The organism is Roseicyclus sediminis, assembly GCF_025515305.1.
GTDB lineage: Bacteria > Pseudomonadota > Alphaproteobacteria > Rhodobacterales > Rhodobacteraceae > Roseibacterium > Roseibacterium sediminis.
In genome coordinates this window covers 54,477-110,441 of the sequence record NZ_JAOPHT010000005.1, presented here as the reverse complement: position 1 = coordinate 110,441, position 55,965 = coordinate 54,477, and the positions used below count along the sequence as shown (strand labels likewise).

Below are 55,965 nucleotides of genomic sequence, written 5' to 3'. Positions count from 1 at the left end.
CCGCGCCGCGATCCTGAGCGCGACGCTCACTCCGCCGCCTCGCGGACGGCGTCCCCGGCCAGCCGCCCGTCGCGCAGCCGGATCTCGCGGTCGCAGCGGCGGGCGAGTTCGGGCGCGTGGGTGACAAGGACCAGCGTCGCGCCATGACGGTCGCGCAGGCCCATCAGAAGCTCCATGATCGCGGCCCCCGTGGCCCCGTCGAGGTTCCCCGTGGGCTCGTCGGCCAGCAGGATGTGCGGCCGGGGTGCCGCGGCGCGCGCGAGCGCCACGCGCTGCTGCTCGCCGCCCGACATCTGGCCGGGATAGTGATGCGCGCGGGAGGCGAGGCCGACGGCGGCAAGCTCGGCTTCGGCGCGCTCGAACGCGTCCGCGTGGCCGGCGAGTTCCAGCGGCGTCGCCACGTTTTCCAGCGCCGTCATCGTGGGGATGAGGTGGAAGGACTGGAAGACGACCCCCATATGTTCGCGGCGAAAGCGTGCGAGGCGGTCCTCGTTCATATCCGTCAGGTCATGACCGAGTGCGGTCACCCGTCCGCCCGTGGCCCGTTCCAGCCCGCCCATCAGCATGAGGAGAGACGACTTGCCAGACCCCGAAGGACCCGTCAGCGCCACCGTCTCGCCCCGCGCCACCTTCAGCGTGATGCCGTGCAGGATGTCGACGGCACCTGCATTGCCGTCGAGCGTCAGACGTGCATCTTCGAGGGAAAGGACGGGATCTTCCATGACTGAACGCCTTCGTTCACTTGTGTCCACGGCATATGGGGTTGTCGCGGGTATCGGCAAGGCGGGCCTTGTGTCGCTGTCCCTCGCCGGGACCGCATTGGCCGAGGAGGTCACGGTCGTGGCGCTGGGCGACAGCCTCACGCAGGGCTACGGGCTGGTGGAGGAGCAGGGCTTCGTTCCGCAGCTTCAGACATGGCTTCGGGCGCGGGGGCACGAGGTGGTCGTGGAGAACCACGGCGTGTCAGGCGACACGACGGCGGGCGGCCTCGCGCGGATCGGCTGGGCGCTCGGCCCCGAGGCGGATGCGCTGATCGTGGCGCTTGGTGGCAACGACCTCCTGCGCGGCCTGCCGCCCGAGGCCAGCCGTGCCAATCTCGACGGCATCCTCGCGGAGGCCGCGGCGCGGGGGCTGCCGGTGCTTCTGATCGGGCTGAGTGCGCCGGGGAACTACGGGCCGGACTACAAGGCGGCCTTCGACGCGATTTATCCCGACCTTGCCGAGCAATACGGCGCGCTTCATGTCGAGAGTTTCCTCGCCCCGCTGTCGCAAGCGGCGGAGGCCGACCCGGCCGCCGCGCTTGTCCGCTACATGCAGCCCGACGGCATCCATCCGAACGCCGAGGGTGTCGCACTGATCGTCGAGGCCCTGGGGCCCGAGGTCGAGGCGCTTCTCGGCAGGATCAGCCCGCGATCGTGATCTGCGTCCCGGCCTCGGCGGCAAGCCGTTCGAGGCCCGCGCCCGGCGCCTGGTCGGTGATCCAGCGGTCGAGATCCGCCAGCCCCGCGATCCGCACCGGCGCGCTGCGCGTGAGCTTTGTCGCGTCCGCGACCAGCATTGCGCTGCGGGCCTGGTCGAGAATGGCGCGCGCCACCCGCACCTCGTCGGCGTCGAAGTCCAGAAGGTCGCCGTCCGCATCCAGCGCCGAGCCTCCGACGATGGCGATATCGACCTTGAACTGCCGGATCGTCTGAACCGCCATGTCGCCCACGAGTCCGCCGTCGGACCGCCGCAGGCGCCCGCCGGTCACGATGATCTCGGCCGAGGGATGGGCCGCGAGGATCTGCGCCACGTTCATGTTGTTGGTCACGACCATGAGGTTCGGGGTGCCCATCAGCGCGCGCGCGACCGCCTCGGTCGTCGTTCCGATGTTGAGAAACAGCGAGGCGCCGGGCGGGACCAGCGCCGCCGCCGCGCGGCCGATGGCTTCTTTCGCCTCGGCCGCCACCTGCCTTCGAGCCTCGTAGCCGATGTTGGTGACGCCCGAGGGCAGCATCGCGCCGCCATGGGTTCGGTCCAGAACGCCCGCATCGCACAGCGCGCCAAGGTCGCGACGGATCGTCTGCACTGTCACCCCGAAGCGTTCGGCAAGGCCGTCGACCGTCACACGGCCGGCCTCGCGGACTGCGGAAAGGATGTCATGCTGGCGCGGGGTCATCGTCATGTGATCGGGAATAGCGAAAAAAAACGAACATGAAAATTGACAAAACGAACATGGGCTGCAAAACCGCTCCTGACCGGCACAGCGGCTGAGGAGGCCCCCGGATGGCCGAACCTTTCGACATCTTGATCATCGGCGGCGGCATCAACGGCTGCGGCATCGCGCGCGACGCGGCGGGGCGGGGCCTGTCGGTCTGCCTCGCGGAAATGGGCGATCTCGCGGGCGCGACCTCCTCGGCCTCCACGAAGCTGTTCCACGGCGGCCTGCGGTACCTGGAATACTTCGAGTTCCGCCTTGTCCGCGAGGCGCTGGAGGAACGCGAGACGCTGCTTGTCGCGATGCCGCACATCTCCTGGCCGATGCGCTTCGTTCTGCCGCTCTCGCCCGAGATGCGGTTCGACAGCGAGACGCCGACCTCGCGGCTGTTGTCCACCGTGATGCCCTGGATGAAGGGACGGCGACCGGCCTGGCTGATCCGGCTCGGCCTGTTCCTGTACGACCATCTCGGCGGGCGGAAGATCCTGCCGGGTACGCGCGGCCTGTCGCTGGAGGGAACGCCCGAAGGCCAGCCGCTCCAGCCGCGGTTCGGGCGCGCCTTCGAGTACTCCGATTGCTGGGTCGAGGATTCCCGCCTCGTCGTCCTGAACGCCCGCGATGCCGAGGCCCGCGGCGCCCGCATCCTGACGCGGGCGAAGGTGAAGAGTGCCGCGCGAGAGGGCGACCTCTGGCGCGTGACCCTCTCCCGCGACGGCGGCGAAGAAGTGATCCATGCCCGCGCGCTGGTGAACGCCGGCGGCCCCTGGGTCGGCGACATCATCCAGAACGTCACGCGGCAGAACACGCCCGAGCGCGTGCGCCTCGTCCGCGGCAGCCATATCGTGACGCGGCGTCTCTACGACCACGACAAGTGCTACTTCTTCCAGGGGACGGACGGGCGGATCATCTTCGCGATCCCCTACGAGACCGACTTCACGCTGATCGGCACCACGGACCAGGAGCACGTCGGCGCACCGGGCGAGGCGGTCTGCACGCCCGAGGAGCGCGACTACCTCATCCGCTTCGCCAACCAGTATTTCGCCGAAAGCCTGACGGCGGAGGACGTGGTCTGGACCTATTCCGGCGTGCGCCCGCTTTATGATGACGGGGCGAAGTCGGCGACCGCGGCCACGCGGGAATACGTGCTTTCGATGGACAAATCGGGCGCGCCGCTCCTCAACGTCTTCGGCGGCAAGATCACGACCTACCGGCGGCTGGCCGAGGCGGCGCTTGCGAAGATCGTGCCTTTCTTCCCGAACGCCGGCGGCGACTGGACGGCACGCGTATCGCTGCCGGGCGGGGATTTCCCGGTGGACGGTGTCGACGCGCTGATCGCGGGTCTCCGCGCCGACTACCCGTTCCTGACCGAGCGCTGGGCGACGCGGCTGGCCCGCGCCTACGGGACCGAGGCGCGGGCGATCCTTGGCGAGGCCGGGGACGCCGCCGCGCTCGGCCGCGAATTCGGTGCGACGATCACCGAGGCGGAGTTGCGCTGGCTTATGGAGCGCGAATACGCCCGCACGGCGGAAGATGTCGTCTGGCGCCGCTCCAAGCTGGGGCTCAGGCTTGGCGCCGCCGAGATCGCGGAGATCGAGAGCTTCATGGCGGGCGAGCGAGCCGCCCATGCCGCCGAGTAGCTTGCCCTCGCCGCGCGGCCTTGTAGGCTTGCCGGAAAACGACAGGGAGGAGGGGTCATGACCCAGGTGCTGGCCATCGACCAGGGGACGACGTCCACGCGGGCCATCGTGTTCGATGCCGCGCTGCAGCCAGTGGCGAGCGCGCAGGAGGAGTTCACGCAGCACTACCCCGCCTCGGGCTGGGTGGAACACGACCCAGAGGAGATCTGGGCCACGACCCTTTCCACCGTCCGTGCCGCAAGGGAAAAGGCCCCGGGGCCGCTGGCCGCCATCGGCATCACCAATCAACGGGAGACGGTCGTCCTTTGGGACCGTGAGACGGGCAAGCCCGTCCACAACGCCATTGTCTGGCAGGACCGGCGCACCGCATCGATGACGGCGGCCCTGCGGCAGGCGGGCCACGAGCCGATGGTGCGGGAGAAGACGGGCCTCCTGCTCGACCCTTATTTCTCGGGTTCCAAGCTTGCCTGGCTTCTCGACAACGTGGAGGGGGTGCGGGCGAAAGCCGAGGCTGGGAAACTCGCCTTCGGGACGGTCGATACCTGGCTCATCTGGAAGATGACCGGCGGCAAGCGGCACGTGACCGACGCCACGAACGCCGCGCGGACGCTGCTTTACAACATCCGCGAAGGGCGCTGGGACGATGATATTCTCAGGCTTCTGAACATCCCCGGGACCCTCCTGCCGGAGGTCCTCGACACGGGAGCCGATTTCGGGACGGCCGAGGCCGGACATTTCGGCGACGCGATCCCGATCCTTGGCGTGGCGGGCGACCAGCAGGCGGCGACGCTGGGGCAGGCGTGTCTTGCGCCGGGGATGCTGAAGTCGACCTACGGGACGGGATGCTTCGCGCTGCTCAACACCGGGGAAACGCTGGTCGAAAGCCGCAATCGCCTCCTGGGCACCATCGCCTACCAGTTCGACGGCAAGGTGACCTATGCGCTGGAAGGGTCCATCTTCATCGCGGGCGCGGTGGTCCAGTGGCTCCGCGACGGGCTGAAGATCATTGGCAACGCCGCCGAAAGCCAGGGCCTCGCGGCCAGCGCCGATCCCTCGCAGTCGCTCTATGTCGTGCCCGCCTTCACCGGGCTCGGCGCGCCTTATTGGGACCCCGATTGCCGGGGCGCGATCTTCGGGCTGACGCGCAACAGCGGCCCGGCGGAGATCGCGAAGGCGGCGCTCGAGTCGGTGGGTTACCAGACCCGCGACCTCTGGGAAGCGATGGCCGCCGATTGGGACGGCGCGGGCGGCACGAACGTGCTGCGGGTGGACGGCGGCATGACGGCGTCCGACTGGACGATGCAGTTCCTCGCCGACATCCTTGGTGCGCCGGTGGACCGCCCGAAAGTGCTGGAGACCACGGCGCTGGGCGCGGCCTGGGTCGCGGGGATGCAGGCCGGTGTCTACCCGGGCTTCGACGAATTCGCGAAGGGCTGGGCGCTGGAACGCACCTTCACGCCGCAGATGGACGAGGGCACCCGCGAGGCGCGCTATTCCGGGTGGAAGGATGCGGTGTCCCGCACCCTGAGCGCCCGTGACTGAGCGGACCACCCTTCGCGCCGCGGTGGCGCAGATGTGCTCGGCCGACACGCACGCGGCGAACATCGCCACGGTGACGGAGTTGGCCGCGCAGGCCGTCGGGCAGGGGGCGGAGCTTCTCTGCCTGCCGGAGGTCGCGGGGCTGATGAACCGCAACGCGGAGGTCGCGCGGGGCCAGGTGGTGGAGGCGGAGGACGACCCCTTCCTTGCCGCCTGCCGGAACCTGGCGGCAAGGCACGGGATCTGGATACATGCGGGTTCCACCCCCGTGCTGGGGCCGGACGGTCGGTTCTTGAACCACTCGGCCGTGATCGACGCGGCGGGCGCCATCCGGGCAACCTACGACAAGGTCCACCTCTTCGACGTGGCCATCGAGGGGCAGGCACCCATCGGCGAGAGCAAGCGCTTCGCACCCGGCGAGGCGGCCGTGATCCTGGACACGCCCTGGGGGCCCTGGGGCCTCTCGATCTGCTACGACCTGCGGTTTCCCTATTTCTATCGCCGCTACGGACAGGAGGGGGCGACGCTCATCTTCATTCCCTCCGCCTTCACCGTGCCCACCGGCCGCGCGCACTGGGAGATCCTGATCCGGGCGCGCGCCATCGAGACGGGCGCCTTCGTGCTTGCGGCTGCACAGGCAGGCCACCACGCGGACGGACGCGAGACGTGGGGTCACGCGATGGCGGTCGATCCCTGGGGGGCGGTCCTGGCCGATCTCGGACGCGAGGCGCCGGGGCTGGCGGTGGTCGAACTCGACCTGTCACGGGTCGAGGCGGCAAGGCGGCAGATCCCGGCCCTGCAGACCGGTCAGGACGTGCCCCTCCGGCGCCTCTAGATCGCCCCGAGGGTCGACAGGACCCAGACCGAGAATTCCGATACGACGCGTCCGGTAGCCTCGTCAAAGGCCTCCGCGATGGCCCGATCCTCGAGCGATGGCGCGCTTGCCGTCGCGGCGAAGGTGCGCGTGGCGACGATCGTCACGCCGCGTTCGCGCACGATGCGAGAGATCATCCGCACCGAGACCTGGGCGCTGTCGCCATCGGGCGCGAGTTCGGCCTGGAAATCGACGAGTTCCGTCACGATGGCGAAGTCGCCACCGGCGCCGAGCGGACGGCGGCCCACGTATTCGAAGGCCTGCGTCTGGTCGAGCGCGCGCAGCATCAGCGTCTGCAGCATCACGGGCGCCGGATCGCTCCACTGCACGCCGGGCAGGTACTGCGCCTGGAGGGCGGCGGGGCGGATCATGATGCGTTCGGTGGCCAGTGCCCCGCCGGTCGTGGGTTCCTCCACGATGATGTCCCGGCTGAGCGGGCGGCCCTGCCGCACCGGAAGGTCGCCGGGTGGCTCCAGCACGAAAACCTCGAGCGGGGTCGTCGCGTCGCCGAGTGCCGAGACCGCACCGCAGGACGCCAGAAGCGGAAGCATGAGGGCGAGGCCGAGGGCGCGGAGGATTGACGAAGGTTGCACGGGGTTCCTCAGCGTCTGAATTCCGGCACGTCCCGTCCCAGGATGAACTGGGTCGGGTTGCGCTCGATCTGGCGGCTCAACTGGTCGAGGTTGCCGATCAGCATGCGGGTCTCCTGCGCGAGCTGCGAGAAAAGCGGCAGGGCGTTCGCAGTGAAGTCCTGAATGCCGGGCGCGGAGGTGTCAACCAGACCCTGCAGGCGCACGAAGGCGGCCGCCGCGGCCTCGCTCGCCGCCCGGATCTCGTCGGAGATGACCGGAAGATCCTCGGACACGGTCGCAACCGCCTCGTTCAGTCCGGTCACCGTCGCGTCGAGTTCGGCGATGAGGGTCTGGATCTCCTCGTTGATGATCCGGTCCGCGCCGGTGAAGGCGCTTTCGGCGGCCGCGAGCGTGCGCTCGCCCGTTTCGAGCGCGCCGTTGATCGCGGCCAGCGTCGTATTGGCATTGGCGAAGGTTTCGCTCACCTGCGCCATGGTCGTGCGCGCCTCGGTCACGAGTTCCGCGACCCCGCCGCTGGCTTCGGTGAGGTCTGCGCCGACGGTGTCGGCGACCGTGCGGACATCGGCCAGCGCGCCGCGGATCTCGGTCATGATCGCCGGCAGGTCCGTTTCCGCGGCGGTGCCGATGGCGGCGATGGCCTCGGTCGCGTTCGCCACGGCGACCCGCGTCTCGGCCAGGAGCGGCGCGCCCTCCGTCTCCATCAGCGTGTCGAGCCGTGCGGCGGCGGCCTCCACCGCGACGCCCGCGCTGTCGAGCGTGGCGACCAGTGTATCGACACGCTCCAGCGTGCCCTCGGCCTCGGCCAGCCGGGCCGTCGCGGTGGTTCCGGTCTCCTGGAGCGATGCGATCATCGCGCTGGCCTCGGCTCCGATCCGCGTCACCTCACCCCTCAGCCCCGCGATCAGTTCCTCGACCTCGGCGGTCGCCGCGGTCAGGTCCTCGGCGATGTAGCGCTGCGCCTCGCCGGTCACCGCCTGGATGTTGCTGACGGTGCCGGACGCATTCTGCACGATCAGCGTCGTCTCGTCGGCCAGCTCGGTGATCGAGCCGAGCGTCTCGTCGGCCGATTCCAGCACCACCGCCAGTTCCGAGGTCAGCTCGTCGAGCGTGGTGTTGAAGCGGTTGATCTGGCTGGCGAAGCCGTCGATCGTCTCGGCGATGCCGGAGAAGCCCGCCATCGCGGTCGAGAAATCCTCCGACGCGGTCTCGGCGTTGACGATGATCCGCTCGATCCTGACAGCATTCTCGCCGCTGAAGATGTCGCCGATCTCGCGCACCACGCGCAGTGTCTCTTCGACGAGTTCGGGCGCATCCTCGGTCAGGGTCTGAAGCGTCGAGCGCCCGGCCTCGATCTCGGGGAAGGGGGCGTCGCTGACATCGGCGAGCAAGGGGGCCTCGGGCGTGCCGGGGCCGATCGCGACGTAGGACACGCCCGTCACCCCGAGCGACTCGATGGTCGCGATACTGTCGGTCCGAACAGGCGTGTCGGCGGCGATCTCGACCCGGACGTTGATGCGCCCGTCCCGTTCCGGGGACAGCCGGACATCGACGACCTGTCCCACGGGCAACCCGCTGAAGCGCACGTCTGAGGCGTTGCTCAGGCCGGAGACGGAGGTGAAACGGATGTCGTAATAGGCGAACTGGCGGTCGAGCTCGACCCGGGCGAACCACAGGAAGAACCCGAGGATGCCGAGGAACCCCGCCAGCGCGAAGAGGCCGATAAGGACGTAGTTGGCTTTCGTTTCCACCTAGTCTTCTTCCTTCGCGGTGCCTGCAGCCGCGCCATCGAGCGCCGCCCTTGCCCTCGGGCCGTGGAAATACGAGCGCACCCAGGGGTGATCGACCGACAGCATGTCCTGCATCGTCCCGGTCACCAGCACCTTGCGTTCGGCCAGGACGGCCACGCGATCGCACACCGCATGAAGCGTGTCGAGGTCATGCGTGACGAGGAACACCGTTAGGCCAAGCGACCGGCTGAGTCCACGGATCAGGGCATCGAAATCCGCCGCTCCGATCGGGTCGAGACCGGCCGTCGGCTCGTCGAGAAACACGATTTCGGGGTCGAGCGCGAGCGCGCGCGCCAGGCCCGCGCGCTTGCGCATGCCGCCCGAAAGCTCGCTGGGATACTTGTCGCCCGCGTTGGGGGGCAGGCCGACCATGGAGATCTTCAGATCGGCCAGCGCCCTCGCGGTTTCCGGCGCGAGATCCCCGATCGCGCGCATCGGCACCTCGACGTTCTCCCGCACCGTCAGCGACGAGAACAGCGCGCCGTCCTGGAACATCACGCCCCAGCGTGCCTCGAGCGCCGCGCGCGCGTCGGGGTCGGCGGTGAAGGCGTCCGTGCCGAGGACGCGGACCTGCCCCGCGGCCGGGGTCTGAAGCCCGGCGATGGTGCGCAGCAGCACCGATTTCCCGGTGCCGGAGCCGCCGACGATCCCGATGATCTCGCCCCGGTAGACGTCGAGGTCCAGTCCGTCGTGCACGACGTGGTCGCCGAACTGGTTGCGCAGTCCCCGCACCTCGATGACGGTCTCGCGATCCGCCATCGTCACACCCCGATCTCGGAAAAGAAGATCGAGAAGAGGGCGTCGGCCACGATGACCGCGAAGATCGCCGCGACGACCGAGTTCGATGTCTGCCGGCCGAGGGATTCCGCGTTGCTCCGCACCTGCATGCCCGCGCGGCAGCCCACGACGCCGATGATCAGGGCGAAGAACGGCGCCTTCACGAGGCCGACCATCAGGTGGTTCGCGTGCTCGCCTTCCAGCAGGCGCGTCTGGAACATCTGGGGCGAGATCCCGAGCTCGATCCACGACATGAGCCCGCCGCCGACGAGGCCCGAGAAGTTGGCGATCACGCCGAGGATCGGCAGCATGAGGAGGAGCGCGAGGATCCGCGGCACGAAAAGAACCGTCGTCGGGTCGAGCCCGAGGGTGCGCATCGCGTCGATTTCCTCGCGCATCTTCATCGAACCGATGGCGGCGGTGAAGGCCGAGGCCGTGCGCCCCGCCACGATGATCGCCGTTAGCAGGATGCCCAGCTCGCGCAGGATCGACACCGCGATGAGGTCGACGACGAAGACCTCGGCGCCGAACTGCCTGAGCTGCGACGCGCCCTGGAATGCGAGGACGATGCCGATGAGAAAGGACATCAGCGCGACGATCGGCACGGCCTTGAGCCCGACCTCGCCGCAATGATGCACGAGCGCCGTCAGGCGGAACTCGCGCGGGTGGAGGATGACGCGGACAAGCCCGGCCAGAAAGAGCCCGAGATAACCCGCATATCCCATTAGGGCCTGCCCGCCCCCCACCACCGCGCGGCCGAGGTCATCGAGACGGTCGGCGAGTGTGCGCCCTTCGTCTTCGTCGTGCGTCTCGGTCGCGCCGGGCAGGGCGCCGGCCACCGTCTCGATGACCGCGTCCATCTCCGGTGTCGTGCCCTCGAGCGAGAGAGTACCGCCGCCGCCTTCCAGCCGCGACCTGAGGGAAAGGAGCGACCAGGCCCCGGCGGTGTCCAGACGGGTCACGCGGCCGAGGTCGATGACGATATCGGGGCCGAGCCCGTCGAGCCGGCGCCCGACCTCGGTGAGAGTGTGAATCGTGTAGGCGCCGCTGAGCGTGACCCGGATCGGGCGCGCCTCGCCATCGATCTCGACGCCGATGTCCGTGTCAGGGTTCACGGCGACCACCCGAGAGGCCCCCGGGACACGACTGCGTCCCCCCGGCACCGGGTCCAGGACCTTGCGAGAGGTCCGCGGCTTCGATTCCACCCCTGGCAATCCATTCCGCTACACTGCCCACGCCGTGCCGGGGCGCAACCGCAAACCACCCCGTCGCATGTTTCGGCGCGGCGACACCGGCGACCCGACGCGGGGATGCCATCGTTTTCTGCTTTGGTCAGCCGCCACCGATCAGCACGCCGGCGGCGAAGACAAGCGCGCCCCCGAGCACGACCTGGAACGTCGCCCTGAAAAACGGCGTATCCATGAAGCGGTTCTGAATCCACACGATTGCCCAGAGCTCGATGAAGACGACGATGATGGCCGTGATCGTGGCCGTCCAGAAATCCGGGATCAGGTAGGGCATGGCATGGCCGAGGCCGCCCAGCGTCGTCATGATGCCCGAGGCGAAGCCGCGCTTGACGGGGGAACCGCGCCCCGAAAGCTCTCCGTCGTCCGAGGCGGCCTCGGTGAAGCCCATCGAGATCCCCGCGCCGACCGAAGCCGCGAGACCGACGAGGAAGGTCGTCCAGGTATCCTGCGTGGCGAAGGCCGTCGCGAAGATCGGCGCGAGCGTCGAGACCGACCCGTCCATCAGGCCGGCGAGGCCCGGCTGCACCCAGGTTAGGACGAACTGGCGATGGGCGCGTGCGTCCTCCGTCTCGCGGCTTTCGGTGTCGAGGTGGGTTTCGGCGGCCCTGCCGGCGCTGACGCGATGCCCGGCCTCGGCGCGGGCGAGATCGCCCAGCAGCTTGCGGGTGGCCGCATCGCTGGTCCGCTGTGCCGCGTGCAGGTAGAAGTTCTCGGCCTCCTGTTCCATCGCGGCCGCCTCGGCGCGGATGCGGTCCAGTCCGAGGTTCTGGACCAGCCAGATGGGCCGCCTTGCGTAGTATCCGGCCACGTGTTCGCGGCGGATAAGCGGGATCACCTCGCCGAAGCGGCTGCGATGAAGCTCGATCAGGCGCTGACGGTGGTTGTCCTCCTCGGCGGCCATTTCGTCGAAGAGCTTGGCACTGTCGGGGAAATCCTGCCGCAGGCGTTCGGCATAGCCGCGATAGATCCGGGCGTCGTCCTCTTCCGAGGATATTGCAAGCGCCAGCACTTCCTGTTCCGAGAGGTCGCGAAACCTTCGCCGGTTCATCGTGAAGACCATGACGCTTCTCCCTTTGCCGTCAGCGGTGCGCCCGAAGGGGCATACCTGAGTGTTCCTCGGTCAGCCGCGCATGGGGCCGAGAGCGGCGGAGCTCACGCCTCCGCCGCCATCGCGGTCCAAGCATGCGATCGACGCGACCGCCTGGGCGAGGGACCCATCGAGGATGATCTTGCCGTCCAAGTCGGCGTCACCGAACGCCAACGCAAGTTCCCCGGTCGCGCCCCGCATCGCGCCCTGACCTTGGCCGCAACCCAATTCCATATCGCCTGCGCGCGCCCCGTCAAACGAGACTTGCTCCCCTGCGTCGAGAAGGCCGTCCCCGTTCATGTCGACCATCGCGAAAACGCCGCCGCCGCGCAGGGGGCGTCTTCGACGGTCGCGGACGCGACCTGCAGATGACCGAGGGGCCCGGCGCAAGGCCGCGCCGCGTCGCCCTGGCAAGGCGCGGCAGTGGCGGTCACGCCGCCCCGTTCGGCGCGATCGGCACAACCCGATCCCGGGGTGGGACACTCCGATTGGTGCGCGTTCTTGACGCGGGGAAGACGGGCGACCCGGCCCGGTTCCCGACCTGCCGGTGGCTCCGACGCATCCGGCCTATTCGGCGGCCTGCGGGCGGGGCACCAGCGGCGGGCGGTGATCGGCGGGCATCGGGCAGACGTAGGGCGTGACGGCGAGGCGGGCCGCATGTTCAGCCTGGGCCTCGGCAAGACGCGCGGGATCGCTCAGGAGGATCTGCGTCACGCGGCCCATGGCCTTGGCGGCATGGACCATCCCCTTGTGCGCCGCACCCGACTGCCCCTGTGCCGTCATCTGCCAGCTGTGCAGCGGCGTGCCGATGGCGGCGGTGGCGACCAGAACCTCGGTCGTCGGAACCTTCCATGTCACGTCGCCCACATCGGTCGACCCGATCAGCACCTCGCCCCCGGGGCGCATCGGCACGACCCAGTCGCAGAGCGCCGCACCCGCGCGCGGGGCCTCGTTCACGACCGACCATTCCGCCGCGATGTCCTGCGGCGACAGCGTCGCCTGGATGCGTCGGGCGTAGGCGCGGTCGTCCTCGTCGAACGGGACACCGCCAAGCTCGTCGAGCGCGTCTTGCATGATCCGGTCCATGGTCAGGTTCTCGAAATGGTTCGAGACGGCGGCGAACATGCGTGCCTCGACCGTCGTTTCGGTCATGAGTGCCGCGCCTTCGGCCACCTTCTTCACGCGTTCCACAAGGGCCAGCATCTCGTGCAGCTTGAGCGCTCGGATCGAGTAGCGCACGGCGGCGCGCGACTGCACCACGTTCGGCGCCTTCCCGCCCGCGTCGAGATAGGCGTAGTGGATGCGGGCGTCCTGAGGCATGTGCTCGCGCAGGTAGTTCACGCCGACGGACATGAGTTCCACCGCGTCGAGTGCGGAGCGGCCGAGATGGGGCTGCGCGGCGGCGTGTGCGGAACGCCCGGAAAAGTGGAAATCCATCCGCGTGTTGGCGAGCGACAGGGGGTCGTCGACGCGGGTCATGCCGCCGGGATGCCAGGTCACGGCGGCGTCAACATCATCGAAGGCGCCGTCCCGCACCATGAAGGCCTTGGCCGCGCCCCCCTCCTCGGCGGGGCAGCCATAGTAGCGCACGCGCCCCTGCGTGCCGGTCGCCTCGAGCCAGTCCTTGACCGCGCAGGCCGCGAGCAGCGCGCCGGAACCCAGCAGGTTGTGTCCGCAGCCATGACCGGGGCCGCCCTCTTCCAGTTCCTGCGGGTGGTCGAGGCCCGCCACCTGGCTGAGGCCCGGAAGCGCGTCGTATTCGCCGAGGATCGCGATGACCGGCCCGCCCTTCCCCGCCTCGCCCATTACGGCGGTCGGGATGCCCGCCACCTCTTCGGTCACACGGAATCCCTTGGCGCGCAGCATGGCCGTGTGTTCCGCGCAGGAGCGAAACTCGCCGTAGAGCGTTTCGGGCATGCCCCAGACGCGGTCGGCCAGCCCGATCAGGTCGTCCCTGTGGTGGTCCACGAGGCGCGGGATCTCGGATGTATTCTGCATGTCAGCCGTCCCTCATGCGTCAGTCCGCGACCGGCTCCGCCAGCCGCACGGCGGTCTTGCCGCGCCACAGGCGCCGGGACGGCATGATCAGGACCGTCACCGGATGCGGCGCGCGGATCTCGGTCGGCCCGTCATGGCCGATCAGCGTCCCCTTGGGAAGCCGTTCCAGCCCGGTCCAGTCCTGCGCGAAACGGAAATCATCGGTCTCGATCGTGACCGCGCGGGAAACCTGGAAGAACTGCATGGGTTCGGGCGCGGCCCGGTTTGCCATCCAGTCGTCGGCGAAATCGGGGGCGGTGGCGCCGGTCGCGCGCAGGAAACGGATCGCGGTTTCCATCGCCACGCCTTCGGCCGCGGCCTCCCAGTGCTGACCGCATTCCACCAGCATGGCGTTGCGGGGCGAGGCCGGGTCGGAAAAACCGCCATGGTCGCGCATCCGCATCCCCTCGGCATGGCCGTGGTCGTTTATCACGAGATCCGGGTAGCCGACACTGCGCGCCAGATCGCGCCCCTTCGGCAGAAGCCCCGCGATGGTCAGGGCCTGCGCCTTGCTCTGCATCGAGTGGATGTCCAGAAGCAGGTCGACGGTGTCGAGCCAGGGGCGCACCTCGCGCGCGCGGCGTACCTCCTCGGTCACGGGACGGTCTGCATCGTCCAGCCTGCCGGGCGACCAGAGACGGTTGAAATCCTCGTCGATCCAGCGCGAGGCATCGGGGACGTCTGGGTCGAAGGCCTCGTGGGCCGCGACGTTCATGAAGCCGAAGGACAGCTTGCCCCGGACGGGCCGCGTCTCGTGCTTGAGCAGCCAGTCGAGCGCCAGCGCGCCGCAGGGTTCGTTGCCATGCACGATGGCGGTGATCGCCACATGGGGGCCGGGCCGCCCGCTGTCGAAGGTCCAGACATAGGGGATGCCGTCGGTCCCCTCGGCATAGGGTGTGATGTCGGGCGGAGTGAGCTCCACGGGAAAGGGGTTGGGCAGTCCCGTGGCCGATCCCTTGCGGTCTGTGGTCATTCTGCCGTGGTCCTTTCGAGCCGGCTGGCGACATAGTCGGAAAGGTGCAGCGACAGCGCGTCGAAACAGGCCTTGAGCGTGTCGTAGCCCGCGTTCGGCGCGCGTGTGTCCTCGTCCATGTAGAGCTTGCGGTTGACCTCGATCTGCATCGAGTGGCGCCGGCGCGCGGGATCGCCGTTCGCGCGGATCAGCTCCATCCCTTTGTAGGGGTCGTTCACCGCGACCGAGTAGCCCCGCGCGCTCAGGAAGGCGCGGACGGTCTCGGTCAGGTCCGGTTCGCAGGATGCGCCGTCGCGGTCGCCCAGCACGAAATCGGGCCGGGGCGTGCCGCGCGCCTGGGTCGACATCGCCGAGGCGACCTCCTGCATCGAGTGGCAGTTGATGTGCCAGACCGCGCCCCAACGGGCGTGGCCCTCATCGAGAAGCGCGCGCAGCCGGGACTGGTAGGGCCGGTGGTAACGCGCCACGCGGGCCGCGACCTCGTCCGCACTCAGCTGGCGGGCATAGAGCGGCTCACCGCCCGGCGGAACACGGGTCCAGCACAGGCCGATCCCGAGACTGCTTTTCACGGTAGGGTTCAGTGCGCCCGGATAGCTGCCCTCGATCTGGGCGGGGTCCATGTCGTCGGGCGCGCGGTTCGCATCGACGTAGGAGCGCGGGAAATGCGCCTCGAGCAGGACGGCCCCCGCCGCGACCGCGCCGGACCAGAGGTCGGCCACATGGGTGTCCTCGGCATGGCGCAGCGTCAGGGGATCGGCCGCATGGTCGAAGTCCGCCGGGTAATCGGTGCCGGAATGGGGGCTGTCGAACACCAGCGGCAAAGACTGGGTATCGGCCCCCCGCACGCTGAGGACGCCCGGAACGGTCACGGTCATTCCACTCCCCCGTCATGCAGATGGCAGGCGGTGCTGTGTGCGCCTTCCGTTATGGTTCGCGGCACTTCGCGCCGGCAGCGGGGGCCGGCCATGGGACAGCGCGGGTGGAAATGGCACCCCGGCGGCGGGTTCAGCGGCGAGGGGATCTCGCCCTTCACGGTGCGGAAGGCCTGGCGTCCCGCGCCCAGCCGCGGCACCTGGTCGAGAAGCGCCTGCGTATATGGGTGGCGGGGCCCCTCGAAGAGCGCGTCCGTCGGCGCGATCTCGACGATGCGCCCCAGATACATCACCACCACCCGGTCGGCGATGTGTTCCACCACGCCCAGGTCATGGCTGATGAACAGGTAGGTCAGGTCGAGGTCGCGGCGCAGGTCCTGGAAGAGGTTGATGACCTGCGCCTGGATCGACACGTCGAGCGCCGCGATGCTTTCGTCGCAGATCAGGAATTCGGGCTGCACCGCCAGCGCGCGGGCGATGCCGATGCGCTGACGCTGGCCGCCCGACATCTGGTGCGGGTAGCGCTGTGCGAAAGCGCGGTCGAGGCCGACCTTTTCCAGGAGCGCATCGACATATCCCGCCACCTCCCGCCGCGTGGTCAGCCCGTGATAGACCGCCGCCTCGCCCACGATCTCGGCCACCTTCAGGCGCGGGTTCAACGAGGACATCGGGTCCTGGAAGATCATCTGGATGCGCAGCCGCTTGTCTCGCGCCTGCGCGCTGTGGGCGTCGGTGACATCGACGCCCTCGAAGCGGATTTCGCCCTCGGACACTGGCAGAAGCCCCGCCACCATACGCCCCAGCGTGGACTTGCCACAGCCGCTTTCGCCGACAAGGCCGACGACCTCGCCACGGGCCACGGTGAAGCTGGCGGCGTCGACGGCGTTCACGCAGGTCTCGCGCAGGTCGGCGCCGAGACGGCGGGCGAGGCGCTCGACGCCGTCGAGCTTCTTTTCGAAGCGGCGGGAAACGCCGTGGAGTTCCAGCATCGCGCTCATGCCGTGCCCTCCTCCGCGAGGCTCGGGTGATGGCATCGCAGGCCGCGACCTGGCCCGATTTCCGTGATCCCGGGCGCCGTGATGCGACAGGTGTCGCTGGTGCGCGGGCAGCGGGGGGCAAAGGCGCAGCCCTCGGGCAGGCGGGTCATGTCGGGCGCCATGCCGGGGATCTGCGTCAGCCGTTCACCCCGCCGGCCATGGCCGGGGATCGAGCCCAGAAGCCCCTCGGTATAGGGGTGGCCGGGGGCGGTCAGGACGGCATCGGTCGGTCCGCTTTCGACGATCCGGCCCGCATACATGACCGAGATCCGGTCGGCCAGGCCCGCCACGACGGCGAGGTCATGGGTGATCCAGATCAGCGCCGTGCCGGTCTCGCGCGCCAGCTCCTGCACCTCGGCGAGGATCTGGCTCTGGATCGTGACGTCGAGGGCCGTCGTGGGTTCGTCGGCCACGATCAGGTCCGGGCCGTTGAGGAGCGCGATGGCGATGGCCACACGCTGGCGCATGCCGCCCGAGAACTGGTGGGGATAGGCCTCGAGACGCTCCTCGGGCGAGGGGATGCCGACCTTCGCCAGCGCCTTCACCGCACGGTCGCGGGCGGCGGCGGCGCTGACACGCTCATGGGCGCGCACCGCCTCTACCATCTGGGTCTCGATGCGCAGAACCGGGTTCAGCGTCATCATCGGGTCCTGGAAGATCATCGCGATCCGGTTGCCGCGCAGGCCCCGCATCTCCCGGTCGGAAAGCTGCGCGAGGTCCTGGCCTCGGAACAGGATCTGGCCGCCGACCACGCGGCCGGGCGGATCGACGAGGCGGAGGATGGAGAAGCCGGTGACCGACTTGCCCGAGCCGCTTTCGCCCACAAGGCCCAGCACCTCGCCCTCGCCCAGCGTGAAGCTGACGCCGTCGACGGCCTTCACCACGCCGGCATCGGTGAAGAAATGCGTCTGCAGATCGCGCACATCGAGAACACTCATCGCGAGAGCCTCGGGTTGAGGGTGTCGCGCAGCCGGTCGCCGACCATGTTGATCGAGGCGACGATGGCGAGGAGGGCGACGCCGGGATACATGCTCATCCAGTACTGGCCCGACAGCATGTAGCCGTAGCCATTGGCGATCAGCAGCCCCAGCGAAGGCTGGGTGATCGGCACGCCGACCCCGAGGAAGGACAGCGAGCTTTCCAGCACGATGGTGTTGGCGACCTGCACGGTGGAAATCACGATCAGCGGCGGGATGCAGTTGGGCAGGAGATGCCCGAAGACGATGCGCCAAGCCGGCAGCCCGAGACCCCGCGCGGCGTCGATGTATTCCTTGCGCGCCTCGGACAGGGCGTTGCCGCGCACGGTCCGGGCGTAATAGGCCCATTGCACGATGATCAGCGCGATCACGATCTTGTCGAGGCCGCGCCCGAAGGCCGCCATCAGCATCAGCGCGACGAGGATCGAGGGGAAGGACAGCTGGAAATCGACGATCCGCATCAGGATCGCGTCTGTCCGCCCCCCGGCCCAAGCGGCGTAGATGCCCACGACGACGCCGATGGCCATGGCGGCGAGCGTGGCGAAGATCGAGACCGACAGCGACACGCGCAGCCCGTAGAGAATGCCCGACAGGATATCGCGCCCCTGCTCGTCGGTGCCGAGGTGATAGGTCATCGACCCGTCGAAATTGGTCGAGCCGGGCGGTTGGCGGCCATCCATGATGTCGAGTTGGCGCAGGTCGTAGGGGTTCTGCGGCGAGATCTCGGTGGCGAAGATGGCGAGCACCGCGAGGAGAAAGAGGCTCGCCGTCGCGACATAGGCCGAGGGACCCGAGAAGAACTTGCGCTCCCGCCCCCGCAGGAGGCCTGCGGCAAGCATGACGAGCCCCGCCAGAAGCACGACGCGCGCGGGCAGAAGCGCCGCGCCGTCCGCCGTCAGCAGTACCGCGAGCGATGCGGCGACGCCGAGGCCGGCGGCCATGTTGATCCGGCGCCACTTGTCGCCAGCCGGAACGGCGGGCGGGGCGGCCAGAGTGGTTTCGGGCGCGCTCATGCCGTGCCTCCCTTCACCCGGACCCGCGGGTCGAGCAGCGTGTAGATCACGTCGACGGTGAAGTTGATGACGATGAAGATGATGACGGTCAGCATCAGGTACGAGACGATCACCGGCCGGTCGAGCGTCAGGATGCTGTCGATCAGGAGCTTGCCCATCCCCGGCCAGGCGAAGACCGTCTCGGTCACGACGGCGAAGGCGATCATCGATCCGAGCTCCAGCCCGAGCACCGTGATGATCGGGATCATGATGTTCTTGAGGACATGAACCACGAGGATGCGGGTCTCGGATAGGCCCTTGGCGCGGGCGAACTTCACGTAGTCCTGCACCAGCGCCTCCTGCGTGCCGGCGCGCGCGAGCCGCGTGACCAGCGACGCCTTGTAGAGGGCGAGCGTGAGCGCAGGCAAAAGCATGTGCTGCAACCCGTCGGCGGTGAAGATCGACAGGCGCAGGCCAAGCACCTCGACCGTCTCGCCGCGGCCCGTCGAGGGCAGCCACTGCAGCTCGACCGCGAAGATCAGGATCAGCAGCATGCCGACCCAGAAATTCGGCAGCGAGAAGCCGAAGATGGAGCCCGTCATGATCGCCCGGCCCTGCCAGCGGTCGGCCTTGTAACCGGCATAGACGCCTAGCGGCACGCCGATCAGGACGGAAAAGAGCAGGCCCATCACCGCCAGTTCCAGCGTGGCGGGCATGTAGGACAGGATAAGCTGAACCGCCGGTTCGCCATGTACGAAGCTGCGCCCGAGATCGCCCTGAAGCGCGTTGCCGATGAACTTCAGGAACTGGATGTAGACCGGTTGATCGAAGCCGAAGCGCGCCATGGTCTCGTCGATCTCGGCCGGCGTCGCGTCGGGCGAGATCAGGATGTCGACCGGGTTGCCGATCATGTAGACACCGAAGAACACGACGATCATCATCGCGATCAGCACGAAGACCGATTGCGCAAGGCGCCGGAGCAGGAAGACGAGCATCGCGGATGCGTCCCGGTTCTGTTGGATCGAGGATGGGCGTGCCGCGCGGGACTGATCCCGCGCGGCTTGCCCGGAAGGGCCTTACTCGCCCGAACTGATCAGGAAGGGCAGCGTATACTGGTCGGCACGTGGCGTGTAGTCGACGCTGGCCCGCATCGCCCAGGGCGTGACTTCGTAGTGCAGCGGGATGATCGCGTAGTCATCCATCGCCATTCGCGACGCCTGCCTCAGCAGGGCCTCGCGTGCGTCGTCGTCGACCGTGCGCAGCGCCTCGAGCAGCACTTCGTCCATCGCGGGGTTGGAGTACTGCCCGCGGTTGGTGCCGCCGAGGCCGAGGTCGGAGTTGCGTGTCGCCAGAAGCGCCCGGAGCGGCGAGGACATCTCGCCCGTGCCCGCGCCCCAGCCTGCGAGGTAGGCCGAGAACTCGAACGCGTTGCGGCGCGAGAAGAAGGTCGAGGCGGTCGAGGCGTCGATCTCGGTCGCCACGCCGATCCGTGCCCACATCTGCGCCACGGCCTGGGCCACCTGCGCGTCGTTGATGTAGCGGTCGTTGGGCGTGCCGATGGTGATGCCAAACCCGTTCGGGTAGCCAGCCTCGGCCAGGAGCGCCTGCGCGCGGTCGGCGTCGAAGCCACGCGGGGGCAGGTCGCCTTCCACATGCGCGCCGAACATGCCCGGCGGCAGCAACTCGCCCGCCGAGACGGCCACGCCGCCCATGATGCGCTCCACGATGGCATCGCGGTTGATGGCGATGGTCAGCGCCTCGCGCACCCGGATGTCCTGCAGCGGGTTGGCGCCATCGGTGCCGGTGATCATCGGCGAGGGAACCTGGGCGTGATCGAGGTGGATGTAGATCACCCGGTTGGAGATGCCCTGTACCACGCGCAGGTCGTCATCGGCGCGCAGCCGCTCGAGGTCCTGCAGCGGCGGGTTCTCGATGAAATCAACGTCGCCCGCGATCAGTGCGGCCACCCGCGGCCCCTCCGAGGTCAGCGGCAGCATGGTGACCCGTTCCCACGGCGCGGCCTCGCCCCAGTAGCCGGGGTTGCGCACCAGTTCGATGCCCTCGCCGCGGCGGAAGCTTTCCAGCAGGAAGGGGCCGGTGCCGATGGCAGCCGAGCCGTCGTTGAAGGCCTGCGTGGCGGGCACGGGCATGTCGTCGCCGCAGCCCTCGGGGCTGAAGGTCAGGGTCGAGCCGTCGACGCCGTTGGCGCGCGCCGAGATGATGCCGAAGGTCGAGAACTCGGTGGGCATCAGCGGGTAGGGCTGGGCGCTGTGCACGATCAGCGTGTGCGGGTCGGGCACTTCCATGCCGGTGATCCCGCCCGTGTAGGTCGTGAAGAGCGAGGGCGAATCCGGCACGCCGGGAATGCGGCAGACCGTGTAGACCACGTCGTATGCGTCGAAGGGCGAGCCGTCGGAGAAGGTGACATCCGAGCGCAGGTTGAACTGCCAGCTGGTTTCGCTGACCGGTTCCCAGCTTTCCGCCAGAAGCGGCGTGAGCTGCTGTGCCGCGTCGGTGCCGACGAGCGATTCGAAGATGTTGCGGCGCAGCTGGTTGTTCGGCCCGAGATTGTGGAAATGCGGGTCTGCGGAAGACGGCTCGGACGCAAGACCGATCCGCAATTCCTGGGCCGCGAGCGGCAAGGCCGGGATCGCGGCGGCAAGCACCGCAACGGTCAGCCCGCGGAGAACTGGTCTGGACATGGCTGGGAATCTCCTCTGTTGGCGTGCAGGGTTTGCCGCCCCGGCGGCACCCGGCATCGTTTGGTCCCATGACGCCGGGCACCGTATCCGATGCCCGGGACACGGAAATTGGAAACACCATGACTTCATGCTATGGACCTATAACGGTTCCGCATGACGGCCCGTCCAGGCAGGGAGGAACGGTCATGCGGCCACGCGCATCCATCCGCGAATACGAGGTTTTGCGCGCCGTAATCACCTCGGGTACGGTGACCGCGGCGGCGCATCGGCTGGGCATTTCGCAACCGGCGGTCAGCCGGCTTCTCGCTCAGCTGGAGGCCAATGTCGGCGTCACCCTGTTCGAGCGCCGGGGCGGCCGGTTGCGCCCGACCGCCGAGGCCGTGCGGCTGAACGGACGGCTCGACCGGCTGTTCGACGCGCTGACGTTCCTCGACGGCACGGATCCCTCCGATCCGGCCAGCCAGCCGTTGCGCCTCGCCGCGCCGCCGACGCTGGGCCACCGGTTCCTTGCCAGCGCGATGGCCACGTTCATCAAGCAAAACCCCGGCCAGGTCATCTCGCTGGAGACCTGCACCTCGAACGGCCTCGTCAGCCGGCTGGTGGACGACACCATCGACCTCGGGTTCACCCTGGCCGAGCTGACCCATTCCGCGATGGAACTGATCCCGTTCCACAAGACCGGCGCGGTCTGCGTGATGGCCGCTGACCATCCGCTCGCCCGGCACGAGGTCATCACCCCCGAGATCCTGCATGAACAGGACCACATCGCGCTGATGCGGCGGCATATGGTGCGCACCCGACTCGATCAGGTCTTTGCCCGCGCGGGCGTCCGCCCCCGGACCGTGGCCGAGGTGGCGACGGGCGTCAGCGCGATCACGCTGGCCCGCCACGGTGTCGGCGTCGCGGTGATCTGTCCCTTCCCGCTTCTTCGCCGGCATGACCCCGATCTCGCGATCCGCCCCTTCGCGCCCGAGTTCATCTACCGCGCGTCCTTCGCCGTCTCGACGGTGCGCCCTCTGTCGAAACCGGCCCGCGCCTTCATGCGGCATGTGCAGCTGGCCGTCCGGTCCGAGGCCTGGCTCGCGCCCGACCGCTGGGCCGCGCAGGCGTAGCGCCGCGAAGCCGCCGGCGCCTGTCCGGCGACCAATGACGGCTTGTGCATCTATTTCGTGAAAGGCTATTTTCACGGCCATGGCGTCAGCGGCCCGAACCTCCTTCATCGCGCGGATCCGCGATGCGACGCCGAACATGCATCGGAGCGAGTTGCGGCTGGCCGAGGCGATCCTTCATTTCCCCGGCCAGATCGCCAGCTACACGGCGACCGAGCTTGCACAGATGGCGGGCGTGTCGAACGCGACCGTGACCCGCTTCGTCCGCAAGATCGGCTACGCCTCGTTCGAGGAGGCCCGGCAGGCCGTCCGCGCCGAGCAGGCCGCGGGTACGGCGCTTTTGCGAGTGGATCGCGAAGGCGCGCCCAGCGATGGCCAGATCGCCCGCCACCTCGACCAGAGCCACGGCAACCTCGAACGCAGCCTCGCCCGACTCGACGAGGCCGAAGTCGGCGCACTGGTCTCGGCGATGATCGATGCCGACCGGCTCTGGCTGGTCGGGTTCCGGGCCGGGCAGGCCTTTGCCCGCTATCTTGCATGGCAGGTGATGCAGGTGCGCTCGAACGTGTTCACCCTTCCGCGGGATGGCGAGACCTTGTCCGAAAGCCTTGCCGGGATCGGGAAGGGCGATTGCGTGATCGTCTTCGCACTGCGCCGTCCGCCGAAACAGGTCGACGCGCTTCTGGCCGTGCTGGGCGACACCGGCGCCGAGACGGCTCTCATCGGGGATTTGCCCGGTCTGGAGGGAATGCCGGCCCGCTGGCGCCTGCCCTGCAGCACTGCGGGCGCCGGGCCGCTCTTCGATCATGTGGGGGTCATGGCGCTGTGCGGCCTGCTGGCATCCAGCGCGATCGAACGGGCGGGTGCCGCAGGCCGGGAACGGCTGCGCGTGATCGAGAACATCCACGATTCCCTCGACGAACTCTGATCCTTCGATGGCTGGTTTGCGCGGATTCCGTGCTCAACGGGCCCGAATTCCGCTCATCGTTTGAGCAGACGTGAGTCCGCGGGCCTTGGCTTGCCATGAAAATCAATTTTCATATGACGACGTTCGCGAAAAGTGTCTTGCATTGCGTACCTCTTCCCATCCGCCTCCCTAGGAAAGGATCGCCACATGACCGCACTGAGAAATTCCGTTTTCATCGCCGCCACATGGCTTGCGCTTCCGGGCGTCGCCGCGGCGCAGACCGTCCTGCAGATCAACTCGTCCCTGCCCGAAGGCTCCTTCGCGCATGTCTTCCTGCAGGAATATGAAACCCGGCTCGAGGCCGCCACCGATGGTGCGGTCGACGTGCAGATCTTCATGTCCAACACGCTCGGTTCCGAGGAAGACGTCCTGCAGGGCCTCGCGCTCGGTACGCACAACGCCTCGCTGTCGGCTTCGGCGATCGCGCAGATCAACACGCGCGCGGCCATTTTCGACCTGCCCTACCTGTTCGAGGACCGCGCCGCCGTTCAGGCCTTCGCCGCAAGCCCCGCGGGCGACATGCTGCGCGACGGCTTCGAGGGCACCGGAATGGTGCTCGCGGCGATGTGGGACAACGGCTTCCGCCAGATCACCAACAGCGTCCGGCCGATCACCGTTCCGGCCGATCTCGAGGGCCTGAAGATCCGCACGCCCACCAGCCGCCAGCGCGTCGAGATGTTCAACACGCTCGGCGCGAACGCCACGCCGCTGTCCTTCGGCGAGGTCTACTCGGCCCTCGACCAGGGCGTGATCGACGGGCAGGAGAACCCCGCACAGGTCGTCGACAGCGCGCGCCTCTACGAAGTGCAGGAATACATGTCGCTGTCGAACCACGTCTACCTTCCGACGTTCCTCGTCTTCGGCGAACCCTACCTCGCGTCGGTGGACCCCGCGCTTGCCGAGGCCATGATGAGCGTGGCGGCCGAAACCGCCGCCTGGACCTTCGATTGGGGCGAGACCACGGATGCCGAAGTGATCGCCGCGCTGTCCGACCGGATCGCGGTCAACGAGATCGACTTCGCCGCCTTCCAGGCCGCCGCCGCCCCGCTCTATGAAAGCCCGACCTTCGTGGAGGTGATCGGCGCCGACATGATCGCCGCGACCCGCGACGCGCTTGGCATCCAGTAAACCCAAGCCTCGGAGCAGCCCCGTCATGGCCCGCCTCACCGCCTTCGTCGCATTCGTCGACCTCTGGCTCACCCGCGTCCTGGACGCGGCGGTGATCGGGCTGGCGGGGCTGCTCTTCTGCCTGCTGAACTACGCGGTCTTCACCCGGTTCATCCTGAACGACAGCGTATCGTGGTCCGAGGAACTGCCCGCACATGTGCTGGCCACCCTCACCTTCATCGGCGCGGCCTACCTGACGCGCACATCCGAGCATCTCGGCTTCGACGCGGTGGTGCGGATCCTGCGCCCGGGCCTGAAACGCGCGGTGATGGCCGGAAACCTCATCCTGATGGCCTTCTTCGGCGGCCTGCTGGCGTATTACGGCGGCATCGCGGCGCAAAGCTTCGGAAGCCGGATGCTCATTTCCGTCGATCTGCCCATGGCGCTGTTCCGCTACGCCATGCCGGTGGGCGGCGCGCTGATCGCGCTCATCAGCCTCACGCGCCTTGCCGGTCTTCTGACCGGGCAGGTGCATCCCGACGACCTCCTGCCCGAAAGCGACGCGTGATGTTCATCGATCCCGGCTGGATCATCCTGATCCTTCTCGTCGTCCTGCTGATCGCGGGGCTGCCCATCGCCTTCGTCCTCGGCATCACCGCCGCGACGATGATCCTGCTCGACCCCGCGGTCGTTCCTCAGATCATCGGCCTGATCCCATTCGGCGGAGCGAACAACTACCTGCTGGTCGCGGCGCTCCTGTTCATGATTGCCGGCGAGGTGATGAACCAGGGCCGCATCGCCGAAAAGCTGATCGCCTTCGCCTCCAGCCTGGTCGGTCACATCCGGGGCGGGCTGGCGCACGTCAACATCCTGACCTCGCTTTTCTTTTCGGAGATTTCCGGCACGGCGACCTCGGACGCGGCCGCCATCGGCTCGGTGATGATCCCGCAGATGAAGAAACGCGGCTATCCCGCCGCCTTCGCCGCCGCCGTCACCTCCACCTCGGCGACCATGGCGATCATCGTGCCGCCCTCTCTGAACCTGATCCTCTACGCCTATGTCGCGAATGCCTCCATCGCCGAGCTGTTCGCGGCGGGCATCCTGCCGGGCATCATGGTCTGTGCGCTGCTCATGGCGACGGCCTATGGCATCTCGGTCAAGCGCGGCTACCCGACCGAAGGCGAGTTCCAGTTTCGCCGCGTGATCGAGACCGGCAAGGATGCGGCCATCCCTCTGACCCTGCCGATCCTCATCCTCGTCGGTATCCTGGGCGGCATCTTCACCGCGACCGAGGCGGGCGCCATCGCGGCCTTCTGGTCGATCATCCTCGCGGCGTTCCTCTACCGCACGATCAAGCTCGGCAACCTGCTCGACACGTTCCGCATCGCGGGCAAGCGCAGCGCGATGCTCATGTTCATCGTGGCGACCTCGACGCTGCTGGGCTGGTACCTGACGAACCAGCGCATCCCGCAGGACATCGCGCAGGCGATCCTCGGGATCTCGGACAACTACTGGGTGGTGCTCGCGGCCATCAACATCTTCTTCCTCCTGGCGGGCACCATCATCCACGGCACGCCCGCGATCCTGATGCTCGTGCCGATCTTCCTGCCGCTCGCCGACCAGCTCGGCATCGACCGTGTGCATTTCGGCCTGATCCTCACGATCAACCTCGGGATCGGGCAGCAGACGCCGCCGGTCGCTTCGGTCGTGCTGATCACTTGCGCCATCGCCAAGATCTCCATCGCGAAGATCATCCCCTCGATGCTGTGGTTCATCGGCGCGATGCTGGTGGCGCTGATCCTTGTGAACGTTTTCCCGGCGATCGTGCTGTGGCTGCCTTCGGTGATCCTCTGATGCGGCTCCTGATCGTGAACCCGAACACGTCGGCCGGCGTGACGGCGCGCATCGATGCCGCGGCTCAGGCGGTGGCGCAACCGGGCGACCGGTTCACCACGGTTTCGGCGGCATCCGGCCCTGCGCTGATCGTGACCGAGGCCGATGCCGAAGCGGCCACCGCGGGGGTCCTGCAGGCCATCGAGCGTCATGACGGCCCCATTGACGGGATCGTGCTCGCCTCCTTCGGCGATACCGGAGCGGAGGAGGTGCGGATGCGGCATCCGCGGCTTCCGGTCCTCGGCATCGCCGAGGCGGCATTTGGCGAAGTCAGGCGGATCGGCGGCCCCTTCGCCATCGTCACCTTCGCCCCCGAGGTGGCCGGTCCGCTGTCCGAGAAGGCCGCCGAACATGGTGTCGCCGATCTGCTTATCCGGGTGGCAAGCCCCGCCGTTCCACTCGCCCATGATCCGGCCGACGTGGCCGACGCGATGTTGCATGTCCTTCTGGACCTTTGTCGCGGTTGCGTGTCGGACGGGGCGCGGAGCGTCGTGCTGGGCGGCGGCCCGCTCGCCGGGGTTGCCGACAGGATCGCGTCGGCCTGCCCGGTAAGGGTGGTGGACGGCACGCAGGCGGCGATAGGTCAGTTGCGCGAACGCCTCGTGACGGGCTGACACCGCGCGACGGCGCGGCGCCTCAGGAACGCTGTCGATTTACCGCCGAGGGATCGGCGGTGGGGGCGTCGCCCTCAGGCGCCGAGCAGAGAATGGAGGCGATGCAGAACATCGGGGTCCTTGGCCAGATCCACGATGCCGCGCCGCTCTCCGGGCGGATCGCCTGCGTCGGCCCGGTCGGTGTTCCGCCTCGCGCGCTTCGGGAAGGGGATGACGATGCCATCTCCGGCGATAGCTGCCTTGCCCCCGGTCGCTTCGATCTGCATCACGAGTCTTCCTCGGCGAAGTGTTTCGTCCTGAGGAAACTTCAAACGCGCTGACGGCGACAGAATGGCGACAGTCGCGCATTTTTTCGACGATTGCGCCCCCGGCCGGGACAGTATCGCCGCCGGGCAAGCCTTTTCCGACGCATGAGCGAGGCCGTCGACATTTCCCGGTCCGACTGCCAACGTCGAACGGGCTGCACGCATGCGAGAGGGGGCATCGATGACCGAAATCTGGGAAATGACAGCAAGCAAGATCGCGGCGGATGTCCGGGACAAACGGCTGTCGGCGGTCGAGGTCGCGCAGGCTCATCTGGACCGGCTCGCCAGGGTGAACCCCGCGATAAACGCCGTCGTGCAGGAGTTTCCCGAGGAGGCGCTCGAAGCTGCCCGGAGGATCGACGCAACGGTCGCCCGCGGCGAGAACCCGGGGCCATTGTGCGGTGTGCCCGTGACGATCAAGGTGAATGTCGACCAGAAGGGCCACGCCACGACCAACGGCCTCCGGCTTCAGGAGGGGCTCGTCGCCGCCGAGGACAGCCCCGTCGTCTCGAACATCCGCAAGGCCGGCGGCGTCATCGTGGGGCGCACCAACACGCCCGCCTTCTCGCTGCGATGGTTCACCAAGAACGACCTGCATGGCCAGACGCTGAACCCCCGGAACAGGGAGATCACGCCGGGCGGATCGTCAGGCGGCGCTGCGGCGGCCGTTGCGGCGGGCATCTGCGCCCTCGGCCACGGCACGGATATCGCCGGTTCGATCCGCTATCCGGCCTATGCCTGCGGCCTGCACGGGTTGCGTCCGACGCCCGGCCGCATCCCCGCCTACAATTCCAGCGCGCCGGACCGGTTCATCGGAGCGCAACTGATGGCCGTTTCCGGTCCGATCGCCCGAAGCGTCTCGGATCTCGATGTTGCGCTCGCCGCGATGTCCGCGCCCGACCCGAGGGATCCCCTGTACGTTCCCGCGCCCCTGGGCACGGCTGATTTTCCGAAGCGCGCGGCCTTGGCCCTTTCCCCCGACGGCATGGACGTGTGCCAGGACGTGCGGGCCGCGCTTCTCGACGCCGCCGACCGGCTGCGCGATGCGGGCTGGACGGTCGAGGAGACGGACTGCCCTCCGATGCGGCGTGCGGCCGCGATCAACGCCTGCCTCTGGATGGCCGAGACGCAGTTCGGAGCGGGCGAGATGCTGGTCCGCGAAGGTGAAGCGGACTCGCAGTTCGTCTTCGCACGGATGTCCGAGGATGCAGGCGAGGTCGGGTTCCGGTCGCTCATGGAGGCGCTGCAGGCGCGTGTCGGACTGGTGCGGCAGTGGGAACTCTTTCTGCGAGACTTTCCGGTCGTCCTCTGCCCGGCCTCCGGCGAATTGCCGTTCGACCAGCAGCTCGACGTCAGCTCGGAGGCGAACTTTGCCCGCGTCTTCGACGCGCAGCTCACCCAGCGGGCCATTCCGGCGCTGGGCGTGCCGGCCCTGTGCATTGCGACGGGTGAAGCGTCCGGGCGCCCGGTCGGCGTTCAGCTTGTCGCTCCGCGTTACCGCGAGGACATCCTGCTTGCCGCGGGCCGCGCTATAGAGGCGGCGGGCCACCCGATCCAGGTGGCCAGTCCCGATTGGAGTTGAGACCCGCGTTTGTACGGCCGCTCCCCGATCGAACGTCGGGCCTTCCCGGCAATCCCGCTGCGCATTCGATCGGCCCGCGCGTGGGAAGGCGCCCTTTCGGATGGTTTGAGGTGGCCTTTCCCGTGACGGCACAATCTCCGTCGAGGTCCGGAGGGCGACAGGAACCTGACCACTCTGAAGGGCATCCGCACATCGGCCCAGTTGGCTCATTCGCGGCGAGCAACGGGATTGGATTGAGCCCATCCTGCCATGGGGCTCGTTGACCCTATCCTGCGATGGACGCCCGAAAAAGGCGGCGTGACCCGTCAGGTATGCAGCAGGTGCCTCAATGGCCGGCTAGGCGATCGGGACGGGATTGGTCATCCCTCGTCAACCGCTCTATCCAAGCGTTCGGGCGATCCATCGACATCAAGGGCTGCGAGGCAGGCCTCGGCGATGTCACGGTTCGGGGTGTCGCTTCCCGGCATGGTTGCCCAGCCCGCATCTATCAGCGCGTTGCGCCGCTGAAAGGTGGATGCAGCGCGGATGTTTTCCAGCTGGGCCGCCCGCGCCGGATCCCTGCGCGCCAGGTCGAGGCAGACGGGAACCATGGCGGCGACGACATCGTTGTCAGACAGCTCCATCGCCCTGTCGTTCGCGGTCCCGTCGGTCACCCAGCCGCCCCAGGTAAAGCCGACGACGCCGACGAAGATCGCGCCGATCACGGCGCCATAGGCACCGGGTTTCAGCCATTCGGGAGCATTCATTCAAGGTTTTCCTTCGGGTAAAGCGCCGCTTCGCCAATCCTTGCGGAAGGCGCGCGTCGGTGGCGCATGGCAGTGGCCAGATCGACCGAATTGAGCGGTCGGCGTTTGCTTCGGCCGACCTTTCGACTTTTGCCGGGCAAGGTCAGGTAGGCCGCCGTCCACTGAAACGCGACCTTGCCGCGCCCTCCGATGGTCTCTTCCTGAAGCAGAAGCTCGTAGGGTCCCGCCGGTAGTTCGTGCGGGTATCCCGACAGCGTGAAAGGACCGGGATAGTTCACGGTCAGATGGGTCGAACGCATGCCGATCTCCTGTTCATGAATTGAGGGCAGGGCGCGTGGCAATACATTGGCGCCGCTGTCCATGTCCGGCGTCGGCCAATGCCAACGGACCTGGTGTTGTACCTCGGGATCGTCGGTCGCGTGCTGACGCAGGTTAGTCCCGGCCTGCGAAATGTGGGCAACCCGACGCGCATCGAGGCACCGGCTAAGACAGGCTGCGGCACTGACCTGTGTAAGCGCGTCGGACCCGATCCAGGGTTAACATGGAAGAAACGAGGGTGAGCTGCGCCCTTGTAACCAACAAGGGGAATGAAGATGACGAGAACCAGTGATCTCAACCCACATCCTCTGGAATTCGAACGCTTTCTCTACGCGCCTGTCGGCGAGGACAGGAGAGGATACGTCGTGACCGTTCTGTCGACACTGGCCAGGCTGGGTCTCGATCCGTGGAGCGAAACCGCGGAACTCGCCACGCTCGGGCGGGATGCGGCCGGCACGCGGCTGGGCGCCCTTCTGTCGAGGTTCGGGGATGTCCCCGCGCTCGTGAGCGACCACGGTACCGTCGCACGGGAACTGAGCATGCTGCTTCCGGACGCCTCCCCAACGCACTCCATGAAACGGGCGACTACCACGGTTGCCCCTGGCGGCGCTCCCTCGCGCGGCGCAGTCTGGACGTTGGTCGCGATCATCGGCGCAGGGGTGCAATCGCTGTTCGCCCGGAGGCCGGGACCGGACGAATGACCGTGTCCGCGCCGAGCGCGATGATCCCCGGACAATGCGTCAACCAAGGCAGCGGTCCTGCCAGAAGGGGAGCCAGGAGTCCTCCGGGAAACGGCTGCTCTTCCATCGCCGCCTCGCCACCTCGCGGGGCGGTTCGTTCATTTCAGAAGCGGCCCGGTCTCATCGAGATAGGCGGGATCGAACCCGGCGAGTTCCACCAGACGGCCATAGTCGTGAAACGCCACATGGCCCTCCCGTACGGTCACCAGACCGTCTTCGCGCAGCTGCCTCAGGACGCGGTTCACGTGGACCGCGCTCAACCCCAACCCATCGGCGAGCTGATACTGCGTAAGCGGGCAGTCATATCCCTCCTTGCTGCCCATGCCCACCAGCGTCAGCCTAGACCCCAGTTCCAGCAGGAAATGCGCCAGGCGGGCCTCGGCGTCGCGACGACCAAGTCCGACAAGATGCTCGACCAGCATCGCCTCGTCCCGTGATGCCGCCCACAGGATGGCCGTGGCGAGGCGCGGCGTCTGCGCGAATGCTTCGAGAAGATCCGACGCCCAGACTTCGGCCGCCTCGATATTCACGATCGGCTCGAAGCTGTGGTCCGAGGTGCGCAACAGAACGCTGCGCAAGCCGAGGAAATCCCCGGGCACCTGGAAATCGACGATCTGGCGCGTCCCGTCCGGCTGGATCTTGTAGGAGCAGACCCAACCGGACAGGAGGATGTAGGCGGCTTGCTGCGATTGACCCTGGTGCACCATATCCCGCCCGGGGACGAAGGACCGCCTGCGTCGATGCAGGTGTTCGAGCGCGGCCAATTCGACGTCGGACATCGTGACGAAGGCCGAAAGCTTTCTGGCGAGCGGGCTGGTCTGGACTGATGTCATGGCCATTGCCGTCCGAGTGCGGGGCTTTGGCCCGAATTGGGCCCAACAAGCTTTGGGTCAGCGCACCATACAGGTATTCCCGGAAGTTACACGGATGTATCGGATCGTCACCACGACCCGTTGCACGACCCCACCGAAGGGGGGCGGCGGCGCAGGAGCGCTTGCTCTCGAAGGTTCAGAACCCCTGTCGGCGGAGTTCCGCGGCGATGAGCGTGCGGGACGGACCATCCTGCGTCGGAAAGGCGGTGAAATAGTCGGCCGCCGACGCATCGGGCTTCCGGCGCCGGACCTCGTTGCGCCAGCGTGCCGCCTGCTCGTTTTCGCCCGCCAGCCCGTAGGCGACGACAGCGATCATCCCGATCAGATAATGTGCGCCCGGGGTCCCGGCGGCGCGCCCCGCCCAATGCGCCGCGGCCACGTAGTCCTTGCGCTGAAGCAGCATCTGCGCGCGCACGCCGTGCATCCCGTAGAGAAGAGGATCAAGCGGACTGAGCGTGAGGGCCGTATCAAGCTCGTCCAACGTCGATCCGGCATCCCCGACGAGCATCGAGGTGAAGGCCGAGGCGTAGTACCCCTGCGCATAGTTCGGGTTGAGGGTCGTGGCGCGGGACAGCCACAGGCGCGCGCCGTCGAGTTCCTGGGTGAGCCAGTGGGACCGTCCCATCGTGAAATTCACGAAGGGGTCGAGCACGTCGAGTTCGAGACCCCGTTCGGCATGCCGTCGCGCGGCGGCCTGCGCCGCCGGCACGTCCGGAACGATCCGGAGGAAGGCATCGATGAAGCTCGTGAAGGACAGTCCCGCCTGCGCCCGGGCAAACGCAGGCTCAAGGGCTGCGGCCTTCTCGAAATGGACGCGCGCGGCCGCGTTGTCGCGCGCGGTGAACCGGTAGAGATGGCGAAGGCCGAGGTGGTAGTTCGCCCAGGCGTCGAACTTGTCCGCGCCCGACAGTTGCGCAAGCCGCGCCTCGTTCTCCGGAACGACGATCTCGAGCGCGGCGACGATGTGGTTAACGATCCGCGCGCGAAGATCGTCGACCTCGCTTATTCCGGATGTTAGGCGATCGGCCCAGATGATCTCGCCCAGGCCGCTGTCCGAGAGCTCCAGGGTCACCGACAACGCGTCTCCGCTTGTCTCGAGGATGCCCGACAGAACATACCGGACGCCAAGCGCGGTCGCGGCGAGGTCGACGTCGGGCGCCGGCTGCCGGAACCGGAACGACGATCCGCGGGCCGTGACCGATAGCCAGCGCAGCCGCGAGAGCGCCTGTATGATCTCGTGGGGGATGGCATCCGCGAGGATGGCATAGGCCTCGTCCACGGCCAGCGGCGCCAGCGGAAGCACGGCGATCGATGGCCGGCCGGTTCGCGCGGCGTCCGGTCCTTTGCTGGGTTCGCGCGGCTCGGGTCGGGCCGGAGCATCTTCGGACACATCGGGGAGGAACCGGAATCCGCGGCCGTGCACGGTGCGGATCACGTCCTGGCGTGTGCCGTCGTCGCCGACCGCGGCGCGGACCGACCGGATGCGGCTCGAGATGCTTGCGTCCGAAACGGCGGTGCCTTTCCAGACGGCCTCTGCAAGCTCGTCCCGCGTGACCATCCGGTGCCGGTTCCTCACGAGGTGGACAAGCATGGTCAGCACTTGTGGCTCGACCGGCACCCGCTCTCCGCGGAGCGTGAGTTCGAACCGCTCGGGGTCGAGCCGGAAGGCACCGAAGTCCCAGACCATGTGGGAACATACATCGGAAACCTCCGGTCTCTGCACGAATTCTTCATCCTTCGATCAAGCATCCGATATCCCGACGCGTAGGTTGCCAGTGTTCCGAGTGCTTTCGGGACGGGACACCAACCCTGGAGGACGCGATGAATGCCATCGAAACCAGACGGTTCGACAATGCGGACCAGATCCTGGACATGAAGGACCGCGGCGGTATCGCCATCCTGAAGATGACCGACGGTTGCACGGGCATGCACGCGATCTTCGAGCCCGGATGGACATGGGAGGCCGACGAGAAGCCGCTCCTCGGCTCACCCGACTCGTGCCCCATGCAACACACCGGTTACTGCATCTCGGGTCATCTCGTGGTTCGGATGATCGACACGGACGTCGAGACGCACATCCGGAAGGGCGACTTCTTCGACATCCCGCCCGGGCACGATGGCTACGTCTCCGGCGACGAGCGCGTTGAACTCATCCTCTTCGCGCCACCCGACCACCAGCATTGAAGGAAATCGACATGGACGCGATCACTCAGCGCACGACCTCGGGACGCGGGCGGCTCTACGACTCGATCCTCGAAACGATCGGGAACACGCCGGTCATCCGGGTCAACAATCTCGCGCCGGACGGCGTCAGGCTCTACGTCAAGGCGGAGTTCTTCAACCCGGCAGCTTCCGTCAAGGACCGCCTCGCACTCAACATCATCGAGACCGCGGAACGCACGGGCGCGCTGAAGCCCGGGCAGACGATCGTCGAGGCGACAAGCGGCAACACGGGCATCGGGCTGGCCATGGTCTGCGCGCAGAAGGGTTATCCGCTCGTCGTCACCATGGCCGACAGCTTCTCGGTCGAGCGGCGGCGGCTGATGCGGATGTTCGGCGCGAAGGTGGTGCTGACGCCCCGCTCCGAGAAGGGCACGGGCATGTACATGAAGGCCGTGGAGCTTGCCGAGACGCATGGCTGGTTCCTCGCCCGCCAGTTCGAGACGGAGGCCAACGCGGACATCCACGAGGCGACCACCGCCCGGGAGATCATCGGCGACTTCGCTGGCGACCGGCTCGACCATGTCGTGATGGGCTACGGGACGGGCGGAACGGTGGCGGGCATCGCGCGCGTGCTCAGGAAGGAACGGCCCGAGACACGGATCGTCCTCAGCGAGCCTGCGAATGCGCAACTGATCGCAAGCGGCATCGTTCAGAAGCGCGGCCCGGACGGATCACCCGCCGAAAGCCATTCGGCCTTCGAGCCGCACCCGATCCAGGGTTGGACACCCGACTTCATCCCGAACGTGCTGCAGGAGGTGATCGACACCGGCGGGTTCGACGACCTCGTCCCTGTGACGGGCGCCGAGGGCATGGCCTGGGCAAGGAAACTCGCCAGGCAGGAAGGCATCCTTACCGGCGTCTCTGGCGGGGCCTCCTTCGCCGTCGCGATGGGCATTGCGGAACGGGCGCAGCCGGGGACCGTGATCCTGGCCATGCTGCCCGACACGGGCGAGCGATACCTTACCACGCCCCTCTTCGAGGACATCCCCGAGGACATGGACGACGAGGAGAAGGCCCTGTCGGAGTCCACGCCGGGCTATCGGCTCGGTTGAGAGAAGCAGGGGAGGAAAGGCGTATGGAACTCTACATGATCCGGCGCACGAGCGCCTGGGCGGAGACGTCGGAGCTTGAAAGGACGGCGGCAGAATCGGCGCGGATCGGGAACGAGGAGATGCCCGACAAGGTCCGCTGGATCAGGTCCTGCGTGATCAAGGAGGCCGACGGGCGGCTCGGGACCTGCTGCATCTACGAGGCGGTGGACGGGGACGCGATCCGCGAACACGCCCGCTGTGTCGGGATGCCAGGGGACGACTTCCTCCCGATCGCCGCCACCGTCGTCGTGCGGCCCGATCCGGGCTGAGGTCCGACAGAAGAAGAAAGCCGCAATCGTTCTCCCGCCGGACAGCGGCGGGAGGGCGCGGAGACATGGCGCGAGGTCACCAGATGAAGAGCGATCCCAAGTTCGATGATGCCCTCACGCTCGATCCCGGCGACTGGACCGAGTTCCGCGCGGTGGCCCATGCCGCCATCGACGATGCGACGGACAGGATCCGGACGCTCCGCGACGGACCCGTCTGGCAGCCGATGCCGGAAGACGTGCGCGCCGCCTTCTCCGGCCCCGTCCCTTCCGGGCCCCAGTCATTGCGCGAGGTCTACGAACAGGTCGCAACGCAGGTCATCCCCCACGCCATGGGCAATGTGCACCCACGGTTCTGGGCCTGGTACATGGGCGCCGGCGACCTTGCCGGGGCGCTCGCCGACTTCCTCGCGGGTGTCGATGGCTCGAACCTCGGCGTCGGCGATACGGCGGCAAGCCTCGTGGATCAGCAGGTCACCCGCTGGATCCGGGAGATGATGCGATTTCCGGAAGGGGCGAGCGGCGCCCTCGTCTCGGGGGGGACGATGGCCAACATCATCGGCCTGACAGCGGCGCGCAACGCCATGGCCGGCATTGACCTCAGGAAGCACGGCCTCGCGCAGATGGAGCGGCCGCTGGCATTCTACGCCTCCGATCAGGTCCACAGCTGTCACCACAAGGCAATGAACCTGCTGGGCCTCGGCGCGAATGCGCTGAGGCACATACCGACGGACGACGGCTACCGCATCGACGTGCGGGCCTTGCGGGATGCCATCGCGGCCGACAGGAAGTCAGGCATCAAACCGGCCTGCGTCATCGCCACGGCCGGGTCCACCAATACGGGCTCCGTCGACGACCTGAATGCCATTGCCGACCTCTGCGCGCGCGAACGGATCTGGATGCACGTCGACGGCTGCATCGGGGCGCTCATCGCCATCGCGCCGCGGAACGCGCACCTCGTGGACGGGATCGAGCGGGCCGATTCCCTTGCGCTTGATCTCCACAAGTGGCTGCACGCGCCGTTCGATGTGGGCTGTGTCCTGATGCGCGACCGCGCCCGGCACCGGTCAACATTTGCAGAGAACGCGGAGTACCTTCAGCCCGCCACGCGCGGTCTGGCCGCCGGTGAGTTCCTGCACGATTTCACGCTGGAGACCTCCCGGGGGTTCCGGGCGCTCAAGGTCTGGATGATGCTCAAGCACCACGGGGTCGAAATGTTCGGCCGCCTCATCGATCAGAACATCTACCAGGCGCGGTATCTGACGGGCCTTGTCGAGGCGGAGCCGTCGCTGGAACTGATGGCGCCCACGGCGACGAGTGTCGTCTGCTTCCGCTTCAATCCCGGCGGGTCGACAGAAGACGCGTTGCGCGCGCTGAATACCGAATTGCTTTTGAGGCTCCAGGAATCCGGGCTTTGTGTCCATTCCGATACCACCCTTCGGGGCCGCTACTGCCTGCGGGTGGCGTTCTGTAACCATCGGACGCGTCCGTCGGATATCGATGAACTCGCGGCCGCTGTGCTTCTGCTTGGAAACGAGCTTCTCCAGGCAAGCCGATCCATTCCCTGAAGCACCTTGCGTGGCGTCCGTTGGGGCTGCCCGTCAGGCACGGGCATCGTACGGACAGGTGGCGCGGCAGTGGCGGACGAGCCTGTGCTCTCGCTGTCAGGTCCGACCGCAAGCACGCAGGCGGCCGTGACCTACGGCCCTTACGTCCGGGCGGAACTGGGCGGCATGGTGCCCGAGCTTGCGGACGGGAACTGGCTTCCGCCAGGGCCGGCTGATCCGCGGATCTTCTTCGATCTCGACGGGGACAATTCCGGGCTTGCCGCAATCGCCTTCGGCTTCGACTGGCAGAACGGGTTCAGGGGCGACCTCTCCATCATGCACACGGGCAGCATAGGGTTCTCCGGCCCGTGTTCCTCGGCATCGGACGGCTCGCCTTGTGACCGGCCTCCCGCGATTCAGGCGCATGCGGACATCACGGATGGATCGGTGCGCTCGACCGCCGTCATGGCCAACCTGTTCTATGCGCCGCTCGAAGCGCGCGGGTCCAATTCCCGCTTCCAACCCTTCGTGGTCGGTGGGATCGGGATGTCCCGCAACACGGTGGAATCCTGGACGCGGTTCAACCTGGATGCCGGAACTCCGCCCGGTAGCGGGCCGGCCACCCGTGTGTTCGGCGAAAACAGCGAGAACCAATTCGCATGGTCCGTTGGACTTGGCGCATCCTGGCAGCTGACCGAGCCCGGCGAACGGCCGATCCTCCTCGATGTTGGCTGGCGCTACTACGACTTTGGCACGGCAGAGGGTGGCAGCACCGCCGATGTCGGCGCCGGCATCCCGCGCCAGCCGCTGAACTTCGACCCGACCTCGCAGGTGTTCTCGATCGGGATCCGGATACCGCTGCAGCGGTACTGACCGTCCGATCCGGCATGGAGTTCCTTCCATGTCCGCTCCCTCCGCCAAGGGGACATCTGACGCTTCTTGTCAGATGTCCCATCTGAGCGCGGGGCGCTCGTTCCCGGATCCGCATCGGGCGACTTGGGTGGCGGAGGGCGTAGCTTTGCCGAGAGGCCTCCTGATCATCCATTCCATGCGTCTGCGGACGTTCACCATCGGCGGGCCAATTGCCGTGGCCGAGGCCGATCACGCTTTGAACTGAATGCCAGAGCCCGAGGTCCCGCGCTGCGCTTGACCTCACCACCTGAGGCCTGAACCGACCAGGCTCCAGAGTGGTCTCAGGGCAGCATCATGCCCCGGATCATGAAGAAGAACATCGCTGACAGGACCGCTGCGACGGGGACCGTGATGATCCAGGCCGCAGCGATGCGCAGCAGCAGGTTTCGTTTGACGAGTTCGATCCGGTGAACGCGTCCCAGGCCTCGCCGTTCCTGTTTTCCGAGCAACCGCTCGGCGGCCGCCTGCGCCTTGATCTCACGGAGCATGTCGCCCTTGGTGGCGACATCCGCCGCTTCGAACTCGGCCAGGAACTCTTCGATCTCTTCCGGGTCGCTGTCCGCATGATGGTCGCGGATCTCGTCGAGCATGCGCGCGTAGCTCGACTTGATGTATTCGCGCAGAAAGCCGACGCCGAATACGCCACCGACCGCGATATGGGTCGAACTGACCGGAAGCCCCAGTTGAGACGCGATGATGACGGTGATTGCGGCCGCCATGGCGATGCAGAAGGCGCGCGTCTTGTCGAGTTCGGTGATCTCGCTGCCGACGGTCCGGATCAGTTTCGGGCCATAAAGCGCAAGTCCCAACGCGATTCCGATCGCACCGACCGCCATGACCCAGATGGGAATCTCGGCCGTGGTGGAAATTCCGCCCTCGGTGATGGCTTCGTTGATCCCGGCCAAAGGTCCGACCGCATTGGCGACATCGTTGGCGCCATGCGCAAAGCTTAGAAGGGCCGCGGCGAAGATCAGCGGCAAGGTGAAGAGTTCGTTGACGCTGGCCTTGGTGTTTTCCAGCTTCGACGTCATCCGGGCGATATGGGGCCGCATGACCACGTACACGAGAACGGCCACGACCCCCCCGATCAAGAGCGCCGCAGGGAAGGAAACGGCGATGATCTTCTTGACGCCCTTCAGCATCAGATAGGTCGAAAACGCCCAGGCCATGACCGCCACCAGAACCGGCACCATGCGGTTGGCGGCCGTCAGAACGTCCTGTTTGTAGGTGATCGAGCGTTTGATGAGAAAGAGAAAGCCCGCCGCGATCAGTCCGCCCATCAAGGGGGAAATCACCCAGCTTGCCGCGATCTGACCCACCACGGACCAATCCGCGATATTCCAGCCCGCGGCCGCGATCCCCCCGCCAAGAACGCCGCCGACGATCGAATGCGTGGTGGAGACCGGCGCGCCGATGGCGGTTGCGAAATTGAGCCAAACGGCCGCCGCCAGGAGTGCCGCGATCATGATCCAGATAAAGGTGTTCCGGTCCGCCACGAGGTCGGGATCGATAATCCCGCTCTTGATCGTGCCCACGACATCCCCGCCCGCGATAAGCGCGCCCCCTGCTTCGAAGAAGGCGGCGATCAGGATGGCCCCGGTCAGGGTGATTGCGTGCGAGCCCACGGCGGGCCCGACGTTGTTCGCCACATCGTTGGCGCCGATATTCATCGCCATGTAGCCGCCGATCATCGCGGCGGCGACCAGGAGAATGCCGTCTGTGCCCCCGTCGGTCCTGACGATGGTGAACAGCATGATCCCGACGATGAAAAGCAACGCCGTTCCGAACCTGAACAGTTCTTCCCGGTTTCGCTGCGTTGCGCTCTCGATTCTTTCTGTTCTCATCATGGCATGGCCCCCCACCGTCCGCGATCGAGACCGGATCATCACAGACCTGCCGAACGCCAATATGAGCCATGTCATGGACGGCACATTTCTCCGTCTCTAGGTCCTTGAATTGCAACACCCCCCAAGGAACGACTCCCGGTGGCACGAAAGATCGATCTGGTCGCATCGAAAAAGGACGCTCGGGCCACGTCCGGGCCTGTCCGCCCCGTGATGGTCCGGGCTGGCCCGTCGTCGTGACGCGCTATTACCTTCCCATCATCATCGGAGCGCTTCTGCTGACGTTCTGGGTCAGTCCCGATGCGCAGGAGATCGCTGCGGGCGTTGCGATCTTTCTCTTCGGGATGTTGATGCTCGAAGACGGGTTCAAGCTCTTCGGCGGAGGCGCATTGGAGCGGGTTCTCGAACGCGCCACCAGTTCGACGGCCCGGGCGATCTCATTCGGGATCGTCTCGACCACGCTCTTGCAATCCAGTTCTCTCGTCTCGGTCATCACCATCTCGTTCCTGAGCGCCGGCCTGATTTCGCTTGTCGGGGGCGTCGGGATCATCTTCGGCGCGAACATCGGGACGACAACGGGCGCGTGGCTGGTTGCGGGGCTTGGGCTCAAGATCGACATCGCGGCCTACGCCATGCCCATGATCGCCCTCAGCATCGTCCTGGTGTTCCAGAAATCCAGGCCGCTGCGGGGCATCGGTTACGCGCTTGCCGGGCTGGGTTTTCTATTCCTTGGCATCCATTACATGAAAGAAGGCTTCGACGCCTTCAAGGACCAGATCGACCTGACGCGTTTCGCGCTGACGGGATTTCTTGGGCTGTTCGTCTATTCGCTGGTCGGCACAACGGCGACCGTCATCCTGCAGTCGAGCCACGCCACGATGGTGCTGATCCTCACCGCCCTGTCGGCCGGGCAGATCAGCTACGAGAACGCACTGGCCCTGGCGATCGGGGCGAATATCGGAACGACGATCACCGCGATCCTGGGCGCCCTGGGCGCGAATTTCCAGGGCAAGCGGCTGGCGCTGGCGCACCTGATCTTCAACACCGTGACGGCGCTTGTGGCGCTGGTGTTCATCGCGCCCTTGCGCGACGTTGTGGACTGGATCAGCGATCTGGTCGGCATCGCCCCGGACGACTTCGCGATGAAGCTCGCCGTGTTCCACACGATCTTCAACGTGCTGGGCGTCGCGCTGATGCTGCCCGTCCTGAACCGGCTCATTGCGTTTCTCGTGCACCGCATCGTCGAACCGGTGCCGGACGTGAGCCGCCCGCGCTACCTCAACGAGGCGGTGGACGAATTCCCTCAGACCATCGAAATCGCGCTCCGCAAGGAGGTGCTGCACCTCTACGAGAACGCGGTCGAGTTGATCCTGCATGGCCTCAACCTGCATCGGGACGAGGTCTTCGCGACCGACAACGTGGCCGACCTGGTGCGCCGCAGCCGGACGCCGTTCGAGCTCGATCTCGATGAAAGCTACGAACGCCGGGTGAAGACGCTCTATGCCGGCATAGTGGAGTTCACGACACGGGTCAGCGACAAACGGGTCGATCCCGACATCGCCGAACGGGTCTACGCGCTGCGCGACGTGGCCAGCGATATCGTCAAGGCGGTGAAGTCCGTGAAACACCTGCGCAAGAACATTCTGCGCTACACGGTGCGCAGCCAGGGTGCCACGACCGAGCTTTATGACGGCCTCCGTACCGAGATCGCACGGATCACCGTCGAGATCAGAAAGCTCGGCCTGAGCGAACCCGAAAACCGCAGCGCGCTGTGGCTCGATCAGGAACGCGCCCAGATCGAGGAGGATGCCCGCATGACATTGCAGCGGGTCGATGCCCTCATCCGAAAACGCGCGCTGAACGCCAACGCCGCCACGTCGTTCATGAACGATTCCGGTTATGCCTATGGGGCCATGCGGGATCTGATCGAGGCGGCGCGCAGCTATTATATCGAACGGGACAGCGCGATGGCGGAGGTGGAACAGCTGCTGTCGCTCGACGATGACGAACTCAGCGAGGCGGTCACCGAACACACCACAGAACCGCAGTGATGGCCCGCCGGACACCACCGTCACGGAACCGTCACGAAACGCGGTCAGGGTTGCGCCTGGAGCGCGATGGGAGAAGCGTAGATGGGTTTGAAAAAGCTGGCCGAGAAAGTCGAAGACTACAACGCGCGTCTCGAAAGCGGAAAGGCGAGCAAGATCAAACCGGCCCACGTGGAGAAGGTCTTGCAGAAGCTCCGCGTCAAGGCAGCCGAGTTGGAGGCCGAAATCGCGGCCGCACCTTCTGCCGACAAGAAGGCACGACTTGAGGGAAAGCTTGCAATCGCGCGCACCCATATCGCGCGGGCGGAGTGGTTGCTGGAAAAGCTGGCCTAGTCGTCCGGCAGGCGCATGTTCAGAACGGTCGTGTTCGGCGGGTCTGATACCTGTCCGGATGGATCTGGCAGATGCGGCCGGCTGGGTCACTTACAGCATGCGGGCCTGCCCCCTGGGTGATCTGATCGCAGTGCCGGGCGATTTCTGCCGGGAGGGCGGGGCAGGCCTCCTCCAGCCAACCCATCGTATTCAGCTTATCCCCATGTCTCCGATCGGGTGGAATTGCGAAGCGCGGAACATTCGTCTCTTGCGTGAAGTGGCAGGCTCGAATTCGGCGGAGTGACGTTCGCGGAATCGGGAGACCGCGCCGATTGCCGGCGCACCCATGCCTGTATCGGCACGGGAGAGGGGGAACATGGGAGAAACCGTCGGCTGCTTCGACATAGTTCCGGTTGTTCTTTTCGGTCGCGTGGATCCGGGCGGTCATCGCGGTATTGGCAGATGTCTTTCGCAGCCGCGATAATGGCGCTTTGCCCGAGGCATTTCGGTTTTTATCATTCTGAATCGGTACCTTGTCGCTCTCGCCTGTATAATCCCGCGGGGAGATCGCATTGATCGGAACGAGATCGATACGGCCAGGAAAGCCGTGGACGCGCCGCGCGATCATTTCCGCGTTCTGGTCGGTACCTGACCGGCGACCGGGCTTGAAAAGCTTGCAGCATTGAAACGGGCGGGGATACTTACAGAAGAGGAGTTCTTGACCCAGAAGGCGCCGGCACAGAGTATCAGATCTGCCAGCAAGGCGAACGGCCAGTCCGTCCGACCGAAAAGGGCATCGCATGGAAGCAAGATCGATTTGGCAGATTGACGGCAACGTGCCGCTGGGCGGATGCCCTGCGCCTCAGGTCGACAGACCATTCGCCAACACGTTCGCTCCGCCGCTTCGCGAAACGGAAGATCGATTTCCCGCCGGGGCTGACCCAAATCAAGCTGCCCCGGTGCGTGAGTGGAGGCCCCGGTTCATTTAATTCCATGGCCGCAGGGCCGTCCTCACAGAAGGGGGTATCGAAATGACATCACGCTCAAGCCTGCTTGCATTCGGGATGGCTTCATTGCTCGTTCTGACGGGATGCGCCGGAACGGGTGAGCGCCAGAGAGACGGTGCCATCATCGGCGGTCTGTTCGGCGGATTCCTGGGCGCTACCGCGGATGACGAGGATCGCGGGCGCAATGCCGCCCTCGGGGCCGCTGCCGGGGCCATGGCTGGCGGCATGATCGGCTCGATGCTGGACGCCCAGGCAGAGGATCTCAGGTCGTCCCTCGAAAACGACGGGATCATTGTCACGAACACCGGTGAATTCCTGATCGTGACCCTGCCGGGCGGACTGCTGTTCGATGTCGATAGTGCCGCCATACGCCCGGCGGTCGAGGGTGACCTCGCGGCGGTGGCACGCAATCTCATCGCATATCCCGACAGCACGGTTGAGGTCTTGGGCCACACGGACGACACCGGGTCGGCGACATACAACCAGGGCCTGTCAGAGCGTCGCGCCGAGGCCGTTGCCGGCGTCCTGGTCCGGCAGGGTGTCGCGGGCGCACGCGTTCGGTCGATAGGTCGCGGCGAGACGCAGCCGGTTGCCGGCAACGATACGCCGGAAGGCCGGCAGCAGAACCGCCGTGTCGAGATCTTCATCCGGCCCAACGCCTGAGGTGCGCCTGATGGAGAACCCAAGCCTGATGTTTGAGACCGTTTCCTGTGAAGCTCCTCGTGGCCTTTGCGATGGGGGGCGGCTCAGGCGAAAGGCGTCGTCACACATGACGCAATTTGGCATAGGCCATTCGCGTTGCCCCGCTCCTGTCTCCGGCCCGCGCACGGCCGGATCCTGCTAACCCCCAAACCGGAGACTCAGTCTTGATCCGATTTCTGATTTCGACCGTCGCTTACCTCGCCGCCAACGCGGTCGGGCTTCTCGTGGCCGTGCTGCTCCTGCCGGGCTTTGTGATCGACCCCCTCGCGTTCGTGATCGCGGTCGGCGTCTTTTCCCTTGTCCAGACCGTGCTGGGCCCGCTGATCACCAAGCTCTCGTTCAAGAACTTCCCGCAGTTGATGGGGGGTATCGCGCTGGTGACCATATTCGTCGGCCTGTTCGTAACCGACATGATCATGGCGGGGATGGAGATCGGCGGCATCTCGAACTGGCTGGCCGCGACCCTGCTGGTCTGGCTGGGCAGCCTGATCGCGTCGATCCTGTTGCCGATCTACGTCTTCAAGCAACTCGCCGAAAAGGCCAGTGAAAACAGGGGCCGCGGTTCAGCTTGACGGCCCCGCTGACGGGACACTCGAAAGGAAGATGACATGAAGTACTGGTTTCTTTGGCTGATCGTCGGCGTCCTGTCCATCATTGCCGGGATCACGGCCTTCGCCAATCCCTTTGCCGCGACGCTGACGGCGGAATTGCTTGCCGGCTACATGTTCACGGCAATCGGCATCCTCACCCTCGTCTCGGCCTTCCAGGACCAGGGGTGGGGCGCGCGCATCTGGGCGGTGATGCTTGGGTTGGTGCTGACGGTGTTCGGCTTCAACCTCATCGCGCACCCGCTGGAGGGGGTTCTGCGTCTGACGGTGATCGTGGCGACGCTGATGATGGTGATGGGCATCTTCCGGCTCGCCATCGCCTTCACATCCGTCGCGGCGGGTGCGCGTGGCTTCCTGATCATCGCGGGCCTGATTTCCATCGCGCTGTCGGTGATGATTTTCTCCAATTTTCCATGGTCCAGCGCCGTGGTCCTGGGGATCTTCCTTGCCATCGAGTTGATCTCGAACGGCATCTCGATGGTTTTTGTCGCGCTGGACCGCCGTAATCCGGAAAACGCGTGAAAGCGTCGATGCCGGCCGCTTTTTTGGTGGGGCCATCCTGGTGCAAGGCGTTCCGGTAGGGGTGTGGAAGAAGCCATGTCGTTCCGACGTTCGATGCCGCGCGTGACGCGTGTAGCGCTGGCGATCACGGCCGCCTTGCTGTTGCAGACAGCCCCCGGCGCCGTGGCGCAGCAGGAGGACGGCACCGCCGCCGAAGGCTCGGCACCCCACAATGTGCCCTACCTGACGAACCGCGACCGGACCGGTGACGCGGATCCGCGCCGCTTCTACGGCGACGAGCGTGGCGCCTTCGATGCCGGGTATTGCGAGGTCTCGGAACGGCGCCTGGACATCCTGACGCCGGTCGCGGAGGCGGTGCCCTTCCGGGTTCCCGAAGAAATCCTGCGCGTGGCGGATGTGCGTCCCGTTCCACTCGACGACCTGCTCACGGCGCTCGCCGAAAGCAGCGGCGACGCTGCTCCGCTTCTCTATACCCACGGGTTCTACATCGATTTCGAAAAGGGTTGCCGCAGGGCCGCAGTGCTGCAGGAGAATGCCGGGCTGGAGGGGCGGTTCATGTGGTTCAGCTGGCCGTCGGACGGAAGCCTGCTGAACTACACCCACGACGAGGCCGATCTGTATTGGAGCGTGCTGGACCTCGCCGAGACCATCAGTGCCATGGAGGACCGGTTTGGACCAGGTCGGGTGAACCTCGCGGGGCATAGCCTCGGGGCCCGGGGCATGGTGCTGGCGATCCATGATGTCGCGGCGCAGCGGCCCGACGTGAGACTGGGCGATGTCGTCCTCCTGGCGCCGGACATGGATTTCGACGTGTTCGCACGTCTTTTGCCGCGTATCCGTCCGATCGTGCGAAGCATCACCATCTACGTCGCCGACGCCGACCGTCCCCTCGCGCTATCGGAGAAGGTGCATGGCTATCCCCGCCTCGGGCAGGCCGGCAACGATGTCTCGCAACTGGACGGAGTCGAGGTGATCGACCTGAGCGATCTCCAGGTCCGCAGCCCGACGGGGCATCTCTATCACGTCTACAACGCCGAGGTCGGCGCGGACATGGACCAGCTGCTGAACCAGGGCTTGCCAGCCGCAGAGCGCCAGAACATGCTACGGGTCGGACCCAACCTGTGGCGCTTGCAACGGCCGGACTGAGACGGGAAACTCGGGCGACGGGCTTTGGCGACGTGAGTATGGGGCAGCGACCCCGCGCAGGGTGATGACCGGCACCATTGCGCAATCGGGTGCCGCTTCCCGGAGCCGGGTAAGGAACGGACCGTGCACTTGATCCGAACCATCTTCTACGGGTTGCGCGACGTCTGGCGCGACGAGCGGGTGCGCGGCCTCCTGCTTTTCGCGTTTTCAATGATCGCGTTGGCGACCGTGACATTCTGGCTGCTCGAGGACTGGACCCTGCTCGATGCCGCCTTCTTCTCGGTGGTCACGATTTCGACCGTCGGTTACGGCGAACTGGTGCCGCAGACCGTCGTGGGCAAGCTTTTCGCGATGTTCTACATCCTCGTGGGGCTGGGCGTCTTCGTCGCGGCGGCCAGTGCCGTGGCCGAGGCCCTGATGCGCAGGCGCGAGCAGGATCGCGACCGTGATCCGTGAGGCATCCGCGGGCTGCCAAGGTCGGGGGCGCCGTCCACCCGCCACCGGCGGCCAGGTCACAGGAAGTCCAGCCAACCGCTTTCCGGGTTCTCGGCGCAAAACGCGCCCCACTCCAACGCGAGGGTGCCGTAGGTCACGCCGCGCGCCATTGCTGCCCCCTCGATCAGGGTCGATGCGAAGAGAAGGCGCAGCGAAAGGTCTGCCGGCACGTCGGCTGCCGCCTCCGCAGGCGTGGTGAAGAGCGGAATGACATCGGAACAGCGTGCTTCCTCGGTAATCCAATGCCGCGCGTCCAGCACATCCGTAAGGGCCAGGGTGTCGGCCATCGCCACACCAGGCAGAACCGCAATCGCAAATGCAAAGCGCCGCATCGTGTTTTGTAAACCTCCCGGTTTCGAAATGGACGCGAGACTGCGTTCGCGGGAGCCCGCCATTCCTCCAAAATCTACGTCAGCCGTGCCCCCCTTGTCTATCGCCCGGAATTGCGGATCGCCATGTGCGGGCCAGTCGGACAAAGAGTTCGATCCTGTTTGAAACGGCCTTCGCAAATGATATTCCGATCAGGCGGGACGGCGAATGAAAGGACATCGTGGGTTTCATGATTGAAGAAAACACGGCCTATTCGATTGACGGCCACCTTTTTCATTTCACGTCCAGCATCGATCCCGCTTTGGAAGTGGGGGGATATGTGAACCTCGACCGGGATGGCGAAGCGTCGTTCCTGGGCCAGATCCTCGACATCGACATGCTCGACGCGAGGGCCGGAACCATGCGGATCGCCGGTCGGGGCGAGATCCGGGCTGTGACCGACGGGACCGAGATCATCGACGAAAAGCCGGCCCCGTTCGGCGCCGCGCGGCTTGTTCCGGCCGACCCCAAGCTCGTCCTTTCCCATTTCGGAAAACTGCGCGGCAAGAAAGCGGGCCTCGAGATCGGCAAGATGCGCCGCGTTTCCGGGGGGGCGCCGGCCACGCTTCAGGCGGCCGGTTTCGGCCGGCACACGCTGGTCTGCGGTCAATCCGGGTCCGGCAAGACATACTCCCTCGGGGTCATCCTCGAACGGCTTCTGCTGGAAACGAACCTCCGGATCGCCGTGCTCGACCCGAACTCCGACTACGTCCGTCTGGGCGAGCTCGCCGATGCCGGCAGGCTGGGCATGGACCCGACCGCCCATGCCGAGCTTTCAGGCCGTTACGGCGCGGCGGTGAACGGGCTTTCGGTTCATGGAACGCGCCCCGGGCAAAAGCCTCTGCGCTCGCGTTTCGGCCGGCTTCCCCTCGCGCAGCAGGCTCTCGTCCTGGATCTCGATCCGATCCGGGACGCCCGCCAATACAACGTCTTCCGGCGGATCATCCGCGAGATTGGCAGCACGGAATACACGCTCGGCGATGTCCGTCAGCGGGCGATCGCGATGTTCGACGAGGGCGCGCGCGACCTCGCCATTCGCATCGAGAACCTCGATGTGGAGGATCTGGGTATCTGGGCCCCCACGGGAGAACCCGCGATGATCGATCTCGTGCCAAAGGACTGGCGCGCGCTCGTCCTCGACCTTGGAAGCCTTCCCTCGGCCGGAGAACGGTCGATGATGGCCGCAAGCGCCGTCGCGCATTTCTGGCAAGCGCGCCACGACCGGCAGCCCACGCTTCTCGTGATCGACGAAGCCCACAATGTCTGTCCCCAGACCCCGGCCGACCGTTTCCAGGCGATGGCCGCCGAGGAACTGGCGGCGATCGCCGGAGAGGGGCGCAAGTTCGGCCTCTACCTCCTGCTCGTGACCCAGCGTCCGCAGAAGATCCATGTCAACGTGCTGTCCCAGTGCGAGAACCTCCTCCTGATGCGGATGAATTCCACAAGCGATATCGACCACCTTGCGACGGTCTTCTCACATGTACCTTCCACGCTGATCCGCCAGGCCTCGACCTTCGGTCTCGGCGAAGGTCTTGCGGCGGGCCGTATCGCGGCGGATCCCATGCTGTTCCGTACCGGAACGCGCTATTCCGTGGAGGGTGGCAGCGATATTCCCGCCAGATGGGCGGAGCATGGCGGAAGCTGACTGACCCGGCGCGGTGCCGCGCGGTATCGCGTCCCGAAGGAATGGCGGCGCCCCCGTTGGCTACCGGGCGAATCCAGGCCGGTCTGGTCGGCCGCTTCATCTGCCGCGGCCGCGCCCTCTCCGTACCAGGCGAACCGATATGGGTCTCTGGCGGGAGGGGCGGGCCAGGCCCGGGATTGACGCCGGCGCTTTTCCCGCCGGAAGAAAACGGCTTCCACACTGCAGCGCCAAAGGGCAAGCTTACCGTGACGACCAATACGGAGAGCCGAGCACATGGACGCGGCAGAGTTTGCCATTGGTGCTGTCGCCGTTTCCTTTGCCATAGCGCTCGCCGCCCTCATCCCGGCGGTGCTGCGTCTGGCCATCTTGCCCGCGGTCGTCCTTGAAATCCTCTTTGGCGTGGCGATCGGGCCGCAAGGCATGGGCCTCGTCCATCACAACGAGATACTCGACGTCCTGTCGGAACTGGGGCTGGCCATCCTGTTCCTGATCGCGGGGCTCGAGATCAATCCCGGCCAGGTGCGCGGCGCGCCGACCCAGCTTGCCCTGCGCGGCTGGGTCCTGTCGCTTGCGATCGGTCTTGTCCTGGGTTTCGGCGGTCAGGCGCTGGGCCTGTTCAGCGGCGGCGGGTTCGTCGCCATCGCCATCGCGACAACCGCGATCGGGGCGTTGATGCCGATCCTGAAGGACGCCGGGTTGCTTGCGCCGCCCTACGGTCCCTTCGTCCTCGCGTCGGGGGCGGTGGGTGAGGCGTTGCCGCTGGTTGCGTTGTCGCTGGCCCTTGCGGGTGTCGCGGGGTTCGGAACGCAGAGCGTCGTGCTGGTCCTCTTCGCGGCGACCGGCCTTTTGGCGATTGCCCTTGCGGGGCGCATCCGCCAACTGCCGTTGCCGCCCCTGTTCCATGAGACGATGAGCAGTTCCGGGCAGTTCCCGATCCGCTTCGCGGTCTTTCTCACCATCAGCTTCGCGCTGTTCGGTCAGAGCCTCGGGCTCGACCTCGTCTTGGGGGCGTTCGTCGCCGGCGCGGTGTTGCGCACGCTTCTGCCCGAAGATCTGCATGACGACCTGATGCAGCGCCTGTCGGCGGTCGGCTACGGGTTCCTGATCCCGATCTTCTTTGTGACCTCAGGCACCGAACTCGACATCGCGGCGCTGGCAGGTTCGCAGACCGCGATCGCGCTCGTTCCGGTTTTTGTCCTGATGATGCTCATCGCGCGGGGCGTACCGGTGCTTATCCTGTTCCGGGGCGTTCTCGGGATCCGGCAGCGGATCGCTCTGGCCTTCCATTCGGCGACGCAGCTGCCCCTGGTGGTCGCCATCGCCGCCATCGCGGTGGAGCAGGGGGCGATGCCGGGCTGGTGCGGCGCCTCGCTGGTGGTGGCAGGTGTCGTGACGGTGATCGTGTTTCCAGGCTTGGCCGCGCTTGCCCTGAAGACCGGCGGGACCAGGTCAGGCTGACAGCGGTCGCTTGTTGCAGCGAGGTTGCCATGCGATCCTCGGAGACGATCGAGAAGGAAGGGAGTTGCAGATGGCGGACCGCAGCCTTGGGCGAAGCGTCAAGAGCCTCCTCCTCGCGCTTCTGAATGCCACCCTCCTCCTCGCCGCGATCTGCCTCTGGCTTGCCTGGGGCGCTCTGTCCTCGGCGGAGCGTGTCGCCGGGCAGATCAATTCGGCGGCCGAAACGGTGCTGCCTCTGCGGGCCGAGATCGTCACCCTGACCGCGGAGATCGCTGCGACCCGGGCGGAACTGGCCGGGCTTCGAGCCGATGGCGTAACGGAGCGCGCCGCGCTCGATCAGAGGATCGCGGGAGTGGAGGCCGAACTGGCCCGGCTGACGGCCGCCGTCACGGCGCTTGGAGTGGACCCCGAGGCGCTGATCGATCGGGCGGTCACGTCGGCCTTCGACGGGCTCGGCGCTACGGTGGCCGACCTCCTGACCGGCCTGCGGCGGGACGGGGCCGAACCGGACAGCTGATCGCGGCGCGCACAGAGGAGCGGGCCGAACCCAGCGCGCGCCGGGCGACATGGTCGGCGCTGGTCTGCAACCCGGCACGCCCGCCCGGAACGCGTGCAGCAGGCACTGTCCGGCCTCTTGCGACAGTCGTGAACCGATTGGCTTTGTGGCAACCGGATACACTTGTAAGCCCGCGGCCGGGCCTGTGCGCCCCGGGAGTTGACCCACCGAGGTTTTGCTTTCAGCCTCGGGGCAGGTACGAGCCGAGAGTTGGATGACGCCTTGAAGAATGCACCGTTCCTGAACCTCGTACTTGCGGTGGTCCTGGTCATCGCCGTCGGCTGGCTGCTGGTGGCGGGACGCCAGATCATCCTGCCGATCGTGACGGCCGTGATCTCGGTCTATGTCATGATGTCCGCCTCCGACATGTTGGCACGTCTGCCGGTGCTGAACCGAGCGCCACCGATCCTGCTTCGCGCACTGGTTCTGCTGGCCTTCGCGGTCGCGCTCCTCGCGTTCGCCGTGGTCGTTGCGGGAACCGTGCGGGACATCGGCGCGGCGCTGCCGGCCTACCAGCAGAACATTGAAACCATGGTCCAGGCGGTGGCACAGCGGTTCGACCTCGAGAGCCAGACGCTTTGGGAGGAGATCCGCGCCGTCACCCTCGACCAGATCGACATGCAGCAGCTCCTGCTGGCCGCGCTCGGCGGGTTCACGTCGGTGGGGATCACGGTGTTCCTGGTCGTCATCTACGCCGGCTTCCTGATTGCCGAGCGCGGGGCATTCCCGGCCAAGATCTCGGCGGCCCTGACCGATACCGAAAGTGCCTCGAAGACCCTGCGCGTGATCACCGACATCAACGAGCAGATCAGCCAGTACCTCGCCGTCAAGACGCTGATAAACCTCATCCTTGGTCTGATTTCCTTCGCGATTCTTTGGCTGCTCGATGTCGATTTCGCCCTGTTCTGGGCCATCACCATCGCGCTTCTGAACTACATCCCCTATGTCGGCTCCTACCTCGGGGTCGCGTTCCCCGTGATCCTGTCGCTGGGGCAGTTCGCGTCGTTGCAGACGACGCTGATCCTTCTGGCGATGCTGGTGGCGGCGCAGACCTGGGTCGGCAACGTGCTGGAACCGCGCTGGATCGGGCGGCAGCTCAACATGAGCCCCTTCGTCGTGCTGGTCGCCCTGTCGGTCTGGGGCGCGCTCTGGGGCATTCCGGGCGCGATCCTCGCGATCCCCATGACCTCCATCCTCATCATCGTGACATCGAATTTCGAGTCGACGCACTTCATCGCCGTCCTGCTGTCCGAACGCGGCGAAAAGGCCCCGCCTGATCCGAGTCCTAGGGATGTGGGCTGAGCGACGCAGAGGGTTGCCCCAGCGGTCGGTCGCGTGTCACATCGGGTGCAGGTCGATCCACGTCGGGAGGGGCGCATGCGGTTTCTGAGGGCGCTTCTGAAAATCGTCGTTGTGCTGGTGCTGGCCGTGGTGGTGCTGCGCCTGACCCATCCGCTGCCCGATCTGCCGGGCGGAGAGGCCTCGGCCGCCATCCCTGCCAGCGCCGACACCCAGCTCGGGGCGGCGATCCTGCCGCTGATGGCCCGGCACGAGGGCCTGAGCGGGGTGGTGCCGCTGGCCGACGGCCGCGATGCGCTGGCCGCCCGCATCCTGCTGGCGCGCGCGGCGGAGGAAAGCATCGATGTCCAGTATTACATCTGGCAGATGGATACGACCGGCTGGCTTCTGCTCGACGAGTTGCGCGCCGCGGCCGAACGGGGCGTCCGCGTCCGGCTCCTTCTCGACGACAACGGCATCCCCGGCCTCGACAACGTGCTGTCCGCCCTTGATGCGATGGAGAACGTCGAGGTCCGCATCTTCAACCCGTTCACGATGCGCAGCCCCAAGCTGCTGTCCTACGCCTTCGACTTCTTCCGCCTGAACCGGCGGATGCACAACAAGTCGATGACGGTGGATGGCATCGCGACCGTGATCGGCGGGCGCAACATCGGCGATATCTACTTTGCCTATGGCGAGGGCACGGCCTATTTCGACTTCGACGTGCTGGCGGTCGGGCCTGCCGCGGCAGACGTTTCCGACAACTTCGATGCCTACTGGACCAGCGGCTCGAGCTATGCCGCCGCCGATGTCCTGCCCGCCTCCGAGGGCGGCCTAGAGGAGATGGCGGCCGCCGTCGCCGAGGCCGAGACCAGCGCCCGCGCATCGGCTTATGCCGCCGTGGTGGCAGAGGCGCCGGTCCTGTCCCGGGTGCTGGCGGGCGAGGACGTGCTGGAGTGGACCACGGTCACCCTGGTGAGCGACGATCCGGCCAAGGGCCTCGGGCAGGCCGCGGAGGACGGTCTGCTGATCGATCAGCTGCCCATGCTGATCGGCCGGCCCGAACGGACGCTCGATCTCGTGTCCGCCTACCTGATCCCGGGCGAGATCGGCACCGCGCAGATCGAGGGCTACCTGGCCGACGGGATCCGCACGCGCCTGGTCACGAACTCGCTGGAGGCGACCGACGTGCCGGTCGTGCACAGCGCGTGGATCGGGTATCGGGATCGGCTCGTGCGCGAGGGCGCCGAAATTCTCGAGTTGCGCTCCCGCCCCGACCGGCCCGAAGGCGCGTCGCTGCTTCAGCTTCTCACCGGCTCGCAATCAAGCCTCCATGCCAAGACCTTCGCCGTGGACGGGGAGCGCATCTTCATAGGATCGTTCAATTTCGATCCGCGCTCGGCCAGCCTGAACACCGAGATGGGGTTCCTGATCGACAGCCCCGAGATCGCGACCGCGCTGTCCCGGGCGCTCGATGCGACCGAAACCTTCTTTCAAGTGAGTGCCGGTCCTGACGGTGCGATCATCTGGACGGAGACCATCGAGGGGGGCGAAGTAGTCACCTTCGACCGTGAGCCCAATACTTCCGCCTTCCAGCGCGGCATGGTCACGTTCATGAGCTGGCTGCCGGTCGAGTGGATCCTCTAGTCAGCGCGAACTTTCTCGCGCAAGGACGCCGTCAGGGCGCGTTGCCATCCTCGGCGGCGCGGCCCGACGCAGGATCACGGCGCGAAGCCAAGTTGCGTCTCCGCCGCGACGATCAGGATGTCATCCGCGTCCGGAAGCGGGAGCGGACAGGACGCGACCGCGCGCCGCGCAGGATGCCCGGCCTTCCGTGAGCTTCCAGCGGGCTTCCGCCGCCGGATTTGCAATCGGCCATCCATGTGCAAAGCTCGCCCGTGACCGGCACTTTGGAGCGCGGGATGGGCGAGGACATTTCGGGCAGAGGGGATCGGACGCAGGGGCCGCAGGCGATGCACCTGCCACCGCCCTGGTCGGGTCTCGGGCTCGGCCTGCAGGCCATGGCGCTCGGCCTCGCCGCGGGCGCGATCGCCGCCGTGACCTACTGGGCGATGATCGTTCTGCAAGGCGCGATCTGGGGGACGCTGCCCGACACCCGGTGGGTCATCCTGCCGGTCATGGTGGCCGGCGGCGCGGCGATCGGGCTGACCCGCCTGATGGCGGCCGGTCCCGACCTCGAAGCGCAGATCGCACAGGCCCGGGATCCGCAGGCCATCCATCGGCGCGAGGCGATCTGGATCGCGCTCGGCGCGATCTGTGCGGTGGCCTTCGGCGGCGTGATCGGACCGGAAGCGGGCATCCTCGCGGTGACAGCGCAGCTTTCGTCGATCGTTTCACTGCGTCTGGCGCGCACGGCTGCAAGCCGCCGAATGCTGGCAGAGGCCTGCATTTCCGGTGCTCTGGCCGGGTTCTACGGCTCGCCGGCGGGCGGGCCGGTCCATGCGGAACCCAGGGATACCGTCCCGAAACCCGTGTTGCTCGTTGCCGGTCTGGCGGGCTTCGTGGGCTTCGTCGTCGTGGCCGAAACGCTGATGCAGGGCGCGATCGCAATGATGCGGCTTCCCCGGTTCACCGCGGAAAGCACTGTCTGGGATGCGTTGACAGCATGCTTTGCCGGGGCCGCGGGCGCTGCCGCGGGCGCCGTCTTTCTTGTTTTTCGCAGCCGAGTCTCGGCGGTGTTGTCACGGTCCGTCGCGTCGCGGTTCTGGCAACCTGTCGCCGGGGGGGCAGCGGCTGGCCTTCTATGCACGCTCGCTCCGATTTTGCTTTTCTCCGGTCACAACGAGATCGGCGAGATGCTGCGTCTGGGCGCAGAGCATGGACCAGGCCTGCTGGTCCTGCTTGGTATCGGCAAGGCGCTCGTCTGTGCGGTTTGTGTGGCGAGCCATTGGCAGGGCGGCGTGATTTTTCCCATGTGCTTCGCCGGCGCCGCGGCCGGGGCAGCGGTGTTGTTTCTTCTGCCTTGGCTCGATCCGGTCCTCGGCGTCGCCGCAGGCATGTCCGCTGCCGCAGCAGTGGGCATGGCCCGCCCGCTGGTTGCCGGGGCGATCATGCTGTTCACCGTCGGCGGCGGATTGGCGGTTCCGGTTTTCGTTGGAACGCTTGTGGGGTGGTACAGCCTGCGGATCCTGCCGACCGCTCTCTCCGAAACCCATTGATGTGCGGCATCTCCTCCGGGCTTCGGCCACACGAACCATAAGCGAAGAGATCCGGACGCGGTTGCAAAGGAGGCTCCCCGAATGGGGCGTTGTGGATTCGTGTTTTGACCCCTCCGTGGGGGACAAGCCTCCATTCCGGAACATCCGCCCTCAGCGCAACGCAGCAAACCCGTGATCCGCGCCTTGGTGATGCGGGACCAGTCGCGGGCATGTTGAAAGGACCTATCCCTCTCGATCCGATTTCGCCTTCACCGCCCTGCGCACGAGCTTTCCGAAGGCGCGGTCCTTTTCACGGCGTTCCGCGAGGCTGGCGGAATTGAACGCGTCCTCCGCCTGCAGCTTGCGCCAGCGGTTGAGGCGGGCTGGATCGAGACTGCCGTCTTCGATCGCGGCCTGGACGGCGCAGCCGGGCTCGGTCTCGTGACGGCAGTCGGTGAAGCGGCAGCGGCCGGTCAGCGCTTCAATGTCCTCGAAGACATCGGCGATGCCGGTGGCGGCGTCGGTCAGCTGCAATTCGCGCATGCCCGGCGTGTCGAGCACAAGGCAGCCGCCGGGGGTCGCGTGCAGTTCGCGCCGGGTCGTGGTGTGCCGGCCCTTCGCGTCGTCCTCGCGGATACCCTTGGTGGCGATGGCCTGCGCGCCGAGGAGCGCATTGGTCAGCGTGGACTTGCCCACGCCGGAGGAGCCGAGGAAGGCGACGGTGCGGCCGGACTTGCACCAGTCGGTCAGCACCTGTGCCGGTTCCGCGCCGCGGGCGTCCAGCGCCACGACCGGAACCCGGTCCGACACGGCCTGCGCGGCGTCGACATAGGGCGCGGTATCTTCGGTGAGGTCGGCCTTGGTCAGGAGGATCACAGGGTCGATCCCGGCCTCGAAGGCGAGCGCCACGTAACGCTCCAGCCGTGCCACGTTGAAATCCGCGTTGCAGGACGTGACGACGAAGACCGTGTCGATGTTCGCCGCGATCAGCTGCACCTCGCGGCCCGTTCCCGGTGCGCGGCGCTTGATCAGGCTCTTTCGCTCCAGGACGCGGCTCGACCGGGGGCGCGCGCGATCGAGAAGCAGCCAGTCGCCCACCGTGGCTTCAGGCCCCGGCGGGATGGTCTCATCGATCCCGTCGCCCGCCACCTGCAACCCGCTGCGATGCACGGCGACGACCCGGACGGGGGGCGTTTC

56 protein-coding genes and 1 pseudogene (2 of these 57 running past the window's edge) are annotated in these 55,965 nt (G+C 66.8%); 32 read left to right on the top strand and 25 right to left on the bottom strand.

Going from position 1 to position 55,965, the window contains the following annotated elements; translation table 11 throughout:
* Positions 1-30, bottom strand: partial view of an ABC transporter permease gene (locus tag N8I71_RS09305; RefSeq protein ID WP_262877697.1) — the beginning only. 2,496 nt of this gene lie to the left of the window's left edge; 30 of the gene's 2,526 nt are visible here — the first part of the coding sequence; it begins with the start codon at positions 28-30; its stop codon lies off the left edge, out of view.
* Positions 27-722, bottom strand: a complete 696-nt coding sequence (locus N8I71_RS09300) for an ABC transporter ATP-binding protein (RefSeq protein WP_262877696.1) — start codon at positions 720-722, stop codon at positions 27-29. The genes N8I71_RS09305 and N8I71_RS09300 overlap by 4 nt, the downstream gene beginning before the upstream one ends.
* Here N8I71_RS09300 and N8I71_RS09295 point away from each other — a divergent pair.
* Entirely contained in the window at positions 721-1,419 is a 699-nt protein-coding gene (locus N8I71_RS09295; protein ID WP_262877695.1) for an arylesterase, read from the top strand. The genes N8I71_RS09300 and N8I71_RS09295 overlap by 2 nt on opposite strands.
* Here N8I71_RS09295 and N8I71_RS09290 read toward each other — a convergent pair.
* The gene (locus N8I71_RS09290) at positions 1,403-2,164 is read right to left on the bottom strand and encodes a DeoR/GlpR family DNA-binding transcription regulator (protein WP_262877694.1); all 762 of its coding nucleotides are present in this window, start codon (positions 2,162-2,164) and stop codon (positions 1,403-1,405) included. The two genes, N8I71_RS09295 and N8I71_RS09290, sit on opposite strands and share 17 nt — an antisense overlap.
* A gap of 101 nt (positions 2,165-2,265) precedes the next feature.
* On the opposite strand from N8I71_RS09290, the gene glpD reads away from it, so the two are divergent.
* From glpD to N8I71_RS09275, 3 genes are read left to right on the top strand one after another with little or no spacing between them, the layout of a single operon-like run.
* Positions 2,266-3,834, top strand: coding sequence for a glycerol-3-phosphate dehydrogenase (glpD, locus tag N8I71_RS09285; RefSeq protein ID WP_262877693.1), 1,569 nt, complete (start codon positions 2,266-2,268; stop codon positions 3,832-3,834).
* Between the two features lie 57 nt (positions 3,835-3,891).
* The gene (gene glpK / locus N8I71_RS09280) at positions 3,892-5,376 is read left to right on the top strand and encodes a glycerol kinase GlpK (protein ID WP_262877692.1); all 1,485 of its coding nucleotides are present in this window, start codon (positions 3,892-3,894) and stop codon (positions 5,374-5,376) included.
* Positions 5,369-6,208, top strand: coding sequence for a carbon-nitrogen hydrolase family protein (locus N8I71_RS09275; protein ID WP_262877691.1), 840 nt, complete (start codon positions 5,369-5,371; stop codon positions 6,206-6,208). The genes glpK and N8I71_RS09275 overlap by 8 nt, the downstream gene beginning before the upstream one ends.
* Here N8I71_RS09275 and N8I71_RS09270 read toward each other — a convergent pair.
* From N8I71_RS09270 to N8I71_RS09205, 14 genes are all read right to left on the bottom strand, one after another.
* Positions 6,205-6,840: an ABC-type transport auxiliary lipoprotein family protein gene (locus N8I71_RS09270; protein WP_262877690.1), complete on the bottom strand. Its 636-nt coding sequence runs from the start codon at positions 6,838-6,840 to the stop codon at positions 6,205-6,207. The two genes, N8I71_RS09275 and N8I71_RS09270, sit on opposite strands and share 4 nt — an antisense overlap.
* 8 nt (positions 6,841-6,848) lie before the next feature.
* Positions 6,849-8,588 carry an MlaD family protein gene (locus N8I71_RS09265; RefSeq protein WP_262877689.1) on the bottom strand — a complete coding sequence of 580 codons (1,740 nt, stop codon included), beginning with the start codon at positions 8,586-8,588 and terminating at the stop codon, positions 6,849-6,851.
* On the bottom strand, positions 8,589-9,386 hold the full coding sequence (locus tag N8I71_RS09260) for an ABC transporter ATP-binding protein (RefSeq protein WP_262877688.1): 798 nt from the start codon (positions 9,384-9,386) through the stop codon (positions 8,589-8,591).
* Between the two features lie 2 nt (positions 9,387-9,388).
* Entirely contained in the window at positions 9,389-10,519 is a 1,131-nt protein-coding gene (locus N8I71_RS09255) for an ABC transporter permease (protein ID WP_262877687.1), read from the bottom strand.
* Between the two features lie 217 nt (positions 10,520-10,736).
* Positions 10,737-11,711 carry an iron exporter MbfA gene (mbfA, locus tag N8I71_RS09250; protein WP_262877686.1) on the bottom strand — a complete coding sequence of 325 codons (975 nt, stop codon included), beginning with the start codon at positions 11,709-11,711 and terminating at the stop codon, positions 10,737-10,739.
* A 60-nt stretch (positions 11,712-11,771) separates the two neighbouring features.
* A complete protein-coding gene (locus N8I71_RS09245) occupies positions 11,772-12,047 on the bottom strand; it encodes a hypothetical protein (protein WP_262877685.1) in 276 nt (91 codons plus the stop codon).
* Between the two features lie 258 nt (positions 12,048-12,305).
* A complete protein-coding gene (locus tag N8I71_RS09240; protein WP_262877684.1) occupies positions 12,306-13,736 on the bottom strand; it encodes a M20 family metallopeptidase in 1,431 nt (476 codons plus the stop codon).
* 19 nt (positions 13,737-13,755) lie between these two features.
* A complete protein-coding gene (locus N8I71_RS09235) occupies positions 13,756-14,748 on the bottom strand; it encodes a M14 family metallopeptidase (protein WP_262877683.1) in 993 nt (330 codons plus the stop codon).
* Positions 14,745-15,623: an N-formylglutamate amidohydrolase gene (locus tag N8I71_RS09230; protein ID WP_262877682.1), complete on the bottom strand. Its 879-nt coding sequence runs from the start codon at positions 15,621-15,623 to the stop codon at positions 14,745-14,747. Before N8I71_RS09230 ends, N8I71_RS09235 begins: the two co-directional genes overlap by 4 nt.
* Positions 15,620-16,618, bottom strand: coding sequence for an ABC transporter ATP-binding protein (locus N8I71_RS09225; RefSeq protein WP_262877681.1), 999 nt, complete (start codon positions 16,616-16,618; stop codon positions 15,620-15,622). The genes N8I71_RS09230 and N8I71_RS09225 overlap by 4 nt, the downstream gene beginning before the upstream one ends.
* Positions 16,615-17,595 carry an ABC transporter ATP-binding protein gene (locus tag N8I71_RS09220; RefSeq protein WP_262877680.1) on the bottom strand — a complete coding sequence of 327 codons (981 nt, stop codon included), beginning with the start codon at positions 17,593-17,595 and terminating at the stop codon, positions 16,615-16,617. Before N8I71_RS09220 ends, N8I71_RS09225 begins: the two co-directional genes overlap by 4 nt.
* On the bottom strand, positions 17,592-18,647 hold the full coding sequence (locus N8I71_RS09215; RefSeq protein WP_262877679.1) for an ABC transporter permease: 1,056 nt from the start codon (positions 18,645-18,647) through the stop codon (positions 17,592-17,594). Before N8I71_RS09215 ends, N8I71_RS09220 begins: the two co-directional genes overlap by 4 nt.
* Entirely contained in the window at positions 18,644-19,621 is a 978-nt protein-coding gene (locus N8I71_RS09210; RefSeq protein WP_262877678.1) for an ABC transporter permease, read from the bottom strand. The genes N8I71_RS09215 and N8I71_RS09210 overlap by 4 nt, the downstream gene beginning before the upstream one ends.
* Before the next feature lie 81 nt (positions 19,622-19,702).
* Positions 19,703-21,328, bottom strand: coding sequence for an ABC transporter substrate-binding protein (locus N8I71_RS09205; RefSeq protein ID WP_262877677.1), 1,626 nt, complete (start codon positions 21,326-21,328; stop codon positions 19,703-19,705).
* Between the two features lie 185 nt (positions 21,329-21,513).
* Here N8I71_RS09205 and N8I71_RS09200 point away from each other — a divergent pair, with 185 nt between their 5' ends.
* The 6 genes from N8I71_RS09200 (at position 21,514) to N8I71_RS09175 (ending at position 27,018) form a co-directional block, all read left to right on the top strand.
* Complete coding sequence (locus N8I71_RS09200; protein WP_262877676.1) at positions 21,514-22,440, top strand: LysR substrate-binding domain-containing protein; 927 nt, start codon at positions 21,514-21,516, stop codon at positions 22,438-22,440.
* Between the two features lie 79 nt (positions 22,441-22,519).
* Positions 22,520-23,365 carry a MurR/RpiR family transcriptional regulator gene (locus N8I71_RS09195; RefSeq protein WP_262877675.1) on the top strand — a complete coding sequence of 282 codons (846 nt, stop codon included), beginning with the start codon at positions 22,520-22,522 and terminating at the stop codon, positions 23,363-23,365.
* A gap of 186 nt (positions 23,366-23,551) precedes the next feature.
* Positions 23,552-24,532 carry a TRAP transporter substrate-binding protein gene (locus N8I71_RS09190; protein WP_262877674.1) on the top strand — a complete coding sequence of 327 codons (981 nt, stop codon included), beginning with the start codon at positions 23,552-23,554 and terminating at the stop codon, positions 24,530-24,532.
* Between the two features lie 25 nt (positions 24,533-24,557).
* Positions 24,558-25,079, top strand: a complete 522-nt coding sequence (locus N8I71_RS09185) for a TRAP transporter small permease (protein ID WP_262877673.1) — start codon at positions 24,558-24,560, stop codon at positions 25,077-25,079.
* Positions 25,079-26,365, top strand: a complete 1,287-nt coding sequence (locus N8I71_RS09180) for a TRAP transporter large permease (RefSeq protein ID WP_262877672.1) — start codon at positions 25,079-25,081, stop codon at positions 26,363-26,365. The genes N8I71_RS09185 and N8I71_RS09180 overlap by 1 nt, the downstream gene beginning before the upstream one ends.
* Positions 26,365-27,018, top strand: coding sequence for an aspartate/glutamate racemase family protein (locus tag N8I71_RS09175; RefSeq protein WP_262877671.1), 654 nt, complete (start codon positions 26,365-26,367; stop codon positions 27,016-27,018). The genes N8I71_RS09180 and N8I71_RS09175 overlap by 1 nt, the downstream gene beginning before the upstream one ends.
* Positions 27,019-27,092: 74 nt before the next feature.
* On the opposite strand, the gene N8I71_RS09170 is transcribed toward N8I71_RS09175, so the two are convergent.
* The gene (locus tag N8I71_RS09170; protein ID WP_262877670.1) at positions 27,093-27,284 is read right to left on the bottom strand and encodes a hypothetical protein; all 192 of its coding nucleotides are present in this window, start codon (positions 27,282-27,284) and stop codon (positions 27,093-27,095) included.
* A 202-nt stretch (positions 27,285-27,486) separates the two neighbouring features.
* On the opposite strand from N8I71_RS09170, the gene N8I71_RS09165 reads away from it, so the two are divergent.
* Positions 27,487-28,905 (top strand): amidase family protein, encoded by a 1,419-nt coding sequence (locus tag N8I71_RS09165; RefSeq protein WP_316249241.1) that lies wholly within the window; start codon positions 27,487-27,489, stop codon positions 28,903-28,905.
* A gap of 359 nt (positions 28,906-29,264) precedes the next feature.
* Here N8I71_RS09165 and N8I71_RS09160 read toward each other — a convergent pair whose 3' ends face one another.
* On the bottom strand, positions 29,265-29,651 hold the full coding sequence (locus N8I71_RS09160) for a hypothetical protein (RefSeq protein ID WP_262877668.1): 387 nt from the start codon (positions 29,649-29,651) through the stop codon (positions 29,265-29,267).
* The gene (locus N8I71_RS09155; protein ID WP_262877667.1) at positions 29,648-30,013 is read right to left on the bottom strand and encodes a hypothetical protein; all 366 of its coding nucleotides are present in this window, start codon (positions 30,011-30,013) and stop codon (positions 29,648-29,650) included. The genes N8I71_RS09160 and N8I71_RS09155 overlap by 4 nt, the downstream gene beginning before the upstream one ends.
* Before the next feature lie 231 nt (positions 30,014-30,244).
* On the opposite strand from N8I71_RS09155, the gene N8I71_RS09150 reads away from it, so the two are divergent.
* Positions 30,245-30,670 (top strand): hypothetical protein, encoded by a 426-nt coding sequence (locus N8I71_RS09150; RefSeq protein WP_262877666.1) that lies wholly within the window; start codon positions 30,245-30,247, stop codon positions 30,668-30,670.
* Between the two features lie 137 nt (positions 30,671-30,807).
* On the opposite strand, the gene N8I71_RS09145 is transcribed toward N8I71_RS09150, so the two are convergent.
* Positions 30,808-31,542, bottom strand: a complete 735-nt coding sequence (locus N8I71_RS09145; RefSeq protein ID WP_262877665.1) for a Crp/Fnr family transcriptional regulator — start codon at positions 31,540-31,542, stop codon at positions 30,808-30,810.
* Positions 31,543-31,717: 175 nt separating this feature from the next.
* A complete protein-coding gene (locus tag N8I71_RS09140) occupies positions 31,718-33,304 on the bottom strand; it encodes a winged helix-turn-helix domain-containing protein (protein WP_262877664.1) in 1,587 nt (528 codons plus the stop codon).
* A gap of 98 nt (positions 33,305-33,402) precedes the next feature.
* Here N8I71_RS09140 and N8I71_RS09135 point away from each other — a divergent pair, with 98 nt between their 5' ends.
* The 5 genes from N8I71_RS09135 to N8I71_RS09115 all read left to right on the top strand — a co-directional run bounded on the left by N8I71_RS09135 (position 33,403) and on the right by N8I71_RS09115 (position 37,581).
* Complete coding sequence (locus tag N8I71_RS09135) at positions 33,403-33,765, top strand: cupin domain-containing protein (RefSeq protein WP_262877663.1); 363 nt, start codon at positions 33,403-33,405, stop codon at positions 33,763-33,765.
* 11 nt (positions 33,766-33,776) lie between these two features.
* Positions 33,777-34,856, top strand: coding sequence for a PLP-dependent cysteine synthase family protein (locus N8I71_RS09130; protein WP_262877662.1), 1,080 nt, complete (start codon positions 33,777-33,779; stop codon positions 34,854-34,856).
* Positions 34,857-34,879: 23 nt separating this feature from the next.
* Positions 34,880-35,164 carry a DUF4242 domain-containing protein gene (locus N8I71_RS09125; RefSeq protein ID WP_262877661.1) on the top strand — a complete coding sequence of 95 codons (285 nt, stop codon included), beginning with the start codon at positions 34,880-34,882 and terminating at the stop codon, positions 35,162-35,164.
* Between the two features lie 83 nt (positions 35,165-35,247).
* Positions 35,248-36,729 (top strand): pyridoxal phosphate-dependent decarboxylase family protein, encoded by a 1,482-nt coding sequence (locus tag N8I71_RS09120; protein ID WP_262877660.1) that lies wholly within the window; start codon positions 35,248-35,250, stop codon positions 36,727-36,729.
* A 69-nt stretch (positions 36,730-36,798) separates the two neighbouring features.
* Positions 36,799-37,581, top strand: a complete 783-nt coding sequence (locus tag N8I71_RS09115; protein ID WP_262877659.1) for an outer membrane protein — start codon at positions 36,799-36,801, stop codon at positions 37,579-37,581.
* Between the two features lie 320 nt (positions 37,582-37,901).
* On the opposite strand, the gene N8I71_RS09110 is transcribed toward N8I71_RS09115, so the two are convergent.
* Positions 37,902-39,467 carry an inorganic phosphate transporter gene (locus N8I71_RS09110; RefSeq protein ID WP_454824044.1) on the bottom strand — a complete coding sequence of 522 codons (1,566 nt, stop codon included), beginning with the start codon at positions 39,465-39,467 and terminating at the stop codon, positions 37,902-37,904.
* Here N8I71_RS09110 and N8I71_RS09105 point away from each other — a divergent pair.
* The 9 genes and pseudogenes from N8I71_RS09105 (at position 39,373) to N8I71_RS09070 (ending at position 46,265) form a co-directional block, all read left to right on the top strand.
* The gene (locus N8I71_RS09105; protein ID WP_262877777.1) at positions 39,373-39,567 is read left to right on the top strand and encodes a hypothetical protein; all 195 of its coding nucleotides are present in this window, start codon (positions 39,373-39,375) and stop codon (positions 39,565-39,567) included. The genes N8I71_RS09110 and N8I71_RS09105 overlap by 95 nt on opposite strands.
* 133 nt (positions 39,568-39,700) lie before the next feature.
* Positions 39,701-41,515 (top strand): Na/Pi cotransporter family protein, encoded by a 1,815-nt coding sequence (locus tag N8I71_RS09100; RefSeq protein ID WP_262877657.1) that lies wholly within the window; start codon positions 39,701-39,703, stop codon positions 41,513-41,515.
* Between the two features lie 81 nt (positions 41,516-41,596).
* On the top strand, positions 41,597-41,845 hold the full coding sequence (locus N8I71_RS09095) for a hypothetical protein (RefSeq protein WP_262877656.1): 249 nt from the start codon (positions 41,597-41,599) through the stop codon (positions 41,843-41,845).
* Between the two features lie 649 nt (positions 41,846-42,494).
* Positions 42,495-42,653: pseudogene (locus tag N8I71_RS20610) on the top strand (hypothetical protein); the annotation flags it as partial.
* 235 nt (positions 42,654-42,888) lie between these two features.
* Complete coding sequence (locus N8I71_RS09090) at positions 42,889-43,494, top strand: OmpA family protein (RefSeq protein WP_262877655.1); 606 nt, start codon at positions 42,889-42,891, stop codon at positions 43,492-43,494.
* Positions 43,495-43,697: 203 nt separating this feature from the next.
* On the top strand, positions 43,698-44,105 hold the full coding sequence (locus N8I71_RS09085) for a phage holin family protein (RefSeq protein ID WP_262877653.1): 408 nt from the start codon (positions 43,698-43,700) through the stop codon (positions 44,103-44,105).
* A gap of 36 nt (positions 44,106-44,141) precedes the next feature.
* Positions 44,142-44,663: an HdeD family acid-resistance protein gene (locus N8I71_RS09080; protein ID WP_262877652.1), complete on the top strand. Its 522-nt coding sequence runs from the start codon at positions 44,142-44,144 to the stop codon at positions 44,661-44,663.
* Between the two features lie 75 nt (positions 44,664-44,738).
* Positions 44,739-45,809, top strand: a complete 1,071-nt coding sequence (locus N8I71_RS09075) for an alpha/beta hydrolase (protein WP_262877651.1) — start codon at positions 44,739-44,741, stop codon at positions 45,807-45,809.
* A 129-nt stretch (positions 45,810-45,938) separates the two neighbouring features.
* Positions 45,939-46,265, top strand: coding sequence for a potassium channel family protein (locus tag N8I71_RS09070; RefSeq protein WP_262877650.1), 327 nt, complete (start codon positions 45,939-45,941; stop codon positions 46,263-46,265).
* A gap of 56 nt (positions 46,266-46,321) precedes the next feature.
* On the opposite strand, the gene N8I71_RS09065 is transcribed toward N8I71_RS09070, so the two are convergent.
* The gene (locus N8I71_RS09065) at positions 46,322-46,591 is read right to left on the bottom strand and encodes a hypothetical protein (protein WP_262877649.1); all 270 of its coding nucleotides are present in this window, start codon (positions 46,589-46,591) and stop codon (positions 46,322-46,324) included.
* A gap of 272 nt (positions 46,592-46,863) precedes the next feature.
* On the opposite strand from N8I71_RS09065, the gene N8I71_RS09060 reads away from it, so the two are divergent.
* From N8I71_RS09060 to N8I71_RS09035, 6 genes are all read left to right on the top strand, one after another.
* Complete coding sequence (locus N8I71_RS09060) at positions 46,864-48,318, top strand: ATP-binding protein (RefSeq protein ID WP_262877648.1); 1,455 nt, start codon at positions 46,864-46,866, stop codon at positions 48,316-48,318.
* 273 nt (positions 48,319-48,591) lie between these two features.
* A complete protein-coding gene (locus tag N8I71_RS09055; protein WP_262877647.1) occupies positions 48,592-49,776 on the top strand; it encodes a cation:proton antiporter in 1,185 nt (394 codons plus the stop codon).
* Positions 49,777-49,846: 70 nt separating this feature from the next.
* Complete coding sequence (locus tag N8I71_RS09050; protein WP_262877646.1) at positions 49,847-50,293, top strand: hypothetical protein; 447 nt, start codon at positions 49,847-49,849, stop codon at positions 50,291-50,293.
* A 261-nt stretch (positions 50,294-50,554) separates the two neighbouring features.
* Positions 50,555-51,634, top strand: coding sequence for an AI-2E family transporter (locus N8I71_RS09045; RefSeq protein WP_262877645.1), 1,080 nt, complete (start codon positions 50,555-50,557; stop codon positions 51,632-51,634).
* 75 nt (positions 51,635-51,709) lie between these two features.
* Complete coding sequence (locus N8I71_RS09040) at positions 51,710-53,257, top strand: phospholipase D family protein (protein ID WP_262877644.1); 1,548 nt, start codon at positions 51,710-51,712, stop codon at positions 53,255-53,257.
* 374 nt (positions 53,258-53,631) lie between these two features.
* Complete coding sequence (locus tag N8I71_RS09035; protein ID WP_262877643.1) at positions 53,632-54,789, top strand: chloride channel protein; 1,158 nt, start codon at positions 53,632-53,634, stop codon at positions 54,787-54,789.
* A 222-nt stretch (positions 54,790-55,011) separates the two neighbouring features.
* Here the strand turns inward: N8I71_RS09035 and rsgA are convergent, their stop codons facing one another.
* Positions 55,012-55,965: the 3' portion of a ribosome small subunit-dependent GTPase A gene (gene rsgA, locus N8I71_RS09030; protein ID WP_262877642.1), read on the bottom strand. It continues 123 nt past the right edge of the window; only the last 954 of its 1,077 coding nucleotides appear in the window; the start codon falls outside the window, past its right edge — the gene reads right to left on this strand; it ends in the stop codon at positions 55,012-55,014.

What these genes read in the sequence shown, in the direction of transcription:
- N8I71_RS09220 (WP_262877680.1), bottom strand. Translation starts at nt 17,595, where the DNA reads ATGAGTGTTCTCGATGTGCGCGATCTGCAGACGCATTTCTTCACCGAT.
- N8I71_RS09050 (WP_262877646.1), top strand. Translation starts at nt 49,847, where the DNA reads ATGGCGGACCGCAGCCTTGGGCGAAGCGTCAAGAGCCTCCTCCTCGCG.
- N8I71_RS09240 (WP_262877684.1), bottom strand. Translation starts at nt 13,736, where the DNA reads ATGCAGAATACATCCGAGATCCCGCGCCTCGTGGACCACCACAGGGAC.
- N8I71_RS09170 (WP_262877670.1), bottom strand. Translation starts at nt 27,284, where the DNA reads ATGCAGATCGAAGCGACCGGGGGCAAGGCAGCTATCGCCGGAGATGGC.
- N8I71_RS09225 (WP_262877681.1), bottom strand. Translation starts at nt 16,618, where the DNA reads ATGAGCGCGATGCTGGAACTCCACGGCGTTTCCCGCCGCTTCGAAAAG.
- N8I71_RS09035 (WP_262877643.1), top strand. Translation starts at nt 53,632, where the DNA reads ATGGCGCTCGGCCTCGCCGCGGGCGCGATCGCCGCCGTGACCTACTGG.
- N8I71_RS09110 (WP_454824044.1), bottom strand. Translation starts at nt 39,467, where the DNA reads ATGATGAGAACAGAAAGAATCGAGAGCGCAACGCAGCGAAACCGGGAA.
- N8I71_RS09065 (WP_262877649.1), bottom strand. Translation starts at nt 46,591, where the DNA reads ATGGCCGACACCCTGGCCCTTACGGATGTGCTGGACGCGCGGCATTGG.
- N8I71_RS09135 (WP_262877663.1), top strand. Translation starts at nt 33,403, where the DNA reads ATGAATGCCATCGAAACCAGACGGTTCGACAATGCGGACCAGATCCTG.
- N8I71_RS09080 (WP_262877652.1), top strand. Translation starts at nt 44,142, where the DNA reads ATGAAGTACTGGTTTCTTTGGCTGATCGTCGGCGTCCTGTCCATCATT.
- glpD (WP_262877693.1), top strand. Translation starts at nt 2,266, where the DNA reads ATGGCCGAACCTTTCGACATCTTGATCATCGGCGGCGGCATCAACGGC.
- mbfA (WP_262877686.1), bottom strand. Translation starts at nt 11,711, where the DNA reads ATGGTCTTCACGATGAACCGGCGAAGGTTTCGCGACCTCTCGGAACAG.
- N8I71_RS09040 (WP_262877644.1), top strand. Translation starts at nt 51,710, where the DNA reads ATGCGGTTTCTGAGGGCGCTTCTGAAAATCGTCGTTGTGCTGGTGCTG.
- N8I71_RS09175 (WP_262877671.1), top strand. Translation starts at nt 26,365, where the DNA reads ATGCGGCTCCTGATCGTGAACCCGAACACGTCGGCCGGCGTGACGGCG.
- N8I71_RS09210 (WP_262877678.1), bottom strand. Translation starts at nt 19,621, where the DNA reads ATGCTCGTCTTCCTGCTCCGGCGCCTTGCGCAATCGGTCTTCGTGCTG.
- N8I71_RS09205 (WP_262877677.1), bottom strand. Translation starts at nt 21,328, where the DNA reads ATGTCCAGACCAGTTCTCCGCGGGCTGACCGTTGCGGTGCTTGCCGCC.
- N8I71_RS09295 (WP_262877695.1), top strand. Translation starts at nt 721, where the DNA reads ATGACTGAACGCCTTCGTTCACTTGTGTCCACGGCATATGGGGTTGTC.
- N8I71_RS09230 (WP_262877682.1), bottom strand. Translation starts at nt 15,623, where the DNA reads ATGACCGTGACCGTTCCGGGCGTCCTCAGCGTGCGGGGGGCCGATACC.
- N8I71_RS09300 (WP_262877696.1), bottom strand. Translation starts at nt 722, where the DNA reads ATGGAAGATCCCGTCCTTTCCCTCGAAGATGCACGTCTGACGCTCGAC.
- N8I71_RS09195 (WP_262877675.1), top strand. Translation starts at nt 22,520, where the DNA reads ATGGCGTCAGCGGCCCGAACCTCCTTCATCGCGCGGATCCGCGATGCG.
- N8I71_RS09145 (WP_262877665.1), bottom strand. Translation starts at nt 31,542, where the DNA reads ATGACATCAGTCCAGACCAGCCCGCTCGCCAGAAAGCTTTCGGCCTTC.
- glpK (WP_262877692.1), top strand. Translation starts at nt 3,892, where the DNA reads ATGACCCAGGTGCTGGCCATCGACCAGGGGACGACGTCCACGCGGGCC.
- N8I71_RS09105 (WP_262877777.1), top strand. Translation starts at nt 39,373, where the DNA reads ATGATCCCGACGATGAAAAGCAACGCCGTTCCGAACCTGAACAGTTCT.
- N8I71_RS09095 (WP_262877656.1), top strand. Translation starts at nt 41,597, where the DNA reads ATGGGTTTGAAAAAGCTGGCCGAGAAAGTCGAAGACTACAACGCGCGT.
- N8I71_RS09090 (WP_262877655.1), top strand. Translation starts at nt 42,889, where the DNA reads ATGGCTTCATTGCTCGTTCTGACGGGATGCGCCGGAACGGGTGAGCGC.
- N8I71_RS09060 (WP_262877648.1), top strand. Translation starts at nt 46,864, where the DNA reads ATGATTGAAGAAAACACGGCCTATTCGATTGACGGCCACCTTTTTCAT.
- N8I71_RS09125 (WP_262877661.1), top strand. Translation starts at nt 34,880, where the DNA reads ATGGAACTCTACATGATCCGGCGCACGAGCGCCTGGGCGGAGACGTCG.
- N8I71_RS09055 (WP_262877647.1), top strand. Translation starts at nt 48,592, where the DNA reads ATGGACGCGGCAGAGTTTGCCATTGGTGCTGTCGCCGTTTCCTTTGCC.
- N8I71_RS09215 (WP_262877679.1), bottom strand. Translation starts at nt 18,647, where the DNA reads ATGAGCGCGCCCGAAACCACTCTGGCCGCCCCGCCCGCCGTTCCGGCT.
- N8I71_RS09245 (WP_262877685.1), bottom strand. Translation starts at nt 12,047, where the DNA reads ATGGTCGACATGAACGGGGACGGCCTTCTCGACGCAGGGGAGCAAGTC.
- N8I71_RS09150 (WP_262877666.1), top strand. Translation starts at nt 30,245, where the DNA reads ATGACGAGAACCAGTGATCTCAACCCACATCCTCTGGAATTCGAACGC.
- N8I71_RS09180 (WP_262877672.1), top strand. Translation starts at nt 25,079, where the DNA reads ATGTTCATCGATCCCGGCTGGATCATCCTGATCCTTCTCGTCGTCCTG.
- N8I71_RS09130 (WP_262877662.1), top strand. Translation starts at nt 33,777, where the DNA reads ATGGACGCGATCACTCAGCGCACGACCTCGGGACGCGGGCGGCTCTAC.
- N8I71_RS09260 (WP_262877688.1), bottom strand. Translation starts at nt 9,386, where the DNA reads ATGGCGGATCGCGAGACCGTCATCGAGGTGCGGGGACTGCGCAACCAG.
- N8I71_RS09190 (WP_262877674.1), top strand. Translation starts at nt 23,552, where the DNA reads ATGACCGCACTGAGAAATTCCGTTTTCATCGCCGCCACATGGCTTGCG.
- N8I71_RS09155 (WP_262877667.1), bottom strand. Translation starts at nt 30,013, where the DNA reads ATGGACAGCGGCGCCAATGTATTGCCACGCGCCCTGCCCTCAATTCAT.
- N8I71_RS09200 (WP_262877676.1), top strand. Translation starts at nt 21,514, where the DNA reads ATGCGGCCACGCGCATCCATCCGCGAATACGAGGTTTTGCGCGCCGTA.
- N8I71_RS09235 (WP_262877683.1), bottom strand. Translation starts at nt 14,748, where the DNA reads ATGACCACAGACCGCAAGGGATCGGCCACGGGACTGCCCAACCCCTTT.
- N8I71_RS09290 (WP_262877694.1), bottom strand. Translation starts at nt 2,164, where the DNA reads ATGACGATGACCCCGCGCCAGCATGACATCCTTTCCGCAGTCCGCGAG.
- N8I71_RS09185 (WP_262877673.1), top strand. Translation starts at nt 24,558, where the DNA reads ATGGCCCGCCTCACCGCCTTCGTCGCATTCGTCGACCTCTGGCTCACC.
- N8I71_RS09160 (WP_262877668.1), bottom strand. Translation starts at nt 29,651, where the DNA reads ATGAATGCTCCCGAATGGCTGAAACCCGGTGCCTATGGCGCCGTGATC.
- N8I71_RS09120 (WP_262877660.1), top strand. Translation starts at nt 35,248, where the DNA reads ATGAAGAGCGATCCCAAGTTCGATGATGCCCTCACGCTCGATCCCGGC.
- N8I71_RS09075 (WP_262877651.1), top strand. Translation starts at nt 44,739, where the DNA reads ATGTCGTTCCGACGTTCGATGCCGCGCGTGACGCGTGTAGCGCTGGCG.
- N8I71_RS09165 (WP_316249241.1), top strand. Translation starts at nt 27,487, where the DNA reads ATGCGAGAGGGGGCATCGATGACCGAAATCTGGGAAATGACAGCAAGC.